The 41,083-nt window shown below is 67.1% G+C and carries 40 protein-coding genes and 2 pseudogenes; 13 read left to right on the forward strand and 29 right to left on the reverse strand.

Translation table 11 applies throughout. The features are described from left to right. The 5 genes and pseudogenes from G3O06_RS49225 to G3O06_RS26515 all read left to right on the forward strand — a co-directional run. Nucleotides 1–149: pseudogene (locus tag G3O06_RS49225) on the forward strand (urea transporter); the annotation flags it as partial. Then, nucleotides 124–900 (forward strand): class II aldolase/adducin family protein, encoded by a 777-nt coding sequence (locus tag G3O06_RS26500; RefSeq protein WP_205818003.1) that lies wholly within the window; start codon nucleotides 124–126, stop codon nucleotides 898–900. The pseudogene G3O06_RS49225 and the gene G3O06_RS26500, both read left to right, overlap by 26 nt. A 51-nt stretch (nucleotides 901–951) precedes the next feature. Next, a complete protein-coding gene (locus G3O06_RS26505) occupies nucleotides 952–1,140 on the forward strand; it encodes a 4-oxalocrotonate tautomerase (protein WP_069251875.1) in 189 nt (62 codons plus the stop codon). Nucleotides 1,141–1,520: 380 nt separating this feature from the next. Then, a complete protein-coding gene (locus tag G3O06_RS26510) occupies nucleotides 1,521–1,742 on the forward strand; it encodes a hypothetical protein (RefSeq protein ID WP_205818004.1) in 222 nt (73 codons plus the stop codon). A 148-nt stretch (nucleotides 1,743–1,890) separates the two neighbouring features. Beyond that, the gene (locus G3O06_RS26515; protein ID WP_205818005.1) at nucleotides 1,891–6,732 is read left to right on the forward strand and encodes an NAD-glutamate dehydrogenase; all 4,842 of its coding nucleotides are present in this window, start codon (nucleotides 1,891–1,893) and stop codon (nucleotides 6,730–6,732) included. A gap of 31 nt (nucleotides 6,733–6,763) precedes the next feature. Here the strand turns inward: G3O06_RS26515 and G3O06_RS26520 are convergent, their stop codons facing one another. From G3O06_RS26520 to G3O06_RS26540, 5 genes are all read right to left on the reverse strand, one after another. Then, the gene (locus G3O06_RS26520) at nucleotides 6,764–7,624 is read right to left on the reverse strand and encodes a class I SAM-dependent methyltransferase (RefSeq protein ID WP_205818006.1); all 861 of its coding nucleotides are present in this window, start codon (nucleotides 7,622–7,624) and stop codon (nucleotides 6,764–6,766) included. Nucleotides 7,625–7,631: 7 nt separating this feature from the next. Next, the gene (locus G3O06_RS26525) at nucleotides 7,632–7,982 is read right to left on the reverse strand and encodes a VOC family protein (protein WP_174916590.1); all 351 of its coding nucleotides are present in this window, start codon (nucleotides 7,980–7,982) and stop codon (nucleotides 7,632–7,634) included. A 1-nt stretch (nucleotide 7,983) separates the two neighbouring features. Further along, entirely contained in the window at nucleotides 7,984–8,160 is a 177-nt protein-coding gene (locus tag G3O06_RS26530) for a ribbon-helix-helix domain-containing protein (protein ID WP_039344130.1), read from the reverse strand. Nucleotides 8,161–8,251: 91 nt separating this feature from the next. Then, nucleotides 8,252–9,082, reverse strand: a complete 831-nt coding sequence (locus G3O06_RS26535) for an arylamine N-acetyltransferase (protein ID WP_205818007.1) — start codon at nucleotides 9,080–9,082, stop codon at nucleotides 8,252–8,254. A 122-nt stretch (nucleotides 9,083–9,204) separates the two neighbouring features. Beyond that, nucleotides 9,205–9,891: a hypothetical protein gene (locus G3O06_RS26540; RefSeq protein ID WP_205818008.1), complete on the reverse strand. Its 687-nt coding sequence runs from the start codon at nucleotides 9,889–9,891 to the stop codon at nucleotides 9,205–9,207. Between the two features lie 374 nt (nucleotides 9,892–10,265). Between G3O06_RS26540 and G3O06_RS26545 the strand changes: the two genes are divergently transcribed. After that, complete coding sequence (locus G3O06_RS26545; RefSeq protein WP_205818009.1) at nucleotides 10,266–10,511, forward strand: hypothetical protein; 246 nt, start codon at nucleotides 10,266–10,268, stop codon at nucleotides 10,509–10,511. Here the strand turns inward: G3O06_RS26545 and G3O06_RS26550 are convergent. Further along, on the reverse strand, nucleotides 10,454–11,938 hold the full coding sequence (locus tag G3O06_RS26550; protein WP_205818010.1) for an amidase: 1,485 nt from the start codon (nucleotides 11,936–11,938) through the stop codon (nucleotides 10,454–10,456). The genes G3O06_RS26545 and G3O06_RS26550 overlap by 58 nt on opposite strands. Nucleotides 11,939–12,305: 367 nt before the next feature. On the opposite strand from G3O06_RS26550, the gene G3O06_RS26555 reads away from it, so the two are divergent. From G3O06_RS26555 to G3O06_RS26565, 3 genes are all read left to right on the forward strand, one after another. Continuing rightward, nucleotides 12,306–12,740: a universal stress protein gene (locus G3O06_RS26555; protein WP_174968887.1), complete on the forward strand. Its 435-nt coding sequence runs from the start codon at nucleotides 12,306–12,308 to the stop codon at nucleotides 12,738–12,740. Nucleotides 12,741–13,364: 624 nt separating this feature from the next. Further along, a complete protein-coding gene (locus tag G3O06_RS26560) occupies nucleotides 13,365–13,613 on the forward strand; it encodes a hypothetical protein (RefSeq protein WP_021161497.1) in 249 nt (82 codons plus the stop codon). A gap of 288 nt (nucleotides 13,614–13,901) precedes the next feature. After that, nucleotides 13,902–14,375, forward strand: coding sequence for a nuclear transport factor 2 family protein (locus tag G3O06_RS26565; RefSeq protein WP_174968886.1), 474 nt, complete (start codon nucleotides 13,902–13,904; stop codon nucleotides 14,373–14,375). 12 nt (nucleotides 14,376–14,387) lie between these two features. Here the strand turns inward: G3O06_RS26565 and G3O06_RS26570 are convergent, their stop codons facing one another. After that, complete coding sequence (locus G3O06_RS26570; RefSeq protein ID WP_205818011.1) at nucleotides 14,388–15,143, reverse strand: BPL-N domain-containing protein; 756 nt, start codon at nucleotides 15,141–15,143, stop codon at nucleotides 14,388–14,390. 353 nt (nucleotides 15,144–15,496) lie between these two features. Here G3O06_RS26570 and acnB point away from each other — a divergent pair, with 353 nt between their 5' ends. Beyond that, on the forward strand, nucleotides 15,497–18,082 hold the full coding sequence (gene acnB / locus G3O06_RS26575) for a bifunctional aconitate hydratase 2/2-methylisocitrate dehydratase (protein WP_174997884.1): 2,586 nt from the start codon (nucleotides 15,497–15,499) through the stop codon (nucleotides 18,080–18,082). Nucleotides 18,083–18,250: 168 nt separating this feature from the next. Here the strand turns inward: acnB and G3O06_RS26580 are convergent, their stop codons facing one another. The 4 genes from G3O06_RS26580 to G3O06_RS26595 all read right to left on the reverse strand — a co-directional run bounded on the left by G3O06_RS26580 (nucleotide 18,251) and on the right by G3O06_RS26595 (nucleotide 21,906). Beyond that, complete coding sequence (locus G3O06_RS26580) at nucleotides 18,251–18,664, reverse strand: PPC domain-containing DNA-binding protein (protein ID WP_205818012.1); 414 nt, start codon at nucleotides 18,662–18,664, stop codon at nucleotides 18,251–18,253. A gap of 116 nt (nucleotides 18,665–18,780) precedes the next feature. Continuing rightward, complete coding sequence (locus G3O06_RS26585; RefSeq protein ID WP_205818013.1) at nucleotides 18,781–19,803, reverse strand: FAD-binding oxidoreductase; 1,023 nt, start codon at nucleotides 19,801–19,803, stop codon at nucleotides 18,781–18,783. 13 nt (nucleotides 19,804–19,816) lie between these two features. Then, nucleotides 19,817–21,484 carry a hydroxylamine reductase gene (hcp, locus tag G3O06_RS26590; RefSeq protein WP_205818014.1) on the reverse strand — a complete coding sequence of 556 codons (1,668 nt, stop codon included), beginning with the start codon at nucleotides 21,482–21,484 and terminating at the stop codon, nucleotides 19,817–19,819. 194 nt (nucleotides 21,485–21,678) lie between these two features. Beyond that, complete coding sequence (locus G3O06_RS26595) at nucleotides 21,679–21,906, reverse strand: DUF3079 domain-containing protein (RefSeq protein WP_205818015.1); 228 nt, start codon at nucleotides 21,904–21,906, stop codon at nucleotides 21,679–21,681. A gap of 177 nt (nucleotides 21,907–22,083) precedes the next feature. Here G3O06_RS26595 and G3O06_RS26600 point away from each other — a divergent pair, with 177 nt between their 5' ends. Continuing rightward, nucleotides 22,084–23,010, forward strand: a complete 927-nt coding sequence (locus G3O06_RS26600; RefSeq protein ID WP_205818016.1) for an ADP-ribosylglycohydrolase family protein — start codon at nucleotides 22,084–22,086, stop codon at nucleotides 23,008–23,010. Between the two features lie 85 nt (nucleotides 23,011–23,095). Here G3O06_RS26600 and G3O06_RS26605 read toward each other — a convergent pair whose 3' ends face one another. The 15 genes from G3O06_RS26605 to G3O06_RS26675 form a co-directional block, all read right to left on the reverse strand. Then, complete coding sequence (locus G3O06_RS26605; protein WP_174968879.1) at nucleotides 23,096–23,647, reverse strand: GNAT family N-acetyltransferase; 552 nt, start codon at nucleotides 23,645–23,647, stop codon at nucleotides 23,096–23,098. Between the two features lie 169 nt (nucleotides 23,648–23,816). After that, entirely contained in the window at nucleotides 23,817–25,217 is a 1,401-nt protein-coding gene (locus G3O06_RS26610; protein WP_174968878.1) for an MFS transporter, read from the reverse strand. A 30-nt stretch (nucleotides 25,218–25,247) separates the two neighbouring features. Beyond that, a complete protein-coding gene (locus tag G3O06_RS26615) occupies nucleotides 25,248–26,492 on the reverse strand; it encodes an FAD-dependent oxidoreductase (protein WP_205818017.1) in 1,245 nt (414 codons plus the stop codon). Further along, nucleotides 26,489–27,451, reverse strand: coding sequence for a VOC family protein (locus G3O06_RS26620; protein WP_205818018.1), 963 nt, complete (start codon nucleotides 27,449–27,451; stop codon nucleotides 26,489–26,491). Before G3O06_RS26620 ends, G3O06_RS26615 begins: the two co-directional genes overlap by 4 nt. Before the next feature lie 18 nt (nucleotides 27,452–27,469). Then, nucleotides 27,470–28,960, reverse strand: a complete 1,491-nt coding sequence (locus tag G3O06_RS26625) for an aldehyde dehydrogenase (RefSeq protein WP_174968875.1) — start codon at nucleotides 28,958–28,960, stop codon at nucleotides 27,470–27,472. A 72-nt stretch (nucleotides 28,961–29,032) separates the two neighbouring features. Continuing rightward, nucleotides 29,033–29,848, reverse strand: coding sequence for an aspartate dehydrogenase (locus G3O06_RS26630; RefSeq protein WP_174968874.1), 816 nt, complete (start codon nucleotides 29,846–29,848; stop codon nucleotides 29,033–29,035). After that, nucleotides 29,841–31,508, reverse strand: a complete 1,668-nt coding sequence (locus tag G3O06_RS26635) for a thiamine pyrophosphate-binding protein (protein ID WP_174968873.1) — start codon at nucleotides 31,506–31,508, stop codon at nucleotides 29,841–29,843. Before G3O06_RS26635 ends, G3O06_RS26630 begins: the two co-directional genes overlap by 8 nt. Further along, nucleotides 31,501–32,298, reverse strand: a complete 798-nt coding sequence (locus tag G3O06_RS26640; protein WP_205818019.1) for an SDR family oxidoreductase — start codon at nucleotides 32,296–32,298, stop codon at nucleotides 31,501–31,503. The genes G3O06_RS26635 and G3O06_RS26640 overlap by 8 nt, the downstream gene beginning before the upstream one ends. Continuing rightward, the gene (locus G3O06_RS26645) at nucleotides 32,295–33,152 is read right to left on the reverse strand and encodes an IclR family transcriptional regulator (protein WP_174911475.1); all 858 of its coding nucleotides are present in this window, start codon (nucleotides 33,150–33,152) and stop codon (nucleotides 32,295–32,297) included. The genes G3O06_RS26640 and G3O06_RS26645 overlap by 4 nt, the downstream gene beginning before the upstream one ends. Beyond that, the gene (locus G3O06_RS26650; RefSeq protein WP_205818020.1) at nucleotides 33,149–34,045 is read right to left on the reverse strand and encodes an alpha/beta fold hydrolase; all 897 of its coding nucleotides are present in this window, start codon (nucleotides 34,043–34,045) and stop codon (nucleotides 33,149–33,151) included. The genes G3O06_RS26645 and G3O06_RS26650 overlap by 4 nt, the downstream gene beginning before the upstream one ends. Nucleotides 34,046–34,063: 18 nt before the next feature. After that, nucleotides 34,064–34,591 carry a cupin domain-containing protein gene (locus G3O06_RS26655; RefSeq protein WP_174997875.1) on the reverse strand — a complete coding sequence of 176 codons (528 nt, stop codon included), beginning with the start codon at nucleotides 34,589–34,591 and terminating at the stop codon, nucleotides 34,064–34,066. A 28-nt stretch (nucleotides 34,592–34,619) separates the two neighbouring features. Continuing rightward, a complete protein-coding gene (locus tag G3O06_RS26660; protein WP_174911481.1) occupies nucleotides 34,620–35,390 on the reverse strand; it encodes an SDR family oxidoreductase in 771 nt (256 codons plus the stop codon). Next, entirely contained in the window at nucleotides 35,383–36,459 is a 1,077-nt protein-coding gene (locus tag G3O06_RS26665) for an aromatic ring-hydroxylating dioxygenase subunit alpha (RefSeq protein WP_174911484.1), read from the reverse strand. The genes G3O06_RS26660 and G3O06_RS26665 overlap by 8 nt, the downstream gene beginning before the upstream one ends. 52 nt (nucleotides 36,460–36,511) lie before the next feature. Beyond that, entirely contained in the window at nucleotides 36,512–36,823 is a 312-nt protein-coding gene (locus tag G3O06_RS26670) for a recombinase-like helix-turn-helix domain-containing protein (protein ID WP_175968647.1), read from the reverse strand. Nucleotide 36,824: 1 nt separating this feature from the next. Then, nucleotides 36,825–37,142, reverse strand: coding sequence for a non-heme iron oxygenase ferredoxin subunit (locus tag G3O06_RS26675; protein ID WP_011354710.1), 318 nt, complete (start codon nucleotides 37,140–37,142; stop codon nucleotides 36,825–36,827). A gap of 444 nt (nucleotides 37,143–37,586) precedes the next feature. Here G3O06_RS26675 and G3O06_RS26680 point away from each other — a divergent pair, with 444 nt between their 5' ends. Then, nucleotides 37,587–38,666: a porin gene (locus G3O06_RS26680; protein ID WP_174911490.1), complete on the forward strand. Its 1,080-nt coding sequence runs from the start codon at nucleotides 37,587–37,589 to the stop codon at nucleotides 38,664–38,666. A 145-nt stretch (nucleotides 38,667–38,811) separates the two neighbouring features. Next, entirely contained in the window at nucleotides 38,812–39,114 is a 303-nt protein-coding gene (locus tag G3O06_RS26685; protein ID WP_205818021.1) for a DUF1330 domain-containing protein, read from the forward strand. A 47-nt stretch (nucleotides 39,115–39,161) separates the two neighbouring features. Here G3O06_RS26685 and G3O06_RS26690 read toward each other — a convergent pair whose 3' ends face one another. From G3O06_RS26690 to G3O06_RS49230, 3 genes and pseudogenes are all read right to left on the reverse strand, one after another. Beyond that, on the reverse strand, nucleotides 39,162–40,055 hold the full coding sequence (locus G3O06_RS26690) for an IclR family transcriptional regulator (protein ID WP_174968866.1): 894 nt from the start codon (nucleotides 40,053–40,055) through the stop codon (nucleotides 39,162–39,164). Nucleotides 40,056–40,355: 300 nt separating this feature from the next. Continuing rightward, a complete protein-coding gene (tecA, locus tag G3O06_RS26695) occupies nucleotides 40,356–40,835 on the reverse strand; it encodes a type 6 secretion system effector deamidase TecA (protein ID WP_174911499.1) in 480 nt (159 codons plus the stop codon). Nucleotides 40,836–40,936: 101 nt separating this feature from the next. Next, nucleotides 40,937–41,083 (reverse strand): annotated as a pseudogene (locus G3O06_RS49230) (YbaB/EbfC family DNA-binding protein); the annotation flags it as partial.

Genomic DNA, 41,083 nt, shown 5'->3' on the forward strand with positions numbered 1-41,083 from the left:
TACTGGCCGCGCTGATCCAGTGCCTCGCGACGCGCGCCGGCATTCCCGCGTTCACGGCCCCGTTCGCGCTCGCGTCATGGGTCACGGTGATCGTCGCGCGCCGCTTCACCTTCGGAGAACCCGATGTCGTCATTCGCACACCGTCCTGATGCCGTGAAACCCGGCGGCCCGATCTCGGACGCCGAACGCCAGATGCGCGTCGACCTCGCCGCCGCGTACCGGCTCGTCGCGCTGAACGGCTGGGACGACCTGATCTACACGCATCTTTCCGCGACCGTGCCCGGCGAGCCCGGCCACTTCCTGATCAACCCGTTCGGCCTCACGTTCGACGAAGTCCGCGCGTCGAATCTCGTGAAGATCGACCTGGCCGGCAACCGCATCGGCGACAGCGAGCATGCGGTCAACGTGACGGGCTTCGCGCTGCACGCGGCCGTGCACGCCGCGCGCGCCGACGCTGTGTGCGTGATGCATCTGCACAATACGGCCGGCATTGCCGTGTCGATCCAGCGCGACGGGCTGCTGCCTGCGTCGCAGCACGCGCTGCGGTTTCATGGCGACCTCGGGTACCACGACTACGAGGCGCTCGCGTTCTCGCCGGCCGAAGGCACGCGACTGACCGCGAGCCTCGGCACGAAATCCGCGATGCTGCTGCGCAACCACGGCACGCTGACGGTCGGCCGCACCGTGGCTGAAGCCTATGTGCTGATGGATACGCTGATCAAGGCGTGCGACATCCAGGTGCGCGCGCAGGCCGGCGGCGGGTCGCTCGTGCTGCCCGACCCGGCCGTCGCCGACCGGACCGCGGAACAGCTGCGCGACGGCGGCGCGATCGAGGGTGAACTGGAATGGCCGGCGCTGCTGCGCCGGCTCGACCGGATCGATCCGACGTATCGCGACTGACGCCACCGGCTCCCCACGAATCATTCACCCCAACCATCGGAGCACTCCGTCATGCCGACTTTCAATATCCAGCTCTTCGAAGGCCGCACCGTCGACCAGAAGCGCGAATTCGTCGAAGCCATCACGCGCGTCACGTGCGAGACGCTCGGTTGTGAGCCGGGCTCGGTCGATATCATCCTCACCGACGTGAAGAAAGAGAACTGGGCGACAGCCGGCAAGCTGTGGAGCGACGAGCGCTGAGCGTCTCCTCACATAGACTGCGCGCCGCCGGACCGCGATAGCGCGCAGCCTTCGTTTCTCTGCCGCAGGTTCGTCGTCGCCTTCATCTCCGCCCCCAATCAATTAGTTATCCCGATATATTCACATTGACATCGAGAAAAACAAAAATCACGATGCCACATTCGACACGCTAGCCAGTCAATCACCGTTCATCGGTGTTACCGCCAGCAATGAATCCAGGTATGACGCCGCAACCCAGAAACACGTCCAGTGCGCAATGGAGAGCAATGTGTCGAGCCAAGTGCTCTTCAATGACTTTGCCAACCGGAAACTTCGGATTCAAATTCTGGAACTGCGGCAACAGCTGCAATGCGTTGGCAGGATGTTAACGAGGTGAGCACATGATTACAGAGAAGCAAGTCGCAACCGCCCTGAACGATATGGTCTTACAAATGGGGGCTGATCTCGATCGCTCTCTACTGGCAGTCAAGGCATCCTGCCCGGATGCCGAATTCGTTGCCTATCGCGAATTCGTTTCTTCGCTGTTGAACACGATGCTGCTCGATTTCATGAACCCGCTCTACAAGCAGCATCCCGACCTGAAGCCGCCAGAACTGACCTAACTCACATGCGGCAGCGCCCGCGACGGGCGCTGCACGCGGCCTCCTCAGGCCACCGCTCGTTGTGCGCCCGCACATCGCTTTGTCACGCAATCGGCGCATAATGCCGGACAGACGCAGCAGCCGATGGCCACCCGACGAGGAGACCGCCATGGAAGCGAAGAACGAGGAAGTCGTCGCACACCTGCTCTCGGACGTCGTCGAATTCGCGCGCGGGCGCCTGCCCGAAGCCACGTTCCGGATCGTCGAACCCTTCCTGCGTCATTACTACGATTTCGTCGATGCCGACGATCTGCAGAGCCGCAGCATCGCCGATCTCTACGGCGCCGCGATGGCGCACTGGCAGACCGCCCAGAAATTCGTGCCCGGCAGCGAACGGCTGCGCGTGTACAACCCGATCGTCGAACAGCACGGCTGGCATTCCGATCACACGGTCATCGAGATCGTCAACGACGACATGCCGTTCCTTGTCGATTCGGTGACGATGGCCGTCAACCGCCTCGGGCTCGCGCTGCATTCGGCACTTCACCCCGTGTTCCGCATCTGGCGCGGTCGCGATGGCGGCATCGAGCGCGTCGATGCGGGCGGCGCGACGCCCGGCGACGGCCAGTCACAGCTCGCGTCGTTCATCCATTTCGAAGTCGACCGCTGCGGCGACGCCGCGCTGCTCAACACCTTGCGCAACGACATCGCGCGCGTGCTCGGCGACGTGCGCGCGTCGGTGGAAGACTGGCCGAAGATCGTCGACATCGCACGCGCGACGATCAAGGAAATGAAGGCGCGCGAATCGACCGCGGAAGACATCGAGGCGCGCGCGTTCCTCGAATGGATGGCCGCCGATCACTTCACGTTCCTCGGCCAGCGCGACTACGCGCTCGTATCCGACAGTTCCGGCTTCGGGCTGCGCGGTATCGAAGGCTCGGGTTTCGGCCTGCTGCGCGAATCGTTGCGCGCGCCCGATGCGCCCGACGTGACGCCACTGCCGACCGCCGCCGCCGACATCATCACCGGTCCGTGGCCGATCTTCCTCACCAAGGCGAATTCGCGGGCGACCGTACACCGGCCCGGCTATCTCGATTATGTCGGCGTGAAACTCGTCGGCGCCGATGGCAAGGTCGCGGGCGAGCGCCGCTTCATCGGGCTCTACACGTCGACCGCCTACATGGTGTCGAGCGCCGAGATCCCGATCGTGCGCCGCAAGTGCGCGAACATCGTGCGGCGCGCGGGCTTCCTGCCGAAGGGGCATCTCGGCAAGTCGCTCGTGACGGTGCTCGAAACCTATCCGCGCGACGAGCTGTTCCAGGCCGACGAAGACGCGCTCTACGACATCGCGCTCGGCATCCTGCGGCTGCAGGAACACCAGCGCACGCGCCTGTTCGTGCGCCGCGACCGCTTCGACCGCTTCGTGTCGTGCCTCGTGTTCGTGCCGCGCGACAAGTACAACACCGACCTGCGCCGGCGCATCGCGAAGCTGCTGATCGATGCGTACAACGGCGTGAACGTCGAATTCACGCCGCTGCTGTCGGAATCGGCGATCGCGCGCATTCATTTCGTCGTGCATGCGGAACCGGGCACGATGCCCGACGTCGACACGCGCGAACTCGAAACGCGGCTCGTGCAGGTCACGCGCCGCTGGCAGGACGATCTCGCCGACGCGCTGCTCGACGCATTCGGCGAAGAGCAAGGCAACCGCCTGCTGCAGCGCTATGCCGACTCGTTCCCGGCCGGCTACCGCGACGACTATCCGGCGCGCACCGCCGTGCGCGACATCGAGCTGATCGAGCGCGTGAAGGATTCCGGGCAACTCGCGATGAACCTGTACCGGCCGATCGAGGCCGAGGCGCGTGCGTTCCGCTTCAAGGTCTATCGCGCGGGCGACCCGATCGCGCTGTCGCGCAGCCTGCCGATGCTCGAGCATCTCGGCGTGCGCGTCGACGAGGAGCGGCCATACCGGATCCAGACGCAGGATGCCGCGCATGCGTGGGTACACGACTTCGGCCTCGAGCTCACGGATGACACCGAGTTCGACATCGAGCGTGTGAAGGGCCTGTTCGAGGATGCGTTCGACCAGATCTGGAGCGGCCGGATCGAGAACGACGATTTCAACCGCCTCGTGCTGCGCGCCCACCTGAGCGCACGCGAAGTGACGATCCTGCGCGCGTATGCGAAGTATCTGCGGCAAGTCGGCTCGACCTTCAGCGACGCCTATATCGAGCGCGCGCTGACCGGCAACCCGGCGATCGCGCGGCAGCTCGTCGAGCTGTTCCTGCTGCGCTTCGACCCGGCCACCGGCGACACGCGCGACGTGCAGGCCGAGCGGCGGCTGTTGGCGATCGAAGGCGCGCTCGACCAGGTGCCGAACCTCGACGAGGACCGCATCCTGCGCCAGTTCCTCGGCGTGATCAACGCGACCGAGCGCACGAACTACTTCCTGCTCGACGCGAACGGCGAATCGAAACCGTACCTGTCGTTCAAGTTCAATCCGGCGAAGGTGCCGGGCCTGCCCGAACCGAAGCCGATGTTCGAGATCTGGGTGTATTCGCCGCGTGTCGAGGGCGTGCACCTGCGCGGCGGGCGCGTCGCGCGTGGCGGCCTGCGCTGGTCGGATCGCCGCGAGGATTTCCGCACCGAAGTGCTCGGGCTGATGAAGGCGCAGATGGTGAAGAACGTCGTGATCGTGCCGGTCGGCTCGAAAGGCGGCTTCGTCGTGAAGAACCCGCCGCCGCCGAGCGATCGCGAAGCGTGGATGCGCGAAGGCATCGCGTGCTACCAGACCTTCCTGCGCGGCCTGCTCGACCTGACCGACAACCTGGTGAGCAACGCGATCGTGCCGCCGCCCGACGTCGTGCGTCACGATCCGGATGACCCGTACCTGGTCGTCGCCGCCGACAAGGGCACGGCCACCTTCTCCGATTACGCGAACGCGATCTCGCACGAATACGGCTTCTGGCTCGACGACGCGTTCGCGTCCGGCGGCTCGGTCGGCTACGACCACAAGAAGATGGCGATCACTGCACGCGGCGCTTGGGAATCGGTGAAGCGGCACTTCCGCGAGATGGGCATCGATACGCAGACGACCGACTTCACGGTGGTCGGCGTCGGCGACATGTCGGGCGACGTGTTCGGCAACGGGATGCTGCTGTCGCCGCATATCCGGCTGGTCGCCGCGTTCGATCACCGGCACGTGTTCCTCGACCCGAACCCCGATCCCGCGACGAGCTTCGCCGAGCGCGCGCGCATGTTCGCGCTCGAACGCTCGAGCTGGGCCGACTACGATCCGGCATCGATCTCGTCGGGCGGCGGCGTCTATCCGCGCACCGCGAAGACGATCCCGCTGTCGCCGGCCGTGCAGGCCGCACTCGGCATCGACGCGCACGCGCTGCCGCCGGCCGAGCTGATCCGCGCGATCCTGCAGGCACCGGTCGACCTGCTGTACAACGGCGGCATCGGCACCTACGTGAAGGCCGCGCGCGAAACCCACCTGCAGGTCGGCGACCGCGCGAACGACGCGGTGCGCGTGAACGGCACGGACCTGCGCTGCAAGGTGGTCGGCGAAGGCGGCAACCTCGGCTGCACGCAGTTCGGCCGGATCGAGTTCGCGCAACGCGGCGGCCGCATCAACACCGATGCGATCGACAATTCGGCCGGCGTCGATTGTTCGGATCACGAAGTCAACATCAAGATCCTGCTCGGGCTCGTCGTGTCCGACGGCGAAATGACCGAGAAGCAGCGCAATGCGCTGCTCGCGGAGATGACCGACGAAGTCGGGTTGCTCGTGTTGCGCGACAACTACTACCAGACGCAGGCGCTGTCGATCGCCGGCCGCTATGCGGTCGAACTGCTCGACGCCGAGGCGCGCCTGATGCGCTGGCTCGAACGCGCAGGTCGCCTGAACCGCGTGATCGAATTCCTGCCGACCGACGACGAAGTCGCCGAACGCCAGGCCGCGAAGCTCGGGCTCACGTCGCCGGAACGCGCGGTGCTGCTCGCGTACAGCAAGATGTGGCTGTACGACGCGCTGCTCGAATCCGACGTGCCCGAGGATCCGCTGGTGGCCGCGATGCTCGTCGACTACTTCCCGAAGCCGCTGCAGCAACGCTTCAGCGAACCGATGCGCCGCCATCCGCTGCGCCGCGAAATCCTCGCGACGCACCTGACCAACGCGCTCGTGAACCGCGTCGGCTGCGCGTTCGTGCACCGGCTGATGGAGGAAACCGACGCGCAGCCCGGCGACATCGTGCGGGCGTGCATCATGGCGCGCGACGTGTTCGACCTCGATGCGGTGTGGCGCGACATCGACGCGCTCGACAACCGTGTCGCCGACGACGTGCAGGCGCGCATGTTCGTCGACGTCGCGCGGCTGCTGGAGCGCGCGGCGCTGTGGTTCCTGCGGCACCTGCAATCCGGCGCGGTGGCCGACGGCGGCGTTGCCGAGCTGATCGCGCGCTGTCGCGATGCGGCCGAGCGGCTGGCGCCGCAATTGCCGTCGCTGCTGCCGGGCGACGATCTCGAAGCGCTGTCCGAGCGGCAGCGCGTGCTGGTCGAAGCCGGCGTCGACAGCGCGCTTGCGGTGCGCGTCGCGAGCGGCGACATCTCGGCCGCGCTGCTCGACATCGCCGAAGTGGCCGCGACCAGCAACCGCAGCCTCGAACTCGTCGCGGGCGTCTATTTCTCGCTCGGTACGCTGCTCAATTACAGCTGGATCGGCGAACGGGCGGCAACGCTGCCGACGCCGACGCACTGGGACATGCTGGCGCGCGCGGCCGCGCTCGCGGAAGTCGCGCGCCTCAAGCGCACGCTGGCGACGAGCGCGCTCGCGGAATCGCCGGATTCGACCACGCCGGAGACGATCGTCGGCGCGTGGCGCACGCGCCGCGAAGCCGCGCTCGCGCGCTACGAGCACCTGCTCGCTGACCTGCGCGCGTCGGGCGGCGCAAGCCTCGCGGTGCTGCTGGTGATCGTGCGGGAAATGGCGGTGCTCGAACGGGCGTGATGATCGCAACGGTCGCTACGGTCGCGACGGCTCAGACCGTCGCGACCAGCAGCTCTTCCGCGTTGTTCGGCGGCCGCAGGCCGTCGGTGCGATCGGCAAAGTAACGGCGCGTCAGTTCGGCTGCCGATACGTGCGCGGCTTGCGCGAAGCCGGCCTCCCACGCGAGCGCCTGGATCTGCGCCGGCATGAAGAAGCTGATGAACGGCGTGCCGCTTGCGCGCGCGCCCTTCGCGGCCATTTCCAGCCCCGGACGCACGTCGGGATCCGCATTCTCCAGCGGCAACAGGAACGTCATCGCGAGCGTCGAGCCCGGCGCGAGCGACGCGACTTCGCGCAACGCGGCCGCATTCGCTTCGTGCGTCAGGTACATGCTGACGCCGGTGGACACCACGACTGCCGGCTTGCCGGCATCGAAGCCCGCGCCGACGAGCGCAGCGCGCCACGACTGTTTCGCCTCGAAATCGACCGGCACGAAACGCAGCCAGTCAGGCACGCCGAAACCAAGCTCGACCAGGCGGCGCTGCTTCCAGGCCTGCGGCGCGGGCGGGTCGACTTCGAAGACGGTCACACGCGACGCCATGTCCGGCCGGCGCTGCACGAAGCTGTCGAGGCCCGCGCCGAGGATCACGTACTGGCTCACGCCGCGCGCGGCCTGCTCGGCCACCAGATCCTCGATGAAGCGCGCCCGCGCGACGATCGACGCACGGAACGGCCGCGTGAACTGCGGATCCATGTCGCCGCGCTGCTGCCAGCCGGGTTCCGGGGCGAGCAGTTGCAGCCCGACTTCGTCGGCGAGCACATGCGGCGGCGCGTCGAGTTCGACGTGCAATGCGCGCCACAGCGCGACGCGCGCGGCCGTGCTGTCGGGGGCGCTTTCGCGGGGTTCGGTCATGGCCGCCTCACGCGCCCTGCTTGCCCGGCGCCTGCAGGCGCCACACGCGGCCGTCCGGATCGCGCACGGTCATGTCGCGCGTGCCCCAGTGGGTGTCCTCGAACGGCGTGACGACGTCGACGATCGGCTGCGGCTGCACCGCCTGTTCATCCGCCACCTTGAGCACGACCTGCATGTCCGGCGTCTCGCCCGGCGGCACTTCGGCGATGAACAGGAAGGGGCCGTCGCCGCTGCGCAGCTGGCCCGAGTGGTGATCGGTTTCGAACTCCAGCGTGAAGCCCAGCGCCTGGAAGAACTTGGCTGACTTGCCCCAGTTGTGCGTGGTCAGGTACACGGCTTCGATTCGCTCGGATGACATGTCACTCCTCCTTGGTGGACGGCCCCGCGCCCGGCGGCGGCGCGGCCAGGTACGCGCGCAATGCGTCGGCCACCAACGCGGACAGCGATTGCTCCGTTTCGATGGCGCGATGCTTGACCTGCCGGATCAGGCTGAGCGGCAGGTACACGTTGAACTGCTTCACTTCTTCGTCGGTCATGGAGGCTAGTATGCTAGCAATCTAGCAAATGTCAACCGCGGGCGCGGCCCGTGTTTGCGGGCCGCCATTGGCTATCGCTCATGAATCCCGGTTACGTCGCGGCGCGCGCCGCCAGCCGCGCGAACAGCGCGTCGAGATCGAATCCCGTCGTATCGATACCGATCGTGTCGCGCAGGCACTCGCCCCATGCGGCCGCATCGTCGAACGTGACGGTGCGCCCGACGCCTGCCGCATCGCGGATCGTCAGCGTGGTGTTGCGCAGCGCAGCGCGGCCGTCCGGCAGCACGCGGCAGGCGATCAGGTTGTGCAGGAAGATCGATTCAGGATACGTCGACGTGAACCAGTTCGCGGCGTCGTAATCGATCCACTCGACCCGCTTCGGCTGGAAGCGATAGGTGGTCTGCCAGCCGTCGGGCGTCTCGATCTGCATCTCGAACTCACCGTCGACCGGCGCGGCGACGACGCGGAACGCGCCGTGCGGCGTCAGCTGCCGCTCGTCCGGCACGAAACGCAGCGGCGCGGTCAGCGTGGCGCTGCCGAAGCCGATATCCGCGAGCCAGGCCGCGCCGTCGAGATCGATACGCAGCAGCATGTGCGTATGCGCGGTGGCGGCTTCCGGCGGCTGCATCCAGCGCACGCGCGCGATCATCGGCGTCACGCGAAAGCCGATCGTCGTGAGCGCGGTGTAGAACAGCTTGTTGAGTTCGAAGCAGTAGCCTCCGCGGCGATGCTCGATCACCTTGTCGACGATCGAGGGCAGGTCGAGCGCGACGCGCGCACCGGTCAGCGGATTGAGGTTTTCGAACGGAATCGCCTGCGGGTGCAGCAGATGCAGCCGGCGCAGCACGTCGAGCGTCGGCTCGACCGGGCCGTCGTAGCCGATGCGGGAGAAATAGCGCGAGAGGTCAAACGAGTCTGTCATGAACCTGCACCGAAAAAAGGGACACGCCACGATAGCATCGCGCGCAATCCCCATGTTGGGCGGGGTGATCTTCGTCGTCGCACGCGATGCCGGCACCGCATCGCGCGCCGCCCCGCGCAACGTTACGGCAGCAGCTTCAGCGCGGACGATGCGACCGACGGCACCGAAATGCCCTGGCTCGTCGCGAACTGCACGGCCTGGCTGAGCGTCGCAGCGAGCGACTGCAACTGGCCCGGCGCGCTTTGCGCAATATACGACGCAGCCTGCATGTTCTGCGGATTCAGACCCGACTGCAACAGCGACGCCGCGCTCGTCGAGCCGAGATTGCCGAGGCCGGATTGCAGCTGCGAATACTGCGTGAGCCCCTGCCCGAGCGACGCGAGGCCGTTGCTGAACGCCTGCTTGTCGATCGGCCCGTGCGTCGCGCCGCCGCTCGCGAATGCCTGGCCGAGCGCCTGCGACACCGATTGCTGCGCGCCGCCCATCTGCGACAGCGCGGCCGGCGTCAGCGCGTCGCCGCCGGCCAGCTGGCTCGCGGCCTGCTGCGCCTGCCCGGCCGCGCCGGTCAGGCCCATCGACGACGCGAGCGACGACTGGCCGGTCAGCACCTGCTGGTTCGCGCCGACATAGGCCTGCAGCAGTTGTGCGACGACGCCCTGCGCGGGCGCCGCCTGCTGCTGCCCGCCGCCGAGCAGCGATGCGCCGAGCGATTGCAGGTCGAGCTGCGCGTGCGCAGTACCGCTTGCCAGGATGCCGAACGCGATGCCTGCCAAGGCCAGGTGCCGGCCCGTCGCGCGAATCTGCTTCATGTGTTGTCCTCGTGCCCGAATTGTTGAGGCCGATATTGTCGAAGCGCGCCGCGCGCCGCCGCAACGACTGAAACACATCGAAACGAAATCACGCCATGCGGCGGCTTGCAATTCCGCGGCTGGTGTCCGCGCTCGGGCGGATTCGTCCGCGATTACCGTGCGATATCGGGCGGGGGCTGGAATTCGTTCGCGAGCCGCATCAATGGCGGCGGAAGCTGGGGCTGGCAAAGTGGCGCGGCTGGTGGTCGGCCGGGCGCCGTACGTCTTGAACGGCACGTCGAATTCACCATCGACCGGCGCGGCGGCGGCGCGGAACGTGCCGTGCCGCGTCGATGACATGACGCCACGCCGTCGCGCAACGTGCCCGACGCGGCGTGACGCGCGCCGACGAGCAACACAGTCGGGAATCAAAGCAAAACGGGCGGCTTGTCGCCGCCCGCTTCTCCATCCACTACCGGCCGTTCGCAACCGGCTTCGGCTTCGGCTTCGGCTTCGGCTTCGGCTTCGGCTTCGGCTTCGGCTTCGGCTTCGGCTTCGGCTTCCGGCTATCTGCCAGCGCGCGTTACGCAGCCATCCACGCCGGCACCCGCCCACCAACCCGCTCGGCCGCCCGCTCGTAGCCGCGTGCGAGCTGCAGCACCGCGAGATCGGCGCGCGGACGCCCGATCAGCTGCATCCCCATCGGCAGCCCCGCGTCGTTGAAGCCGACCGGCACGCTGATCACCGGGCAGCCGGCCAGCGTCCACGGCACGACCGTTTCCATCCAGCGGTGGTAGGTATCCATCGGGCGACCCGCGATCTCCTTCGGCCAGCGCTGCTCGACGTCGAACGGGAACACCTGCGCGGTCGGCGCCGCGATGAAGTCGTAGCGGTCGAAGAAGCTGAGAACGGCCTGATGCCACGCGGTGCGCTCGACGCTCGCGTCGAACACGGCCGCGCCCTGCATCGCGAGCAGCCCTTCGACCTCGTAGATCGCCTCGGGCTTCAGCAGCGCACGCCGCGCCGGGTCGCGATAGTGCGCCAGCAGCCCGCCACCGGACAGCAGGTGCCGGTGCGCGAGCCACAGGCGCCAGATCCGGTCGGGCGCGAACGCCGGCAGCGCGGCATCGACGTCGCAGCCGATCTCGCGCAGCGTCGCCAGCCCCTGCTCGCACAGCGCAAGCACGCCGGCCTCGGTCGCGAGATAGCCGTTCCAGTCGCCGACCCATGCGATGCGCTTGCCGCGCAGGTCGGCGTCGAGCGGCTGCGCGAACACGGCCGGATCCTCCGCGAGCGACAGCGGATCGTTGCGGTCGTAGCCGGCCTGGATGGCAAGCAACTGCGCGACGTCGCCGACCGTGCGGCCCATCGGCCCTTCGATGCCGAGTTGCTGCATGTACACGTCGACGCCCGGCCAGCGCGGCACGCGGCCCTGCGACGGCCGGAAGCCGTAGATGTTGCAGAACGCGGCCGGATTGCGCAGCGAACCGCCAAAATCGCTGCCGTCCGCCACCGGCAGCATCCGCGACGCGAGCGCCGCCGCCGTGCCGCCGCTGCTGCCGCCCGCGCTCTTCGTCAGGTCGTACGGGTTGCGCGTCGCGCCATAGACTTCGTTGAACGTGTGCGAGCCGAGCCCGAATTCGGGCGTGTTGGTCTTGCCGATGAAGATCGCGCCGGCCGCGCGCATCCGCGCGACGCCCACGGAATCGGCCTGCGGCACGTTCTCGCGGAAGATCGGCGAACCGTAGGTCGTCCGCAGCCCCTTCGTCATCGCCAGATCCTTCGGCGCCTGCGGCATCCCGTGCATCCAGCCGTGGTACTCGCCGCGCGCCAGCGCGGCATCCTTTTCCGCGGCTTCGGCGAGCAGTGCGTCGCGATCGCGCAGCGCGACGATCGCGTTGACCGCGCCGTTCACGCGCTCGACGTGATCGAGGTACGCACACATCGTCTCGACGCACGACACGGCCTTGCTGCGGATCGCCGACGCGAGCTCGCCCGCCGACAGGCGCACGATCGGGTCGACGGGGATGGAAGCGGGAGCGAGAAGCTGCGGGGCGCCGTGCGGCATGCGGAGTCTCCTGGAATCGGAATGGGATGGCGGGCCGCACGGCGGCGGTCGCTCCCGAACCGGCCGGGGGCGGCCGCGCCGCGGCCGATGCACTACTCTACGCGACGCCAGATCGGCGACCTCCGATATTTTCCGCCGCGATTCATTGCGGATCCGACTAAATCGGGGTGGCAAGCCACGGGTCGCCCACGCCGCCCCGGTCGATGAAATCGTTTATGCGCATAAACTTAAATTTCTTATATTTCTATTAGGCGCGGCACGACGCGGCGGGCGTTAACGACATTTTTACGCGGTCGCCCGTTCTCTTTAGATCGTTCGTCCCGGCGGCGCGCTACGCTGGAATCATCTCGTTTCCTGGACAACGTTCATGCTCAAGCTGCTGGTTCCGGTCGGCCACTCTCCCCGCTCGCTTCAGGCGGTTCGCCACGCGACCTTCCTGTATCGCGAACGGTGCGCGTCGGAGATCGTGCTGATCAACGTTCAGGCACCGCTCGAATCGACGCGGCTCGAGGCCTACCATCCGCTGTCGCGGCTGCGTTCCATCGAGGAGAAGTTCGCGTCCGACGATCTGGCCATGGCCGAGCGGATCCTGCGGGAAGCTGGCGTCAAGTACAGCGTCGTGATGAAGGTGGGCCCGGTGGCCGATACGATCGCGTCCGTCGCGGCCGAGACGGGGTGCGACGAGATCGTGGTCGTCGCGCCGCGGCACGATCCGTTGCATGCGCTGATGTCGGTGTTCCGCCGCAGCGTGATGAGCCGGCTGGTGCGGATTTCGAATGTGCCGGTCACGGCCGTGCAATGACGGGGATGACGCGCGGCGGCGCGTCGACGGCTCGTTCGATGACGGGCCGCAGGCTTGCAACGAGCGGTGCGGCACGTGTGCGCGTTGCCGCTCACGTGCGCACCGGCCTTCTCGCAACGCTTAATCGATGACCTTGCGCCAGAACACGAAATGGGCGGCGGCCGTTGATGCAACGAGCAGGATGGCCCACATCGGGGCGAGGCTGATCAGGACAGAAGAGACGTTAAGCATTTGGATTCCTCACTATTTCGATAGCGACGTTCAACACGCAACTGCTTGCCGGAACCGATGCATTCGACCGCGATCGCGTTCCGTCAAATCATGCATTCATGCTATCGCTTTGAACGGCCACGCGACCGCCCCCTCCCGTCCGTAACCTGACATTCGTCAAACTCGCGCGAATCGCGTGCCTGTCGAGCTGAAATTCGTCGCGCGAATGCCTCGCCGTCCGCCCCGTTTCGCCGGCCAGTCGCATTGAAGCTGCGCCCTCCTTGCGCACGCAAACCACGAAAAACGGGACAGGATCACCCCGCCCGCCCCGTTTCAGCAGACGTTTACCGGGGGAACCCCCAAGTGCTTCGTCAAACGGGTCCGCGTTACGCTTGAGTGACGAGGAGACGAACCATGAGACGAGCCGTACATATCGCTGTTTTCGCACTGCTGGCATATCTCATTGGCGATCGCGCGATCCTGCATGCGCAAGGCCGCGACACCAGCCCGCTCGCGTGCGAACAGGGCGCCGCGCAAGTGAAGGTCGACGCGCTCGGCCGCGGCTTCGGCGAAGCCGCCGCCAGCAGCCAGGGCGAGGCATTCATGTCGGGCTGCCTGGTGACGGGGCGCGGCAACCAGGACGTCGCGCTGGCGAACCGCTGACGCGCATCCGTTGAGGTGCCGGTCGCGTTCGGATCACGACGGCTAGGCCGGCGCCGCGCGACCGCATCCATTTCCGCCTTTTCGATCGATATTGCGACCCATGTCACGGTCCGGACGGCGGTCGCACCGAACGTCCACACGTGACCTGTATCGTCGCGGGGAAGACGCGTCGACATCGGTTCGATCGGGGCATCCTTGCCGTCTGGCACGCACCTGTCGATCAACCAGCCGAATTTCCGGCCGGCGCATCGAAACCCCGCTTCATCTCCAACGACAACCCACCCAACGATGAGCCATCCGCACACCGAGTTGATCCAGCGCTTCTACACGGCGTTCCAGCAGCGCGACATCGACGGGATGCTCGCCTGCTATGCCGATGACGTCGTGTTCAGCGATCCCGCATTCGGCGAACTGCGCGGCGACCTCGCACGCGACATGTGGCGCATGCTGGTCGCGCGTGCGCAGGACTTTTCATTGACGTTCGGCGACGTCGACGCGGACCAACAGGCCGGGCGCGCCAAGTGGATCGCCCAATACCGGTTCACCACGACCAACCGCATGGTGGTCAACCGGATCGATGCGCGGTTCCGGTTTCGCGACGGACTCATCGTCGAGCATCGCGACAGCTTCGACCTGTGGCGCTGGTCGCGTCAGGCGCTGGGACTGAAGGGCGCCCTGCTCGGCTGGACGCCTTTCGTGCAACGCGCGATCCGCGCGCAGGCAAGGAAGAATCTCGACGCGTATCGCGCCAAACGGAAGTAGCGCACGCAACCGTTATGGCTTCATCGTCGCGTTGATCAGGTCGTAGGCCATGTCCGGCAGAACGCCGTCCGGATTCTTGAGACCGTACTGGCGATACCAGCTTTCGTCGGCTTCGGGATGCGGGCCGACGAGCCCGACGCGCCCTTTGCCGTAACGATAGGTCGCGGCCGCGATATCGCGGTTCGGATAGGTCGCCAGCACCATCGCGCCAGGGGCGGCCGGGAGCATCGCGCCGTCCTGGAAGTAGATCCAGCGCTTTTTCCCGCGCCATACCACCGGCGTCACCGTGTCGGCGATACCGTGGACTGTCGAGCCCGGCCGGCCGACCTCGGAGTCGAACTCGCCGTCGACCAGCCCGAAACCCGGGTCGCCCGCCAGGTAGGCACCCATGCAGATGCCCAGATAGCGCCCACCGTTCGACACGTATTGCCGCACGGCCTTGATCGAATGCTTCCCGATGCTGGCCACCGCGCCGGGGATGTCCTGCCCGCCGCCCGGCTGGACATAGAGCGCGGCGCCCGCCAGGACGGCGGGCGTGATCTTGAGTTTTTCCGCCGGCCCGACGTAGATCACCCGGAACTTGTGTTCCGACTCACGCAGGCGGCTGGCGATCGTCTCGGGACAGCCATCGCACGCGGCCGGGCCACGATAGACCAGTGCGACGGGACGGCCGGCGGAGCCGCTCGTCGCGTCGTCGGCCGCAGCCGCATGAACGACCGACGACGCGACGAGCGCCACCACCACGAAAATCGATTCTCTGGATCGCATGTTCTTGAACGACGGGATTTGAGGGCTCGCGGCCATCCAGGACGAAGCGACCTGCACGCGCCGATGCTCGCCCCGCTTTTTGAAACCTGGTTGAAAGCCGCGTGAAATAGAGCGTAGGCGCGCGAAAGCGGCGTGTGTGTGCCGTTTCTTGCGTGCTTGTGCAGATATGTCGCCGCCGACTCCCCCGCGCCACCGCGCTTCCCCGCGCCCTGCGCGTCAACTCTTATATAAGACATAAGACATTTGACGTTAAAGAGCATTGAGATTAGAATCCCGCTGCAAAGCAGTGCCTGGAACAGCCCCGGAGTGCCGGCAAGGCCTTCCCCTCAAACGCAATATCAGCAGGTCTCCCCATGCTTGAAAACTTTCGTGCTCACGTGGCCGCCCGCGCCGCGCTCGGTATTCCTCCCCTGCCGCTGACGGCTCAGCAGACCGCCGAACTGGTGGAACTGCTGACGAACCCGCCCGCCGGCGAAGAGCAGACGCTGCTCGACCTGATCACCCATCGCGTGCCCGCAGGCGTCGACGAAGCCGCCCGCGTGAAGGCCGGCTTCCTGGCCGCCGTGGCCAAGGGCGAGACCGCCTGCCCGCTGCTCTCGCGCGAACGCGCCACCGAACTGCTCGGCACGATGCTCGGCGGCTACAACATCCAGCCGCTGATCGAGCTGCTGTCCGATGAAGCCGTGGCCGCCGTCGCCGCAGACGCACTGAAGAAAACCCTGCTGATGTTCGACCAGTTCCATGACGTCAAGGAACTCGCCGACAAGGGCAACGTGCACGCCAAGGCCGTGCTGCAAAGCTGGGCCGACGCCGAATGGTTCACGAGCCGTCCGGAAGTGCCGCAAAGCCTGACCATCACCGTGTTCAAGGTGACGGGCGAAACCAACACCGACGACCTGTCGCCGGCCCCGGACGCCACCACCCGCCCGGACATCCCGATGCACGCGCTGGCGATGCTGAAGAACGCACGCCCGGGCATCACGCCGGAAGAAGACGGCAAGCGCGGCCCGGTCAAGTTCATCGAATCGCTGAAGGAAAAGGGTCACCTGGTCGCCTACGTGGGCGACGTGGTCGGCACCGGCTCCTCGCGCAAGTCGGCCACCAACTCGGTGCTGTGGTTCACGGGCGAAGACATCCCGTTCGTGCCGAACAAGCGTTTCGGCGGCGTGTGCCTCGGCAGCAAGATCGCCCCGATCTTCTACAACACGATGGAAGACGCCGGCGCACTGCCGATCGAGCTCGACGTGTCGCAGATGGAAATGGGCGACGTGGTCGAACTGCGTCCGTATGACGGCAAGGCGCTGAAGGACGGCAACGTGATCGCCGAATTCCAGGTCAAGTCCGACGTGCTGTTCGACGAAGTGCGCGCCGGCGGCCGCATTCCGCTGATCATCGGCCGCGGCCTGACCGCGAAGGCACGTGAAGCGCTGGGCCTCGCGCCGTCGACGCTGTTCCGCCTGCCGCACCAGCCTGCCGACAGCGGCAAGGGCTTCTCGCTCGCACAGAAGATGGTCGGCCGCGCATGCGGCCTGCCGGAAGGCCAGGGCGTGCGCCCGGGCACGTACTGCGAACCGAAGATGACCTCGGTCGGCTCGCAGGACACCACGGGCCCGATGACCCGCGACGAACTGAAGGATCTCGCGTGCCTCGGCTTCTCGGCCGATCTCGTGATGCAGTCGTTCTGCCACACGGCCGCGTATCCGAAGCCGGTCGACGTGAAGACGCACCAGACGCTGCCGAACTTCATCAGCACGCGTGGCGGCATCGCGCTGCGCCCGGGCGACGGCGTGATCCACTCGTGGCTGAACCGCATGCTGCTGCCCGACACCGTCGGCACCGGCGGCGATTCGCACACGCGCTTCCCGATCGGCATCAGCTTCCCGGCAGGTTCGGGCCTGGTCGCGTTCGCGGCCGCCACCGGCACGATGCCGCTGGACATGCCGGAATCGGTGCTGGTCCGCTTCAAGGGCAAGATGCAGCCGGGCGTCACGCTGCGTGACCTCGTCAACGCGATCCCGCTGTACGCGATCAAGCAGGGCATGCTGACGGTCGCCAAGCAAGGCAAGAAGAACATCTTCTCCGGCCGCATCCTCGAAATCGAAGGCCTGCCCGACCTGAAGGTCGAGCAAGCATTCGAGCTGTCGGATGCGTCGGCCGAGCGTTCGGCAGCCGGTTGCTCGGTGCACCTGAACAAGGAACCGATCATCGAGTACCTGAACAGCAACATCACGCTGCTGAAGTGGATGATCGCGCAGGGCTACCAGGATCCGCGCAGCCTGCAGCGCCGTATCGAGGCGATGGAACAGTGGCTGGCCGACCCGCAACTGCTGTCGCCGGATGCAGACGCCGAGTACGCGGCCGTCATCGAGATCGACCTCGCCGACATCCACGAGCCGATCGTCGCATGCCCGAACGACCCGGACGACGTGAAGACGCTGTCCGACGTCGCAGGCGCGAAGATCGACGAAGTGTTCATCGGCTCGTGCATGACCAACATCGGTCACTTCCGTGCCGCGTCGAAGCTGCTCGAGGGCAAGCGCGACATCCCGGTCAAGCTGTGGGTCGCGCCGCCGACCAAGATGGACCAGAAGCAGCTGACCGAAGAAGGCCACTACGGCGTGTTCGGCACGGCCGGTGCGCGTACCGAAATGCCGGGCTGCTCGCTGTGCATGGGTAACCAGGCACAGGTGCGCGAAGGCGCGACGGTCATGTCGACGTCGACCCGTAACTTCCCGAACCGTCTCGGCAAGAACACGAACGTGTATCTCGGCTCGGCGGAACTGGCGGCGATCTGCTCGCGTCTGGGCAAGATCCCGACCAAGGAAGAGTACATGGCCGACATGGGCGTGCTCAGCGCGAACGGCGACCAGATCTACAAGTACATGAACTTCGACCAGATCGAAGACTTCAAGGAAGTGGCCGACACCGTGCAGATGTAAGCACGCGGAGCGGGCTGCGGCGGGTGGTTGACGTCGCAGCACACCACGCAATGGCGTCGCAGGCTGAATAGCCGCGGCGCCATTTTTTTATGCGGTGCCGAAACGAGCCCCCTGGGAGATGGCGGGAAAGCCGCGATGACCGGCGTTTCTAACGCCGCTTCGCGACATTCACGCGCCCTCGCCGCCCGGCTCGCGGCGGATCACCAGTTCGTTGAAGCCGGTGTGCGGGTCGGGTTCGCGCGCAAAGCGATGCGCGGGAAGTACGGCCAGCAGGATCTCGGCGGTCGTGCGCACCATGCAGCCGCTGGCCACGTGGCCGCCCGACACGCGGCCGACCACATCGGAAACGGACATGTGCAGGTGCGCGCCGTCCGGCGATACCGAGCCGGCCAGCGTCAGGATTTCGAGGTCGCCGCGCAGCTCGGTCGGCACGTCGGCCCCGGCAAAGCGCAACTGCGCAACGCTCAGGCTGCCGATGCCCTGGATCACGAATGCCGCACGCGCGTCGTGCTGACGCAATGCGTGCTCGATCGACGCGCGCAGGTCGTCGCCGGGGGAAAGACGCAGAGGGTGAGCTTGCATGGTCGAGCACCTGCCGATGGAGGATGGTGTCGACCAAGAGTACGTTCGCGCGGTGAATCCGGCAAGTCACCCGCACTCGGGAACATCGCGCGCCTGCGCCGCCACTGGCCCCGGCATCAGACAGTAAAACGCTCGCTCGCGAACTGCGTATCCGGCACGCCTGCCGTCATCGCCACGTCCCGCACCGCCTGCACGAGCAGCGGCGGCCCGCATACGTAGATGTCCGGCGGCGCATCGCTCTGCGCAAGCGCCGTGCGCAACGCGTCGGCCGGCGTGCCGCGCAACCCGCCCCACTTCTCGTCCGGAAGCCATACGCACAAATCGACGCGCAGTTGCGGCAGGTCCGCCTGCAATCGCGCGAGTTCATCGAGCATGAACAGTTCGCTTTCCTGATTGACGCCGAAAAACAGCCGGGCGTCGGCCATCTCCTGAAATTCAGCCATGCGCCGCAGCATCGACAGGATCGGCGCGAGCCCCGTACCACCAGCGACGAACCAGCGCGGCCGCAGGCTGTCCGTGAACAGCCCGAAGCCGCCCATCGGCACGCGCACGGTCAGCGGATCGCCTGGCCGCGCACGCTCGCGCAGGTACGTCGAAAACCAGCCGCCTGGCCGCAGCCGGATCAGGAACTCGAGGCGGCCGTCCCAGTTGCTCGTGTTCGCGAGCGAATACGGGCGGCGCACACCGCTGCCCGGCACCTCGAGTTCCGCGAACTGACCGGGCTCGAACTCCGCGGCCGAACCGAACGCGTCGTCGGGCTCGACCTGCAGCTCGACACGCATCGTGTCGGCCGCGATCGTGTCGAGCGCCGCGATCCGCGCGGTGCGCACGGGTACCGGATGCAGCAGCACCTTGGTCCGGTCGTACGGCGCGGCGACCTGCAGGTCGCCGCGCGGCCGGGTCCGGCACATCAGGACCGCGCCGCGCTGGCCGGCCGGCAGCACGCCGGCGCTGTCGGGCTGCATCTCGTACGCTCCGTCGACGACGGTCGCCTGGCAAGCGCCGCAGCTGCCGCGCCGGCATTGCGACGGCAGCGTGATATCGGCGTCGGCCGCGGCCGAGAGCAGATCCTGCTCGCTGCCGCAGTCGAAGCCGAAGCGCTCGCCGTCGCGTGTCGTGATCTCGATGCGATAGGTCATCGAACGATCCCGCTCAAGCGGCCTGGCGCGCCAGCGACGCGGCCAGGTCGGTGCCTGCGTCGCCGATCGGCTGGATGCCGAACTGCTCGACCAGCACCGCCAGCACGCCCGGCGTCACGAAGGCCGGCAGCGTCGGCCCGAGACGGATGTTGCGCAGCCCGAGCGCGAGCAGCGTCAGCAGCACGGCCGCCGCCTTTTGCTCGAACCACGAGATCACGAGCGACAGCGGCAGATCGTTCACGCCGCATTCGAATGCGTCGGCGAGCGCCGTCGCGATCCGGATCGCCGAGTAGCTGTCGTTGCACTGCCCGACGTCGAGCAGGCGCGGAATGCCGCCGATATCGCCGAACGCGTGCCGGTTGAAGCGGTACTTGTTGCAGCCGAGCGTCATCACGACCGTATCGTCGGGCGCCTGCTCCGCGAAGTCGGTGTAGTAGTTGCGGCCCGGCGCCGCGCCATCGCAGCCGCCGATCAGGAAGAAATGGCGGATCTGTCCGGCCTTGACCGCGTCGATGACCTTGTCCGCCACGCCGAGCACCGCATGCCGGCCGAAGCCTACCGTGATCGTCTCTTCCGGCGCCGTGGCCGGAAACCCGGGCAGTGCCTGCGCGGCGCGGATCAGCGTCGAGAAATCGTGATGCTCGAGATGGCGCACGCCCGGCCAGCCGACCGGCCCCGTCGTGAAGATCCGCTGCCGGTACAGCGGCATCGGCTCGATGATGCAGTTGGACGTCATCAGGATCGGCCCGGGGAAATGCGCGAAATCGCTCTGCTGATCCTGCCATGCGCCGCCGTAGTTGCCGACCAGGTGCGGAAACGCCTTCAGCGCCGGATACGCATGGGCCGGCAGCATCTCGCCGTGCGTATACACGTGAATGCCCGTGCCGGCCGTCTGTTCGAGCAGCGCGTGCAGATCGCCGAGATCATGGCCCGATACGAGAATCGACTTGCCCGCCACCGGCGACACGCGCACGGCGGTCGGTTGCTGCGCGCCGAAACGGCCGGTGTTCGCGCTGTCGAGCAACTCCATGACCGTCAGGTTCAGCCGGCCGAGGTCGAGTGCCTGCGTGAGCAGCGCGTTGACGTCGCTGGGGTCGCGCGCGAGAAACGCGAGCGCCGCCTCGATCCCCTCGTAGATGTCGTCGCGTTCGTAGCCGAGCACCCGCGCATGATGCGCATACGCGCACACGCCTTTCAGCCCGTACAGCACCAGCGCGCGCAGGCCGACGATATCCGCGCCCACCTTGTCGAGCCCGTTGTCCACGCCGACGCTCGCCGCCTGTTCCAGCAGGCCGGCCAGATCGTCCGCCGGCTGCCACATCGCCGGCCCGTGCTGCGCCCGGACGACCGTTCCCGCCGCCCGCGCGCTCGCTTCACATGCGGCCTTCACGCGGTCGCGCGTCTGCGCCGCTTCGCGCAGCAGCGCGACGAAACGGGCCGCATGGAAGTTCACGTTGGTCAGCGTCGTGAACATCGCATACAGCACGAACCGGTCGGCGTCGCGATCCGGTGCGCCCATCGCACGCGCGATCGCGCCGTATTGCGCAATGCCCTTCACCGCATGGACCAGCAGGTCCTGCAGGTCCGCCGTCGTTGCATCCTTGCCGCAGTTGCCTTTCGCCGATGCGCAGCCGGGCCGTGCGCCGGTCCGGGCGGTCTGTTCGCATTGATAGCAAAACACGGTGCTCTCCTTTCTCGATCATGGGGGTGCGGGTCGGCGCGATCGGCGGCGGAACACGCGTTCCTCACCGCCGGGCATCCCGCCCGCTTCAAGATGCGTTGTGCATGCATCTTTTTCCATGATGTTTCGGCACGCGTTTCGCAGCCCTGATGCAGATCAAGAAACCGGACGCACTCGGGTGAGGCAACTTGTCGCTATGACTGCCCGCCGGCTTCGGTGGCAGGTTCGCTTTCGTCGCCGGCATCCGCGCCTTCGATGCCCCAGTCGCCGTATCGATACCAGTCGTCACCGAGCAGCTCGCTCGGGTGCTGTGTACGGCTGGAGCCGTTGCCGCAGCGCATCGCGTGCGTCGCGCAGTAGTTGTCGCATCCCCAGCAGATCCGCTCCGGATGCACGGGATGCAGCGGAAATTTCCTGGCCATGATCTTGTCTTCCCGGTGTCGTTTCATCCGCTACCGTTCGACTCTAGTTCACCGGTGTACACGCGCCATGCGGCATTCGTTCGCACCGGCGGCACGGCATCGGCTAGGCACGCGCAGGCGATTGGTCTAGTCTCCACGGTATTCCGCGGCGCGAGCCGCCCATCCGAACCCTGCCCGATGACTGCCATTCCGAACCGACGATCCCGCCTGCGCGGCGGCCTGCTTGGCCTGCTGATCGGCGACGCGCTGGGCGTGCCGTACGAATTCCACGATGCCGCGTCGATCCCGCCGCCCGCCGCGATCGACATGACGCCGCCACCCGGCTTTGCGCGTGCACACGACGGCGTGCCGCCCGGCACCTGGAGCGACGACGGCGCGCAGGCGCTCGCGCTGCTCGCCGCGTTATCGGACGACCGCGAGCTGAATCTCGACACGTTCGCCCGCAACCTGCAGGACTGGTTTCATCGCGGCGCCTTCACGCCGGACGGCCGCGTGTTCGACGTCGGCCTGCAAACGCAGCGCGCACTCCATGCGCTGGCTGCCGGCACCGCGCCTGCCGTTGCCGGCCCCGGTGGCGAACGCGACAACGGCAACGGCTCGCTGATGCGCTGCTTTCCGGTGGTGATGGTCGCCGCATCGCGCGACGAAGCGATCCGGCTCGCGTGCAGGCAGAGCGTCGTCACGCACGGCCACGTGCGATCGCAGCTGGCCTGTGCACTCTATGGCCTGACGGCATGGGGCATCGTCGAAGGCCTGCCCGCGCCCGACGCGGTGCGCGCGGCCGAAGACGAGCTGCTGACGCGCTACGCGGGCACCGCCGACGAGATCGAACTGAAGACCGTGCTCGATGGCCGCTTCGACGCACCGCAAGGATCCGGTTACGTGGTCGACAGCTTCTGGTCGTCGATCCATTGCCTGCTGTCGACGGGCAGCTACGAGGCCTGCGTGAAGCGCGCGATCGCGCTCGGCAACGACACGGATACGACGGCGGCCATCGCCGGCAGCCTCGCCGGCGCGCTGTATGGCGAGCACGCATTGCCCGCCCGGTGGGTCGCGGCGCTGCGCGGGAAAGAACAGATCGAGGGCTGGCTCGCGAAACCCTGAGCGTTCGTCGAGAAAATCCGGCAGACAACCGCCGGGATTGACATGACCGGGCCTTCACCGGCCCGGCCGCATCATGCTTCACACTTCACGCGCGCCGGTCGCTCGCCAGCAACCCGTACAGCGCGCTGTCCGACACTTCGTCGCCGACGATCCAGCGTTCGCGCAGCAACCCTTCCCGCGCGAAGCCGAGCCGTTCGAGCAGCCGCGCCGACGCGACGTTGCGCGGATCGATATCGGCTTCGAGTCGGTTCAGCCGCAGCGTGCCGAACGCGTGATCGATCACGGCCGACGCCGCTTCGCGCATGTAGCCGCCGCTCCAGTACTTGCGCTGCAGGCTGAAGCCGATCTCGGCGCGCCGGCATTGCTCGTTCGCATGGAACAGCACGCATTCGCCGATCGCTTCGCCGGTTTCCCGCAGTTCGAGCACGCAGATCTGGTCCTGCCCGCTCGCGGACGTCGTCAGGTTGCGCGCGACGCGCTCGATCGCCTGTTCGATGTGCGTCATCGGCGAGAACGAGAAATAGCGCATCGCTTCCGCATCCGACCAGATCTCGAAAAACGCGTGCGCGTCGGCTTCGCGTAGCGGCCGCAGGACGAGGCGGGAAGTATCCAGCGTGACGGGTTCGAACAGGGGCATGGCGACAGTCGGTCGAAAAACGGGATCGTGAATTAGAACACGCGAACCGCAAGTCAGCCATTTCGTGCGTTCGCACGCCCCATTCCCCCTCGGCACCCGGTGGCCGCCAAACAAAAAGGCCCGGACATCGTCCGGGCCTCTTCACTTCATCCGTTACCGCCGGCCGCGCTTACGCTTCAAGCGCCTCGAGCACCTTCCCCTTCGTCTCGATCCCGACGAAGTGCACGGTCACCGCCGCGATCAGCGGCACGATGCCGATCAGGTAGAACGCCGGCGCGAGGTTGCCGCCGATGATCGCGTGCGGCACCACCATCGGCGCGACGAACGACGCGATCTTCAACCATGCGCTGCCGAGCCCGCAGCCCGACGCGCGGATGCTCGTCGGATACTGCTCCGGCGTATAGACGTAGGCGGTAATGAACCCCGACGCCATCAAGCCGAGCGACAGCGAGCAGAAGATCGACACGACATACACCGACGACGCGTGATAGACACCCGCGAACGCCAGCGACAGCGCGCACAGCACGAACGACCACACGATCACCGGCTTGCGGCCGAGCTTGTCGACGAGCAGCGCCGACGCCAGCGACCCGAGCACGCCCATCACCGAGCCGATCACCGCCAGGTTCAGCGCGAGCTGCAGCGGCGCGTGATAGAAGTTCTTGTAGATCGTCGGCAGCCACGTCGACAGCCCGTACTGGATGAACCCGCAGGTCGCCCACAACGTCGCCACCGCGAGCGTGCGCTTGCGATACGCGGCGCTGAACAGGTCGCTCATCTTGCGCTTCGGGTGCTGGCGCACCATCTCGTCGAACGCGGCCGCCTGCGTGACGGGCGGCAGTTCGCCGCGCACCGACGCTTCGAACACGCCGACCGCACGCCCGGCTTCCGGGAGCCGCCCGCGCGACGCGAGCCAGCGCGGCGATTCCGGCACGAGGCGCGTGAGCACGAGCGACAGGATCAGCGGCAGCCCGCCGACGAAGTACATGATTTCCCAGCCGAAGCGCGGCACGAGCCACGCACCGAGCGCCATCGACACGAGCAGGCCGATCGGGAACACGATCTCGTACAGCAGTACGAAGCGGCCGCGGCCATGTGCACGCGTGATCTCGTTGATGTACGTCGCGGCAACCGGCAGCTCGCCGCCCAGGCCCAGGCCCTGCAGGATCCGCAGCAGCACGAAGATCTCGAAGGTCGGCGCGAAGCCGCACGCGATGCTCGTGACGCCGATCACGGCCGAGCTCCACGCGATCGCCTTCACGCGGCCGTGCTTCTCCGCAAGCGCGGGAAACAGGAAGGCGCCGATCAGCTGGCCGATCGCGCCGGATGCGATCAGCAGGCCGATCTGCGTCGGCGACAGCCCCCATTTGTGAATCAGCAGCGGCAGCGTCGCCGCGATCGTGATCACGTCGAAGCCGTCGAAGAACGTCGCGGTGCCGATCAGCACGCGGGCGCGGATCTGCATCGCGTTGGCGGGAAGCCGCTCGAGCCGCGCGATGATCGCGCCGGGCGTGGAGGCGGCAGCTTCCATCGTGGCGCGACCGGCCACGACGTTGTCGAAAGTGCTCATGCGGGGTGTCTCCTGTGTCTCGTCGCCCGGTCAGGCCAGTGTCTTGCTCGTGTCCGCCAGGGCTTCCGTATCCACTGCCCGGCCCTGGTTCATCCACTTGCGCGCGAGCTTCAGCTCACGCGCGTTGTTGACGGCGATGACACCTCTCACATGTCCTTCGCCCACGAAAAACAGCGTCGCGCGTCGTGCGGCAAGATCGCCGCGCACGACGAGCTGCGCATCGGCCGGCAGATCGCCGAGGATCTGCAGGTTCACGTCGTATTGATCCGACCAGAACCACGGAATCTCCGCGTACGGCGTACGCACGCCGAGCACGGCCTTCGCAGCCGCGATCGCCTGGTTCTGCGCGTTGGCCCACGATTCGAGCCGCACGCGCCGCTTCAGCCAGCCGTTGTGATGGTTCGCGACGTCGCCGCACGCGAAGATCGCCGGATCGCTCGTCGCGCCGAATTCGTCGACGACGATGCCGTCGTCGATCGCCAGCCCCGCATCGCTCGCGAGCGACGCGTTCAGCGCGAGGCCGATGCCGGCCACCGCGAAATCGGCGTCGATCGTCGTGCCGTCGGCGAGCGTCGCGCGTACCTTCGACGCGTCTTCCGGCTGCGCGTCGAGCGATGCGAGCGCCGCGCCGAGCCGTACGTCGACACCGTTGGCGCGATGCAGGTCGAGCAGGAAATCCGACACGAGCTGCGGCACCGAGCGGCCGCACAGCCGCGGCGCGCCTTCGACGACGACCGCTTCGACGCCGAGCTTGCGCGCGGTCGCCGCGACTTCGAGGCCGATCCAGCCGCCGCCGATCACGAGCACGCGCTGACTCGCGCGCAGCTTCTCGCCGAGCGCGGCCGCTTCGTCGAGCGTGCGCAGGTAATGCAGGTTCGGCGTCTTCACGAGCGAGGCCGGCAGGCGGCGCGACGTGCCGCCGGTCGCGATCACGAGCCGGTCATATTCGATCTCGCGGCCGCTTTCGGTTTTCACGACGCGGCGCGCACGGTCGATCGATGCTGCGCGCTCCGGCTGCCATGCTTCGACGTTCAGCGCGTCGAATTCGTCGGGACGCACGACGCGCACGGTTTCGATGTCGGCGTCGCCGGCCAGCACGGCCTTCGACAGCGGCGGGCGCTCGTACGGCAGATGCGGTTCGTCGGCGATCATCACGAGGCGGCCGGCATAGCCTTCCGCGCGCAGCGTCTTCAGCACCCAGCCGGCGGCCTGGCCGCCGCCGATCACGACGACCGTGCCGGGCGCTGCCTGCTCCTGTGCGTTCCCTTCGCTCATGATTTGCGCTCCGTCATGAACTTGCCTTCCGGCGCCTTTGCGTTCTTCTGCCGGCGCGTGTTGCCGTCGAGGCCGCCGTCGACGGCCCATTCGGCGAACACGGTCGGGCCCGGCTCGAATTCGCGCGGCTGCCATTCGGGCGTCAGCACGTCTTCGTCCGCGTAGTACTCGATCAGCCCGCCGGCCGGGTTCTGGAAGTACCAGAAGTACGCGGACGACACCGGGTGACGCCCCGGGCCGAGCTGCGTTTCCCAGCCGCAGCGGTCGATGTGCATGCCGCCGCCGAACACCTCGTGGATGTCGCGCACGGTGAACGCGACGTGGTTCAGGCCGCGTTTGCCGTTCGGCAGCGCGAGCAGGAACAGGTCGTGGTGGCCGCCGTGCGGCGCGCAGCGCATGAACGCGCCGCGGCCCGGGTAACGGTCGGACGTCTCGAAGCCCAGCAGTTCGTGATAGAACTTTTCCTGCGCGTCGAGGCAGTTCGTGAAGAACACGACATGCCCGACCTCGACCGGCTCTGCGCGTGCATAGATCGGGCTCGGCTGGTCGACGCGCAGCGTCTGGCCCCACACGTTCGACGGCGAGCCCGTGATGTCGAGTTCTCGCTTGCGCGTGACTTCAACGCGGATCGCCATTCCGTTCGGGTCGATGCAGCCGACCGCATCGTCCTGCGCGTAATAGCCGGGCTGGCCGGCGAGCTTCGTGCGCAGCGCGTCGAGCTCCTGCTGCGTCGCAACGCCCCACGTGACTTCACGCAGCGTCGGGCCCGCCTCGAACGCGGGCGGCAGCGCCGGATCGTCGGCCTTGACGGCCAGCACGGTGCAGCCGTTCAGCGTCTCGAAGCGTGCGCGCGAGTCGTCGTGCGCGACTTCCTTCATCCCCCAGTCGGCGAAAAAGCGCCGGCAGGTCGCGAGGTCGTCGACGCCGTACGTGATCTGCTCGATTCCCAAAATGCTCATTGCGTCATTCCCCTTCGCTCAGTTCGCCCACGGCAGCGGCGCGTCGTTCAAGCCCCAGTAGAGGCTCTTCTGCTGCATGTACTCGCGGATGCCCAGACGCCCCTTCTCGCGGCCCATCCCGCTCTCCTTCCAGCCCGAGAACGGCGTGGAAATCGAGAACAGCTTGTACGTGTTGATCCAGACGGTGCCCGTTTCCAGCGCACGCGCGATGCGCCAGGCGCGCTTGTAGTCGCGCGTCCAGATGCCGGCCGCCAGGCCGAACACGCTGTCGTTCGCCTGCGCGATCAGCGACGCTTCATCGTCGAACGGCATCGCGACGAGCACCGGGCCGAAGATTTCTTCCTGGCAGATGCGCGCGCTGTTCGGCAGGCCTTCGAGAATCGTCGGCTGATAGAAGAAGCCGTTTTCGCGCCCGTCGCCCGACGGCCGCTCGCCGCCGCACAGCAGGCGGCCGCCTTCCTCGAGGCCGAGCGCCACGTAGCGCTCCACCGATTCGCGATGCTTCGCGGTGATCAGCGGCCCCATCTGCGTGTCGGGCCGCGTCGGGTCGCCCACGCGCAGCTTGCGTGCGCCCGCGACCAGGCGCTTCATGAATTCGTCGTACACCGAGCGCTGCACGAACAGCCGCGAGCCCGCGATGCACGCTTCGCCCGACGAGCTGAAGATGCCGTACAGCACGCCGTTGACCGCGTGATCGAGATCGGCGTCGTCGCATACGATGGTCGGCGACTTGCCGCCGAGTTCGAGCGACACCGGCATCAGCTTTTCGGCCGCGATGCGTGCGATGCCGCGGCCCACTTCGGTGCCGCCGGTGAACGACACCTTCTTCACCAGCGGATGACGCACGAGCACGTCGCCGATCACCGAGCCCTTGCCGGGCAGCACGCTCAGCACGCCCTTCGGCACGCCCGCTTCCTCGCAGATGCGAGCCAGCGCGAGCGACACGAGCGGCGTGACTTCGGCCGGCTTCAGCACCACCGCGTTGCCGCCGGCCAGCGCCGGCGCAAGCTTCTGCGCATCGGATGCGATCGGCGAATTCCACGGCGTGATCGCCGCGATCACGCCGATCGGCTCGTGCACGCTCATCGTCAGGTAGTCGCCGCGCGACGGCGTCAGCTCTTCGTCGAGCGTCTCGAGGCACGCCGCGAAATAGCGGAACGTGTTCGCGGCGCTCGCCACCAGCACGCGCGTCTCGTTGATCGGCTTGCCGTTGTCGCGGCGCTGCAGGTTCGCGAGCGCCTCGTGGCGCTGCATGATCAGATCGGCGATGCGGTACAGCACCTGCGCGCGCAGGTGCGGTTTCAGCCCGGCCCAGTCGGCGCGGCGCCACGCGGCGTCGGCGGCCACGACGGCTTCGGCCGCGTCGTCCGCATTCGCGGTCGACACTTCCATGTTCAGCGACTGGTCGGCCGGATAGATGCTCGCGTAAGGCGCGCCACGGCCGCGCCGCCATTCGCCGCCGATCAGGATGTTGCCGTCGGGTACGAGGCTCGTATCGAAAGGAGTCATGTCACAAGTCCCACAAATCTGTCTCTGCACGTCCGCCCTCGCCGTGGCGCGGGCGGACATTCAATGGCCCGGTCAGATCACGCAGCGGGCCGCGCGGTTGCGCAGCGCGCGGATCGCGCTGTACGCCGTCAGCGCGGACGTCTTCGGGTTGTCGGGCAGCGGCTTGCCGCTCATTTCCAGCGACATTTCGCCGAATGCGCCGCGCGCGGTGATGCGGTGCACGTTGCGCGCGACGGCCGGATCGGCAATCAGGCGCACGTGCGTCGCGTCGAGGCCGAGGCCCGCGAGCGCAACGGTTGCCGCGACGTTCGCGTTCTTCGGATACAGGCGTGCGGCATCGCGCGCGCTGCCTTCGAAGATCACCTTTTCCTCGGTCATCGCGCGCAGGTCGCACAGCGCCTCGGCGGGCGTGCCGAGCCAGCCGAGCGGCGGCTTGCGGCCCACGTACAGCACTTCGTCGAGGCCGCCCTGCTTCGCGGACGCCAGCGCGTCGATCCCGCCGATCGCACCGGACAGCAGCGTCACCGTCGCGTCACCTTCGTCGGCTGCCTGCGCGAGCACATCGAGCAGCGCGAGATCGGACAGCGCGCCGATCGACGCGACCGCGCAATCGGTGCCGGCCTTCAGCAGCGGCACGACGTGATCGACTAGCGCGCTGTGGCCCGCGCATTCGAGCGCGAACTCGGGGCGGCGGGCCAGTGCGCCGACCGACGACACGACCTCCACCGCGCCGCCCAGCACGCCCCGTACCGCCGCGCACTGGTGTTCCGGCACGATCACGTGCGCGACGCGCAGCGACGCATCGTGCTCGACCGCGTGGTACACGGCCGCGCCGATCGCACCGAAGCCGATCATCGCGACGTCGACGGGTGCGTGGCCGTTACGCATACTGGCGCTCCGACGGCTCTTCCTTCTTCACCGGCGGGCCGGCGAAGTTCGATGCGAACGAACCGACCGACAGCATGTCGACCTCGACCATCACCGGCCCCTGCTTCGCCATCCCTTCGCGCACGATCGCTTCCGCGTCGTCGAGCGACGTGATCCGGTAATGCGTGAGGCCGAAGCTCGCGCAGAACTGCGCGAAATCGGGCTGGTGCAGTTGCACGAAGCAGCGGCGGCCGTCGTAGTGCGCGTCCTGGATGTTGCGGATCACGCCGTAGCACTGGTCGTTCATCAGCACGATCATCACGTTCGCGTTTTCCTGCACGGCCGTCACGAGCTCGCCGACGTTGACCATCAGGCCGCCGTCGCCGACGAGGCAGACCGTCTTCGCCGCGGCGCCCGCGAGCGCTGCGCCGATGCCCATCTGGATGCCCTGGCCGATGCCGCCGCCGAGCGCATGCACGCCCGAGCGCGGCTCGAAGATCTTCAGCAGGCGGTTGCCCCACGTGCTGTTCGAGATCGTCACGTCGCGCACCCAGTTGTAGTCGCGGCCAACAGCGCCCTGCAGCGTGTCGACGAGCTGCTTGTACGGCCCGAGGCCCTTCGACACGTCGGCCACCGCCTGCTCGCGGGCTGCCGCGAGATCGGCCGCGAACCGCGGGTCGACCGACAGGCGGCCTTCGAGCTGGTCGGCCAGCTCGGCCAGCACGCGCTTCGAATCGCCGTGCACGAACAGCTCGTTGCGATAGCCGCGGTTGTCGGCGAGCGCGTCGGCATCGATGCGGAACAGCGGCTGCGGCAGCCCGAGCTTGTACTTCAGCGTCTCGTTGCCGCGCAGACGCGAACCGACGACGACGAGCGCATCGCAAGTCTTGTAGAACGCTTCGACGGACGCGTGCACGTTGAACGCGCCGAGCGTCGCCGGGTGATCCTCGGGCAGCACGCCTCGGCCCTGCACGCTCGTCACGACGCCGAAGCCGAGCTTCACGAGGCGTTCGACTTCCTCGCGTGCGTGGCGCGCGCCGCCGCCGAGCCACAGCAGCGGGCGGCGCTTGGCCGCCAGTGCGTCGGCGAGCTTCGCGACGCGGGCCGCGTCGTGCTCGCGCACCGCGACGTGCGCGGGCTCCAGGTCTTCCGGCCATTCGATTTCAGCGGCCTGGATGTCGATCGGAATCTCGACCGACACGGGGCCCGTCGGCGCGGTCTGCGCGATGCGCACGGCTTCGCGGATCGTCGGCAGCACGGTTTCGACCGTGCGCACGCGGAACGCGGCCTTCGAGATTGCATCCAGCATCGACAACTGGTCGGGTGCTTCGTGGATGTACGCGAGATCCTGGTCGAGGTACGGCGTCTCGATCTGCCCCGTGATGTGCAACAGCGCGGTGCCGGCCGTCAGCGCCTCGACCATCGCGCCGGCCGCGTTGCCCGCCGCCGTGCCCGTGCTGGTGAGCGCGACGCCGAGGCCGCCCGACACGCGGGCCAGGCCGTCGGCCATGTTCAATGCGCCAGCTTCGCCGCGTGCGCCGACGTACCGGATGTTGCCGCGCGTGTTGATCGCGTCGAGGATCGGCATGTTGTGGATCGAGATGACACCAAATGCGGTCTTCACGCCGCACTGCTCGAGGAAGGTGGCAATCAGCTCGCCAACCGTGGTTTTGTTAGACATGGCGTGCAAAGCCTCCAGAAACGTCGATATGGCTGCCCGTCGTGTACGACGACAGATGCGTTGCGAGATAAAAAAGTGCCCAGGCGGCCTCGTCAGGCTTGCCGAAGCGGTTCAGCGGAATGTTCTTCGTGCGGGCGAGCGCGCCCGTCCAGTCCTCCCAGCTTTCGCCGGACTGCGCCTGCGTTTCGTAACGGCGGCGCCACTGGCCCGACTCGACGATGCCGATCAGGATCGAGTTCACGCGGATGCGCTGCGGCGCAAGTTCGGTCGCGAGCGACTTCACGAGGCTCAGTACGCCCGCGCGCGCCGACGACGTCGCGACCATGTGCGGCTCGGGCTGCAGCGCGAGCAGCGAGTTCACGCAGGTGATCGTCGGCGCCTGCGCGTCGCGCAGCAGCGGCAGGAACGCGCGTGTCGGGCGGATGATGCTGAAATACTTCAGTTCGAGCTCTTCGCGCCACGCATCGTCGGTCGTGTCGGCGAAGGTCGACACGCGGCCCTGGCCGGCGTTGTTGACCAGCATGTCGGCACGACCGAAGCGCGTCGAAACCGCTTGCGCGAACGCGGCCACATCGGCTTCGTCGAGCACGTTGCAGCGCTCGGCGAGCAGTTGCGCGCCCGGGTATTTTTCAACGAGCATCGCTTCGGCGCGTGCGAGACGGTCGCCATCGCGGCCGCAAATCGCGACCGATGCGCCCGCCTGCAGGAACCGTTCGGCGGTCGCGAGGCCGATGCCGGACGAACCGCCCGTCACCACCGCCACCTGCCCGGTCAGATCGATCTGAATCATCGGAGTCCTAAAGCCTTGAGAAACGTGTGCTCGTCATCCGAGCGGTAATTGAGCCGCCGCGACAGTTCCGCCGCCGCGCGCTGCACCTTGTCGATCAGCCCGTCGGCGATCAGTGCCGCATCGATCTCCGGGCGCGGCACCGTCACCGTGATGCATGCAACGATCTTCTGCGTCTCGTTGCGCACCGGCGCCGTGACCACCGAGATGCCGCGCTCGAACGACGAATTGCTGACGCCGTAACCACGCAGCGCATCCTCGCGAATCACTTCATACAGCGCGTCGACCGTCTCCGGCGTCGCGTTCGTCATCCGGTTCAGCGCGCTCTCCGGATACAGCGCATGCAGCTCCTTCAACGACAGGTCGCCCATCAGCACGTGGCCGTGCGTCGTCGCATGCGCGGGCAAGCGCGTGCCGACGTTCACGCGGATCGAGCTGAACACCGGCGCCTGGCTCTGCGCCTTCGCGACGAACACCACGTCGCGGCCGTCGCGGATCACGATGTGCGTCGTGAAGCCGGTCGCGTCGCGCAGGCTCTCGATCACGGGCAAGCCCAGATCGGTCAGCTCCAGCGAGCTCAGGTATTCGAAGCCGAGCCGCAGCACGGCGATGCCGAGCTTGTAGTTGCGATCCTTGTCCGCACGCTCGAGGAAGCCGAGCGATTCGAGTGTCTGCAGCAGACGGAACACCGTCGTGCGCGGAATGCCGAGCCGCTTCGACAGCTCGGGCGCACCCAGCACGGGCTCGCGCGGCGAGAATTCGGCGAGGATCCGCAGCCCGCGTTCGAGGCCCGGCACCACGTAACTGGCTTCGGCCTTGCCGTTTTCGAGTTCGGGTTGTTGCAGCGGTTTGTTCATGCCAGCCCCCGCTGTTGGTCGCACTGACGGCAGAACGTGTCGATCAGTGCGGAATAAACGGCCGGTGCCTCGACATAGCCGGCGTGACCGGCTTGCGGAATCACCTGCAGCCCGACGTGCGCGGCCGCGGCAATCCGCTCGCACGCGGCAGGCGGCGTAATCGCGTCGTTCGCGCCGACGGCCACGGCCGTGCGGCCGCGAAAACCGGCGAGATCGGCCGCGAGATCGGCGTTCGCGAGCAGATGCGTGGCCTGCGCATAGCCGGCCGGCACGATGCGCGCCATGTTCCAGCGCACCCATGCACGCGCATCCTCGTTCGCGAAACCGGACAGCATGTTGCCGCTGCGCTGCTCGGCGAGCCCGGCCGGGCCGAGTTCCGCGAGCATCGCGAGCCGCGCGGCGCGGCGCGATTCGCGTGTTTCGGCCGGCGCGCTGCCGTAGCCGCCCGCGGGCGACACCAGCAGCAGGCCGGCGATCCGCGCGGGCATCACACGAGCGAGACCGCCCGCGATGATCGCGCCGAGCGAATGACCGACCAGCACGCAGCGTTCGATGCCGAGTGCCTCGAGCCACGCGTTCAGCGATGCCGCGTAATCGGCGGCGGCCGGCGACGCGCCGTGCACCGGCGTCGACACGCCGTAACCGGGCGCATCCCACGCGAGCACGCGCCGCGATGCGCCGAGCGTGTCGAGCTGGCGGACCCACGATGCGGCGCCCGAGCCGATGCCGTGCAGCAGCACGACCGGCAGCGCACGGCCCGCATGCTGCGCGCCGGCCTCGCGATAACCGATCGTGCCCGCTGCGCCGGCCGCGCAACGCTGTTCGGGAAACTGCCCGAGCAGCGTGGCGAACGCCGAGGTGCGGTCGCGTTCACGTTTGTCGATGACACTCATTGCTTCACCTGCTCCGTCTCAGCGCTTGATCTTCGCGAGCGGCGAATCGGGCGGATACGTCGGCGTGATCGGCTTCGCCGAACCGAGCATCACGCACATCAGCGCATCTTCCTCGCCGATGTTGATTTCCGTGCGATATACGCCCGGCGGCACCGAGATCAGGTCGCGCTCGCCGAGGATCGCTTCCCACGTCTCGCCATCGCGCTCGCAGATCACCTTCATCTTGCCGCGCAGCACGAAGAAGATTTCTTCAACGTCCATGTGGATGTGGCTCGGGCCGATGTTGCCGGCCGGGATGACCATCGTCGAAAACGTGAAGCCGCCGGCCGGCACCGTGTTGACGTCCTTCGCGACGCCCGTGCCGCCCGTGCCGACGTAGCGCATCTGCGCGCGGCGGTACTTCGGGTCGTAGTCGGCCTGGAACTTCAGTGCGTCCCAGTCGTAGCGCCGCGTCGCGTAACGAGCAACGCGCCCTTCCATCCAGTCGTTGAAGCTTGCGCCTTCCGGCTGGTCCCACGACTTGCGTTCGAGATCGGCGTCCGCCATCGTCCTCTCCTTCATCAGAGTGAAAACTTCAATTCATTACGAAGCCGCCGTTCACCGGCAGCAGTTGACCCGTCACGAAGCGCGCGCCGTCCGACAGCAGGAACAGCACCGGGCCCGTCACGTCGTCGGGCACCTGCGCGCGCGTCAGCGCGCGGCCCTGCATGTAGAACGCGTGGCGCTCGGCCGGCACGTAGGCCGTCGCCTCGACTTCGGTCAGCCCCGGCGCGATCGCGTTGACCGTCACGCCGTGCGCGCCGAACTCGCGCGCCTGCGCATGCGTCATCGCGATCACCGCGCCCTTGCTCGCGACGTACGCGAGCAGCTTCGGCGCGCCCCACAGCGCGGTGTCCGATGCGAGATTCACGATCGCGCCACGGCCCGACTGCGCGAGGTACGGCAGCGCCGCATTGCTGACGAGCCACACGCCGCGCACGTTCACGTTCATCACGGCGTCCCACGTCGACACGTCGAGCTCCGTCGACAGCTTGCCGCCCGAGTTCGTGATCGCCGCGTTGTTGATCAGCGCGTCGATGCCGCCGAGCGCCGCCGCGCCATGCGCGACGAACGCGGCGACACTCGCCGGATCGGCGAGATCAAGCGCGAAGAAATGCGCGACATGGCCCGCTTCGGAGAGTTGCGCGGCAAGCGCACGGCCTTCGTCGGCCAGCACGTCGCCGAACGCGACCTGCGCGCCCGCTTCGACGAGCGACTTCACGAACGCCGCGCCAAGCCCGCGCGCGCCGCCCGTGACGAGCACGCGGCGCCCCGCGAGCGACACGACCGGAGCGCGCTCAGCCATTTGCCGGCTCCGATGCGGCCTGCGCCTGCGCCGCGCGATGCGCGTCGAGCGCGGAAAGATGCTCCTGCGCACGCGTGCGCAGCATCCGGCGCACACGCGTCATGCCGACGTCGTGCTGGTACAGGTATTCGTGATCGCGCGCATTCGGCGCGAGGCTTTCGAGGACGTAGCGGTCCTGCTCGAGCACGTCCCAGTGCAGGCCCTCGAGGCGGTTGCGGTACATGAAGCGCCACACGTCGCGCTGCCAGCCGCTGACCTTGCGCGTGCGCCAGAAGTAGACCTGGCAGTTGTCGCCGTCGACCGGCGTCGCGAAGCCGATGATCCCGAAGTTGCCGCCCGGGCCGAACTTCTGCTTGTACGGAATCGCGAGGCGCATCCACAGGCAGCCCGTTTCGCCGAGCTCGACCCAGTCGAAGTTCACGTCGCGCTGGCCGATCTTCTCGAACATCAGGCCCGTTTCCGTCTTGCGCACGCGCATGTCGGCCTGCTTGTCGCCTTCGGCCATCGAGTGCGAGGTGGCATGCAGGTACGCGCCGTGCATCGGGTCCATCACGTTGTCGATCGCGTACTGGTAATTGCACTTCCAGTTCGACACGCACAGGAAGTGGCCGTACTCGTCGTCGACCAGTTCCTCGGGCAGGTTCAGCGGCGCCGGCTCGCCGTGCGCTTCGTCGCCGAACCACAGGAAGATCGCGCCGGCCTTCTCTTCGACCGGATACGACTTCACGCACTTCGTGCCTTCGAGCGGACAGTTCGACACGGCCGGCACGCGGTTGACCGTGCCGCCGCCGTCGACTTCGATGCCGTGATACCAGCAGGCGATGTTGCCGCCGAGGTTCCAGCCGAGCGACAGGCGCGCGCCGCGGTGCGGGCAGCGATCTTCGAGCGCGTGGACCTTGCCGTCGTGATCGCGCCACAGCACGATCTGCTCGGACAGGCGCGTGAGGCCGACCGGTGCATTCGACACCTGCCAGCTCGGCGCGACGGGATACCAGTAGTTCTTGATGCCGCGGTCGAGATACTCACGGACCGGGTCGTGTTGGACTGCGTGTTGTACGGGGGACGTCATCAGTGTGCTCCGGATGCGGTTGTCGTCGGGTCGGCGGTCGGCGCTCAAGCGCTCATTCCGCGAGCGAGGCCATTTCGGCGCGGAAGCGCTCGGCGGTCCACACCGTGCCGTCCGGCGCGCGGAAGCCGATGCGGTTCAGGCCCGCGACGACATCGTCCAGCTCGATCGCACCGGCTTCGAACACGCGCTCGAGCGCATCGCCGAGGTCGTTTTCGTACTGGGTCGGTGCGGCCTTGCGGTTCTGCCAGACCTGGTTCTCGACCTGGCCGGGGATCTCGATCTGCCCCTTGCCCGCGACGTTGTTCGGCTGCGGCGCCACCCACGGCTTCAGGAAGGGATTGAAGTTGACGGTCGCTTCTTTCATGTCATTCCACCTTGATCTGGATTTCCTCGCCGGCGAGACGCACCGCGTACTGCTTCAGTGCGCGTCCGCCCGGACCCTTCAGGCATTCGCCCGTCTTGATGTCGAACACGGCCTCGTGCAGCGGGCATTCGACCGTGCCTTCGTCGACGAACCCCTGCGTCAGCAGCGCGTACGCATGCGGGCACACGTTCTCGAGCGCATACACGTCGTCGCCGACGCGGTAGATCCCGATTTCGACGCCGTCGGTCCGCTTGAACTCGATCGGCGTGTCTTCCGACAGCGCGCCGGCGTGCCCGGCGCAAACCCATTGTTCAGACATCTCACACCCTTCCTTCTGATCGACTCTCGGTTTGTTCCGATTTGTTCCATACCCGGAACAGCAGTTTATGGATGGTGATTATAGGAGCGACTTTCCACGAGTAAAACAAAAAGGTGCACGCCCTAGGGAAAACACTGACCGCCGGGTCGGCGATCACGTGCACCCATCTCATTAAATGAAATTTTTTGTTATCTGACGGGGAGTTACCGGGTTTACACGGGCTTCGCGCAGCGGCGCCGGGTATCGGCCGCGAACGCATCCGTCCCGTAAAAATTATTTTTGATCCGGTGCTCGACGCCTCTATACTCCATTCCATCAGAGGCACATTGTTCCTTATATGGAACATACGAATGCCCGATCGATGGCGAAGACGCGCGACGGCCGGCCGTTCCTGCGCATGCCGCCACGGCACGTTTTCATCAGGTTGGAGATTCAGGAGATCAAATGGTCAAGCACGCGGTAGCAGCAGCAGTGATCGGATTGGGCGCCGTGTCGGGCGCGTGGGCGCAGAGCAGCGTGATGCTGTACGGCAGCATGGATGCGGGTGTCGCGTACGTGAACAACGTCGGCGGCCATGCGAAGTGGGCGATGATCCAGGGCAATACGCAGCCCGATCGGTGGGGCCTGAAGGGCAAGGAAGACCTCGGCGACGGCCTGTCGGCGATCTTCCAGCTCGAAAACGGCTTCTATACGAACAACGGCCAGTTCGCGACCGCGAACACGATCTGGAACCGCGCGGCATTCGTCGGCCTCAGCTCGGAGCGCTACGGCACGCTGACGCTGGGCCGCCAGACGCCGCTGTCGTTCGACTATCTCGATCCGCTCAGCACGGCCTACCTCGCGATGAGCTGGTACGCGTTCCACCCGGGCAACATCGACGGGCTCGCCGCGACCGGCAACGTGCCGTACAACAACTCGGTCAAGTACCGTTCGCCGACCTTCGCGGGCTTCTCGGCCGCGGCGACGATGGCGCTCGGCAACACGACGAACTTCTCGACCGGCAAGTCGGTCGGCGTCGCGCTGAACTACGCGAACGGCCCGTTCAAAGCATCGGCCGTGTACTCGAACGAGCACGACCGCTCCATCCTGATCAGCACGACCGGCATCACGTCGTTCCAGGGGCAGAACACCGCGAACGGCTACACCGCGAGCAAGGTCGAGAACATCGGTGCGGGTGCGTCCTACCAGTTCGGCGACTTCCTCGTGCATGGCCTGTACACGCGCACAAAGATGCAATCGAACGGCTTTTCGGACACGTTCCAGAGCTACGACGCGGGCGTGAACTACCGCAGCAGCGCGTTCAACACGATCGCGGGCGGCGCGGCGACCACGACACTGGCCGGCCGCCGCTGGACGCAGGTCGAGCTCGGCGACATCTATGCGCTGTCGAAGCGCACGCAGTTGTATGCAAACGTGCTGGTCGAACACGGTTCGGGCGGCGCGAAGGCTGCGTTCTTCACGGCAGGCGTGTCGAGCACCGCGAACCAGGTGATCGTGCTCACCGGGATCCACCACTCGTTCTGAACGAAGTCAGGCGTTCGCCCGCCTGAAACGACAAGAGCGGCCCGCGGGCCGCTCTTGTTCTTTCGTGGATCGCATCTGCACAGCCGCCGTACCCGTCGCACCGGCAACGGGTAGCATCACCGGACCCCGATGAACGGAGACGACCGTGGCAGTCTATTTGCTGGCGCAACTTCGCTTCACGCACCGCAACGCCTACGACCGGTATCAGGCGCGCTTCATGGAGGTATTCCGCCGCTTCGACGGCCGCCTGCTCGCGGCCGACGACGCACCGGTGGCGCTCGAAGGCGAATGGGACCGGAACAAGGTGGTGCTGATGTCGTTTGCCGACGAGATGTCGGCGCGCCGGTTCATCGAGTCGCCCGAATACCGCGAGATTTCCGAGGATCGCCATGCGGGCGCGGACACGCTCGCGCTGCTCGTGCACGGCCTGCCCGTACCGGGCGCATGAACACGACGGCGGCGGCGCGGCCACGCGCCAGCCGCGCATCGGAACACTCAGAACATCGCGACCTTGTGGCGCGCGTGCGCGAACGTCGGGTCGCTTTCGAGCGGACGATAGTTCAGCCGCTGTGACAGGTCGACCGCCGCGCCGCACACCGCTTCGACGAGCCGTTCCTTCTCGCGGGCCTCGCCGATCTCCGAGCGCGGCACCGTCGCGGTGATCGCCGCGACGATCGAGCCCGAATGATCGCGTACGGGTGCAGTCACGGCCGAAATGCCGCTCTCGAATGCAGCCTCGCTGACCGCGTAGCCTAGCCGCGCGTAATGGCGCACGCGTTCGTACAGTTCGTCGACGGTGCCCGGCGTGCGCTCGGTGAACTGCTCGAGCCGCTTTTCCGGATAGAGCTGGCGCAGTGCGTCGCGCGTCAGGTCGCCCATCAGTACGTGGCCGTGCACGGTCGCATGCGCGGGCAACCGCGTGCCGACATGCACCTTCACAGAGCCGAACATCGACGTATTGCTCTGTGCCTTTGCGACGAACACGACGTCGCGCTGATCGCGTATCAGCAGATGCGTCGACAGGCCGGTCGCGTCGCGCAGCCGTTCGAGCACGGGCGTGCCGAGATCGGTCAGTTCGAGCGAATTCAGGTATTCGAAGCCGAGCCGCAGCACGCCGACGCCAAGCCGGAAATAACGGTCGCCGTTCACGCGCTCGAGGAAACCGAGCGCCTCGAGCGTCTGCAGCAAGCGGAACGTGGTCGTGCGCGGAATGCCGATGCGCTTCGACAACTCGGGCGCGCCGAGCACCGGCTCGCGCGCGGAGAATTCGGCGAGGATCCGCAGCCCGCGTTCGAGCCCCGGCACCAGATAGGACGATGCGCCGCCGGACGATTCGTCGTCGCCGGGCGCCGCGGATTCAGGCGCGCCGCTCATCGTTGTCTTGGCCATGTGGACATGGACGGAAGGAAATCAATCACGAAACAGGTCATGGATCGTCGTGGCCGGCCGGTCATGCCGCCTCGGCGCGCACGCAGTAGCACCCGCGCGCTTCGCCGCGACGCAGCATGCGCCGCCACGACTCCAAGAAGAGTCATTCACGGTCGAGAGGATAGCAGTGATGGACAGCGCGACGCCATGCGGAAATCGCCGAACGGCCGGACAGCCGCCGCCCGGCCGTGCGCGCAGCGAGCGGCCGACGGATCGCGGCCGGCGTGGCTTGCTGCGCCAGGACGCCGAGGCGCCCGCTGGCTACAGGCGCGACAGGTGAACCCGGATGTTCGCGCGGTCATACGTGAAGCCGCCGGCAGCGTCCGGCTCGAGCACCCGCGCAAGGTCGACCGCATACATCCATCCGCTGCCCAGGCGGCCCCCGTTGATCGCCCGGATCCGGCTGCCGCCGACGGCGATCGCGGCATGAAAGACCGTACCGCCGCGCGAGAAGCCGACCGCGGTTCCCGCCGGAATGCTCGCGCGCCCGTCCCATTGACCGCCGGTCTCGAAGTTGAAACGAGTCCGCCAGTGCTGGCCGATCGTGTCGAGCAGCGCACCGGGCGCGATCATCGCGTCGCTGCGCAGCAGATACCGGACATAGGCCGCGGCGTCGTAGCAGACGCCGCCGGAAACGTATTCGTTGATGTCGGCCATGCCGAACATCAGCCCCTGGGCGTGCTTCTGCCGTTCGGCGAAACCGGACTGGGCGACATGCCCGCCTAACTGGGAAAGTTGCATGGGTGGCTCCTTGTGAAGAAACAGGACATCGTCGTCCCGCCAACGCAATAACTTCATATGTTATTACGATATCGAGCCACTTCCACATCCGGCCTCGGGCGTCACGGCATGCGCGCCGCCGAAGCCGGCGCGGCGGCGGCCGCATCGGGATTCGGCGCGAGCCGCAGGCGCACGCGCAACGGCTGCAGCATGTCGGGCGGCGGCGGCTCCGCCAGCGGGCCGGCCGAAAGCAGTTGCCGCAGCGTCGC

This window comes from Burkholderia sp. Ac-20345 (assembly GCF_017104825.1).
In the GTDB taxonomy this organism is placed as follows: domain Bacteria; phylum Pseudomonadota; class Gammaproteobacteria; order Burkholderiales; family Burkholderiaceae; genus Burkholderia; species Burkholderia lata_B.

Bases quoted from the DNA above. Each gene is read 5' to 3' on its own strand.
- G3O06_RS26650 (WP_205818020.1), bottom strand. From the start codon at position 34,045: ATGAGTGTCATCGACAAACGTGAACGCGACCGCACCTCGGCGTTCGCC.
- G3O06_RS26520 (WP_205818006.1), bottom strand. From the start codon at position 7,624: ATGACCGAACCCCGCGAAAGCGCCCCCGACAGCACGGCCGCGCGCGTC.
- G3O06_RS26620 (WP_205818018.1), bottom strand. From the start codon at position 27,451: ATGAGCATTTTGGGAATCGAGCAGATCACGTACGGCGTCGACGACCTC.
- G3O06_RS26675 (WP_011354710.1), bottom strand. From the start codon at position 37,142: ATGTCTGAACAATGGGTTTGCGCCGGGCACGCCGGCGCGCTGTCGGAA.
- G3O06_RS26610 (WP_174968878.1), bottom strand. From the start codon at position 25,217: ATGAGCACTTTCGACAACGTCGTGGCCGGTCGCGCCACGATGGAAGCT.
- G3O06_RS26530 (WP_039344130.1), bottom strand. From the start codon at position 8,160: ATGACCGACGAAGAAGTGAAGCAGTTCAACGTGTACCTGCCGCTCAGC.
- G3O06_RS26665 (WP_174911484.1), bottom strand. From the start codon at position 36,459: ATGACGTCCCCCGTACAACACGCAGTCCAACACGACCCGGTCCGTGAG.
- G3O06_RS26560 (WP_021161497.1), top strand. From the start codon at position 13,365: ATGAGACGAGCCGTACATATCGCTGTTTTCGCACTGCTGGCATATCTC.
- G3O06_RS26570 (WP_205818011.1), bottom strand. From the start codon at position 15,143: ATGCGATCCAGAGAATCGATTTTCGTGGTGGTGGCGCTCGTCGCGTCG.
- G3O06_RS26630 (WP_174968874.1), bottom strand. From the start codon at position 29,848: ATGCGTAACGGCCACGCACCCGTCGACGTCGCGATGATCGGCTTCGGT.
- G3O06_RS26645 (WP_174911475.1), bottom strand. From the start codon at position 33,152: ATGAACAAACCGCTGCAACAACCCGAACTCGAAAACGGCAAGGCCGAA.
- G3O06_RS26615 (WP_205818017.1), bottom strand. From the start codon at position 26,492: ATGAGCGAAGGGAACGCACAGGAGCAGGCAGCGCCCGGCACGGTCGTC.
- G3O06_RS26510 (WP_205818004.1), top strand. From the start codon at position 1,521: ATGATTACAGAGAAGCAAGTCGCAACCGCCCTGAACGATATGGTCTTA.
- G3O06_RS26670 (WP_175968647.1), bottom strand. From the start codon at position 36,823: ATGAAAGAAGCGACCGTCAACTTCAATCCCTTCCTGAAGCCGTGGGTG.
- G3O06_RS26625 (WP_174968875.1), bottom strand. From the start codon at position 28,960: ATGACTCCTTTCGATACGAGCCTCGTACCCGACGGCAACATCCTGATC.
- G3O06_RS26525 (WP_174916590.1), bottom strand. From the start codon at position 7,982: ATGTCATCCGAGCGAATCGAAGCCGTGTACCTGACCACGCACAACTGG.
- G3O06_RS26585 (WP_205818013.1), bottom strand. From the start codon at position 19,803: ATGACCTATCGCATCGAGATCACGACACGCGACGGCGAGCGCTTCGGC.
- G3O06_RS26690 (WP_174968866.1), bottom strand. From the start codon at position 40,055: ATGGCCAAGACAACGATGAGCGGCGCGCCTGAATCCGCGGCGCCCGGC.
- G3O06_RS26515 (WP_205818005.1), top strand. From the start codon at position 1,891: ATGGAAGCGAAGAACGAGGAAGTCGTCGCACACCTGCTCTCGGACGTC.
- G3O06_RS26605 (WP_174968879.1), bottom strand. From the start codon at position 23,647: ATGCCCCTGTTCGAACCCGTCACGCTGGATACTTCCCGCCTCGTCCTG.
- G3O06_RS26550 (WP_205818010.1), bottom strand. From the start codon at position 11,938: ATGCCGCACGGCGCCCCGCAGCTTCTCGCTCCCGCTTCCATCCCCGTC.
- G3O06_RS26635 (WP_174968873.1), bottom strand. From the start codon at position 31,508: ATGTCTAACAAAACCACGGTTGGCGAGCTGATTGCCACCTTCCTCGAG.
- G3O06_RS26500 (WP_205818003.1), top strand. From the start codon at position 124: ATGTCGTCATTCGCACACCGTCCTGATGCCGTGAAACCCGGCGGCCCG.
- G3O06_RS26540 (WP_205818008.1), bottom strand. From the start codon at position 9,891: ATGAAGCAGATTCGCGCGACGGGCCGGCACCTGGCCTTGGCAGGCATC.
- G3O06_RS26640 (WP_205818019.1), bottom strand. From the start codon at position 32,298: ATGATTCAGATCGATCTGACCGGGCAGGTGGCGGTGGTGACGGGCGGT.
- G3O06_RS26600 (WP_205818016.1), top strand. From the start codon at position 22,084: ATGACTGCCATTCCGAACCGACGATCCCGCCTGCGCGGCGGCCTGCTT.
- G3O06_RS26535 (WP_205818007.1), bottom strand. From the start codon at position 9,082: ATGACAGACTCGTTTGACCTCTCGCGCTATTTCTCCCGCATCGGCTAC.
- G3O06_RS26555 (WP_174968887.1), top strand. From the start codon at position 12,306: ATGCTCAAGCTGCTGGTTCCGGTCGGCCACTCTCCCCGCTCGCTTCAG.
- acnB (WP_174997884.1), top strand. From the start codon at position 15,497: ATGCTTGAAAACTTTCGTGCTCACGTGGCCGCCCGCGCCGCGCTCGGT.
- G3O06_RS26655 (WP_174997875.1), bottom strand. From the start codon at position 34,591: ATGGCGGACGCCGATCTCGAACGCAAGTCGTGGGACCAGCCGGAAGGC.
- G3O06_RS26565 (WP_174968886.1), top strand. From the start codon at position 13,902: ATGAGCCATCCGCACACCGAGTTGATCCAGCGCTTCTACACGGCGTTC.
- G3O06_RS26660 (WP_174911481.1), bottom strand. From the start codon at position 35,390: ATGGCTGAGCGCGCTCCGGTCGTGTCGCTCGCGGGGCGCCGCGTGCTC.
- G3O06_RS26595 (WP_205818015.1), bottom strand. From the start codon at position 21,906: ATGGCCAGGAAATTTCCGCTGCATCCCGTGCATCCGGAGCGGATCTGC.
- G3O06_RS26680 (WP_174911490.1), top strand. From the start codon at position 37,587: ATGGTCAAGCACGCGGTAGCAGCAGCAGTGATCGGATTGGGCGCCGTG.
- G3O06_RS26505 (WP_069251875.1), top strand. From the start codon at position 952: ATGCCGACTTTCAATATCCAGCTCTTCGAAGGCCGCACCGTCGACCAG.
- tecA (WP_174911499.1), bottom strand. From the start codon at position 40,835: ATGCAACTTTCCCAGTTAGGCGGGCATGTCGCCCAGTCCGGTTTCGCC.
- G3O06_RS26580 (WP_205818012.1), bottom strand. From the start codon at position 18,664: ATGCAAGCTCACCCTCTGCGTCTTTCCCCCGGCGACGACCTGCGCGCG.